The 56,475-nt window shown below is 71.6% G+C and carries 54 protein-coding genes and 2 tRNA genes (2 of these 56 running past the window's edge); 19 read left to right on the top strand and 37 right to left on the bottom strand.

Annotation, left to right across the window (positions count from 1 at the left end; translation table 11 throughout):
- Together EAD89_RS13435 and EAD89_RS13430 are read right to left on the bottom strand one after the other, a co-directional pair.
- Positions 1-442, bottom strand: partial view of an acyl-CoA dehydrogenase family protein gene (locus tag EAD89_RS13435; protein ID WP_121675928.1) — the beginning only. Its footprint begins 707 nt before the window's first position; only the first 442 of its 1,149 coding nucleotides appear in the window; the start codon lies at positions 440-442; the stop codon falls past the left edge of the window.
- Between the two features lie 77 nt (positions 443-519).
- Complete coding sequence (locus tag EAD89_RS13430) at positions 520-2,052, bottom strand: acyl-CoA carboxylase subunit beta (protein WP_121675927.1); 1,533 nt, start codon at positions 2,050-2,052, stop codon at positions 520-522.
- A gap of 188 nt (positions 2,053-2,240) precedes the next feature.
- Here EAD89_RS13430 and EAD89_RS13425 point away from each other — a divergent pair, with 188 nt between their 5' ends.
- Positions 2,241-2,813, top strand: coding sequence for a snapalysin family zinc-dependent metalloprotease (locus tag EAD89_RS13425; protein WP_121675926.1), 573 nt, complete (start codon positions 2,241-2,243; stop codon positions 2,811-2,813).
- A gap of 60 nt (positions 2,814-2,873) precedes the next feature.
- Here the strand turns inward: EAD89_RS13425 and EAD89_RS13420 are convergent, their stop codons facing one another.
- The 5 genes from EAD89_RS13420 to EAD89_RS13400 form a co-directional block, all read right to left on the bottom strand.
- Positions 2,874-3,794, bottom strand: coding sequence for a hydroxymethylglutaryl-CoA lyase (locus tag EAD89_RS13420; protein WP_121655784.1), 921 nt, complete (start codon positions 3,792-3,794; stop codon positions 2,874-2,876).
- Positions 3,795-3,955: 161 nt separating this feature from the next.
- On the bottom strand, positions 3,956-5,293 hold the full coding sequence (locus EAD89_RS13415; RefSeq protein WP_121675925.1) for an acetyl/propionyl/methylcrotonyl-CoA carboxylase subunit alpha: 1,338 nt from the start codon (positions 5,291-5,293) through the stop codon (positions 3,956-3,958).
- A 75-nt stretch (positions 5,294-5,368) separates the two neighbouring features.
- Positions 5,369-5,968, bottom strand: coding sequence for a TetR/AcrR family transcriptional regulator (locus EAD89_RS13410; RefSeq protein WP_121675924.1), 600 nt, complete (start codon positions 5,966-5,968; stop codon positions 5,369-5,371).
- Between the two features lie 121 nt (positions 5,969-6,089).
- A complete protein-coding gene (locus EAD89_RS13405; protein WP_121675923.1) occupies positions 6,090-8,981 on the bottom strand; it encodes a hypothetical protein in 2,892 nt (963 codons plus the stop codon).
- A gap of 2 nt (positions 8,982-8,983) precedes the next feature.
- On the bottom strand, positions 8,984-10,771 hold the full coding sequence (locus EAD89_RS13400) for an HSP90 family protein (RefSeq protein ID WP_121675922.1): 1,788 nt from the start codon (positions 10,769-10,771) through the stop codon (positions 8,984-8,986).
- A gap of 119 nt (positions 10,772-10,890) precedes the next feature.
- On the opposite strand from EAD89_RS13400, the gene EAD89_RS13395 reads away from it, so the two are divergent.
- Complete coding sequence (locus tag EAD89_RS13395; RefSeq protein ID WP_121675921.1) at positions 10,891-12,084, top strand: MFS transporter; 1,194 nt, start codon at positions 10,891-10,893, stop codon at positions 12,082-12,084.
- Here the strand turns inward: EAD89_RS13395 and EAD89_RS13390 are convergent.
- Positions 12,081-13,235 (bottom strand): FAD-dependent oxidoreductase, encoded by a 1,155-nt coding sequence (locus EAD89_RS13390; protein ID WP_121675935.1) that lies wholly within the window; start codon positions 13,233-13,235, stop codon positions 12,081-12,083. The genes EAD89_RS13395 and EAD89_RS13390 overlap by 4 nt on opposite strands.
- A gap of 108 nt (positions 13,236-13,343) precedes the next feature.
- Here EAD89_RS13390 and EAD89_RS13385 point away from each other — a divergent pair, with 108 nt between their 5' ends.
- The 3 genes from EAD89_RS13385 (at position 13,344) to EAD89_RS13375 (ending at position 15,744) form a co-directional block, all read left to right on the top strand.
- Positions 13,344-13,925 (top strand): TetR family transcriptional regulator, encoded by a 582-nt coding sequence (locus EAD89_RS13385; RefSeq protein WP_121654209.1) that lies wholly within the window; start codon positions 13,344-13,346, stop codon positions 13,923-13,925.
- 68 nt (positions 13,926-13,993) lie between these two features.
- Positions 13,994-14,542, top strand: a complete 549-nt coding sequence (locus tag EAD89_RS13380) for a SigE family RNA polymerase sigma factor (protein WP_121675920.1) — start codon at positions 13,994-13,996, stop codon at positions 14,540-14,542.
- On the top strand, positions 14,539-15,744 hold the full coding sequence (locus EAD89_RS13375; RefSeq protein ID WP_121675919.1) for a hypothetical protein: 1,206 nt from the start codon (positions 14,539-14,541) through the stop codon (positions 15,742-15,744). Before EAD89_RS13380 ends, EAD89_RS13375 begins: the two co-directional genes overlap by 4 nt.
- 46 nt (positions 15,745-15,790) lie before the next feature.
- Here EAD89_RS13375 and EAD89_RS13370 read toward each other — a convergent pair whose 3' ends face one another.
- From EAD89_RS13370 to EAD89_RS13345, 6 genes are all read right to left on the bottom strand, one after another.
- Positions 15,791-16,693, bottom strand: coding sequence for a sulfurtransferase (locus EAD89_RS13370; RefSeq protein ID WP_121654206.1), 903 nt, complete (start codon positions 16,691-16,693; stop codon positions 15,791-15,793).
- Positions 16,694-16,765: 72 nt separating this feature from the next.
- Entirely contained in the window at positions 16,766-17,212 is a 447-nt protein-coding gene (locus tag EAD89_RS13365; RefSeq protein WP_121675918.1) for a hypothetical protein, read from the bottom strand.
- A gap of 2 nt (positions 17,213-17,214) precedes the next feature.
- Positions 17,215-17,982: an SGNH/GDSL hydrolase family protein gene (locus EAD89_RS13360; RefSeq protein ID WP_121654204.1), complete on the bottom strand. Its 768-nt coding sequence runs from the start codon at positions 17,980-17,982 to the stop codon at positions 17,215-17,217.
- A 147-nt stretch (positions 17,983-18,129) separates the two neighbouring features.
- The gene (locus EAD89_RS13355) at positions 18,130-19,272 is read right to left on the bottom strand and encodes a WD40 repeat domain-containing protein (protein ID WP_121675917.1); all 1,143 of its coding nucleotides are present in this window, start codon (positions 19,270-19,272) and stop codon (positions 18,130-18,132) included.
- A complete protein-coding gene (locus EAD89_RS13350; protein WP_121654202.1) occupies positions 19,269-19,799 on the bottom strand; it encodes a SigE family RNA polymerase sigma factor in 531 nt (176 codons plus the stop codon). Before EAD89_RS13350 ends, EAD89_RS13355 begins: the two co-directional genes overlap by 4 nt.
- A 97-nt stretch (positions 19,800-19,896) precedes the next feature.
- Positions 19,897-20,244, bottom strand: a complete 348-nt coding sequence (locus EAD89_RS13345) for a hypothetical protein (protein WP_121675916.1) — start codon at positions 20,242-20,244, stop codon at positions 19,897-19,899.
- 146 nt (positions 20,245-20,390) lie between these two features.
- Between EAD89_RS13345 and EAD89_RS13340 the strand changes: the two genes are divergently transcribed.
- From EAD89_RS13340 to EAD89_RS13315, 6 genes are all read left to right on the top strand, one after another.
- Positions 20,391-21,194 carry a helix-turn-helix transcriptional regulator gene (locus EAD89_RS13340; protein WP_121675915.1) on the top strand — a complete coding sequence of 268 codons (804 nt, stop codon included), beginning with the start codon at positions 20,391-20,393 and terminating at the stop codon, positions 21,192-21,194.
- Positions 21,185-21,367, top strand: a complete 183-nt coding sequence (locus EAD89_RS13335) for a DUF397 domain-containing protein (protein ID WP_121675914.1) — start codon at positions 21,185-21,187, stop codon at positions 21,365-21,367. Before EAD89_RS13340 ends, EAD89_RS13335 begins: the two co-directional genes overlap by 10 nt.
- A gap of 196 nt (positions 21,368-21,563) precedes the next feature.
- Entirely contained in the window at positions 21,564-23,333 is a 1,770-nt protein-coding gene (locus tag EAD89_RS13330) for a proline--tRNA ligase (protein ID WP_121675913.1), read from the top strand.
- 55 nt (positions 23,334-23,388) lie between these two features.
- Positions 23,389-23,814, top strand: coding sequence for a CBS domain-containing protein (locus tag EAD89_RS13325; protein ID WP_121654197.1), 426 nt, complete (start codon positions 23,389-23,391; stop codon positions 23,812-23,814).
- A 42-nt stretch (positions 23,815-23,856) separates the two neighbouring features.
- Positions 23,857-24,282 (top strand): SufE family protein, encoded by a 426-nt coding sequence (locus EAD89_RS13320; RefSeq protein WP_121654196.1) that lies wholly within the window; start codon positions 23,857-23,859, stop codon positions 24,280-24,282.
- A gap of 20 nt (positions 24,283-24,302) precedes the next feature.
- Entirely contained in the window at positions 24,303-24,944 is a 642-nt protein-coding gene (locus tag EAD89_RS13315) for a DsbA family protein (RefSeq protein ID WP_121654195.1), read from the top strand.
- A gap of 80 nt (positions 24,945-25,024) precedes the next feature.
- Here the strand turns inward: EAD89_RS13315 and EAD89_RS13310 are convergent, their stop codons facing one another.
- The 6 genes from EAD89_RS13310 to EAD89_RS13285 form a co-directional block, all read right to left on the bottom strand.
- Positions 25,025-25,573, bottom strand: coding sequence for a YbaK/EbsC family protein (locus EAD89_RS13310; RefSeq protein WP_121654194.1), 549 nt, complete (start codon positions 25,571-25,573; stop codon positions 25,025-25,027).
- 115 nt (positions 25,574-25,688) lie between these two features.
- Positions 25,689-25,883 (bottom strand): hypothetical protein, encoded by a 195-nt coding sequence (locus EAD89_RS13305; protein WP_121654193.1) that lies wholly within the window; start codon positions 25,881-25,883, stop codon positions 25,689-25,691.
- 37 nt (positions 25,884-25,920) lie between these two features.
- A complete protein-coding gene (locus EAD89_RS13300) occupies positions 25,921-26,703 on the bottom strand; it encodes an SDR family oxidoreductase (protein WP_121675912.1) in 783 nt (260 codons plus the stop codon).
- 133 nt (positions 26,704-26,836) lie between these two features.
- On the bottom strand, positions 26,837-27,490 hold the full coding sequence (locus tag EAD89_RS13295) for a GAP family protein (protein WP_121675911.1): 654 nt from the start codon (positions 27,488-27,490) through the stop codon (positions 26,837-26,839).
- Between the two features lie 51 nt (positions 27,491-27,541).
- Positions 27,542-28,939, bottom strand: a complete 1,398-nt coding sequence (locus tag EAD89_RS13290; RefSeq protein ID WP_121654190.1) for an MFS transporter — start codon at positions 28,937-28,939, stop codon at positions 27,542-27,544.
- Positions 28,940-28,998: 59 nt separating this feature from the next.
- Positions 28,999-29,259: a hypothetical protein gene (locus EAD89_RS13285; protein WP_121675910.1), complete on the bottom strand. Its 261-nt coding sequence runs from the start codon at positions 29,257-29,259 to the stop codon at positions 28,999-29,001.
- A 217-nt stretch (positions 29,260-29,476) separates the two neighbouring features.
- Here EAD89_RS13285 and EAD89_RS13280 point away from each other — a divergent pair, with 217 nt between their 5' ends.
- A complete protein-coding gene (locus tag EAD89_RS13280; RefSeq protein WP_121675909.1) occupies positions 29,477-33,928 on the top strand; it encodes a cation-translocating P-type ATPase in 4,452 nt (1,483 codons plus the stop codon).
- A 63-nt stretch (positions 33,929-33,991) separates the two neighbouring features.
- Positions 33,992-34,792, top strand: coding sequence for an MBL fold metallo-hydrolase (locus EAD89_RS13275; protein ID WP_233578613.1), 801 nt, complete (start codon positions 33,992-33,994; stop codon positions 34,790-34,792).
- Between the two features lie 76 nt (positions 34,793-34,868).
- Here the strand turns inward: EAD89_RS13275 and EAD89_RS13270 are convergent, their stop codons facing one another.
- The 4 genes from EAD89_RS13270 to EAD89_RS13255 form a co-directional block, all read right to left on the bottom strand.
- Positions 34,869-35,288: a CBS domain-containing protein gene (locus tag EAD89_RS13270; protein WP_074315599.1), complete on the bottom strand. Its 420-nt coding sequence runs from the start codon at positions 35,286-35,288 to the stop codon at positions 34,869-34,871.
- Between the two features lie 73 nt (positions 35,289-35,361).
- Positions 35,362-35,970, bottom strand: a complete 609-nt coding sequence (locus EAD89_RS13265; RefSeq protein ID WP_147458798.1) for a hypothetical protein — start codon at positions 35,968-35,970, stop codon at positions 35,362-35,364.
- A 199-nt stretch (positions 35,971-36,169) separates the two neighbouring features.
- On the bottom strand, positions 36,170-36,826 hold the full coding sequence (locus EAD89_RS13260; RefSeq protein ID WP_121675907.1) for a hypothetical protein: 657 nt from the start codon (positions 36,824-36,826) through the stop codon (positions 36,170-36,172).
- A gap of 26 nt (positions 36,827-36,852) precedes the next feature.
- Positions 36,853-37,590, bottom strand: a complete 738-nt coding sequence (locus EAD89_RS13255; RefSeq protein WP_121675933.1) for a VOC family protein — start codon at positions 37,588-37,590, stop codon at positions 36,853-36,855.
- A gap of 207 nt (positions 37,591-37,797) precedes the next feature.
- Between EAD89_RS13255 and EAD89_RS13250 the strand changes: the two genes are divergently transcribed.
- On the top strand, positions 37,798-38,178 hold the full coding sequence (locus tag EAD89_RS13250; RefSeq protein WP_121654183.1) for a VOC family protein: 381 nt from the start codon (positions 37,798-37,800) through the stop codon (positions 38,176-38,178).
- Between the two features lie 395 nt (positions 38,179-38,573).
- On the opposite strand, the gene EAD89_RS13245 is transcribed toward EAD89_RS13250, so the two are convergent.
- Positions 38,574-39,335: a DUF3800 domain-containing protein gene (locus EAD89_RS13245; protein WP_121654182.1), complete on the bottom strand. Its 762-nt coding sequence runs from the start codon at positions 39,333-39,335 to the stop codon at positions 38,574-38,576.
- A gap of 518 nt (positions 39,336-39,853) precedes the next feature.
- On the opposite strand from EAD89_RS13245, the gene EAD89_RS13240 reads away from it, so the two are divergent.
- Positions 39,854-40,966 carry a tyrosine-type recombinase/integrase gene (locus EAD89_RS13240; protein WP_121654181.1) on the top strand — a complete coding sequence of 371 codons (1,113 nt, stop codon included), beginning with the start codon at positions 39,854-39,856 and terminating at the stop codon, positions 40,964-40,966.
- Positions 40,967-41,021: 55 nt separating this feature from the next.
- Here EAD89_RS13240 and EAD89_RS13235 read toward each other — a convergent pair.
- From EAD89_RS13235 to gyrB, 6 genes are all read right to left on the bottom strand, one after another.
- Positions 41,022-41,097: transfer RNA gene (locus EAD89_RS13235), tRNA-Ala, on the bottom strand.
- A 44-nt stretch (positions 41,098-41,141) separates the two neighbouring features.
- On the bottom strand, positions 41,142-41,270 hold the full coding sequence (locus EAD89_RS31035) for a DLW-39 family protein (RefSeq protein ID WP_233578611.1): 129 nt from the start codon (positions 41,268-41,270) through the stop codon (positions 41,142-41,144).
- A 42-nt stretch (positions 41,271-41,312) separates the two neighbouring features.
- A tRNA-Ile gene (locus tag EAD89_RS13230) sits at positions 41,313-41,386 on the bottom strand.
- A 150-nt stretch (positions 41,387-41,536) separates the two neighbouring features.
- Positions 41,537-42,454 carry a DUF3566 domain-containing protein gene (locus EAD89_RS13225; RefSeq protein ID WP_121654180.1) on the bottom strand — a complete coding sequence of 306 codons (918 nt, stop codon included), beginning with the start codon at positions 42,452-42,454 and terminating at the stop codon, positions 41,537-41,539.
- A gap of 4 nt (positions 42,455-42,458) precedes the next feature.
- Positions 42,459-44,981 (bottom strand): DNA gyrase subunit A, encoded by a 2,523-nt coding sequence (gene gyrA, locus EAD89_RS13220; protein WP_121654179.1) that lies wholly within the window; start codon positions 44,979-44,981, stop codon positions 42,459-42,461.
- Positions 44,982-45,111: 130 nt separating this feature from the next.
- Positions 45,112-47,058 carry a DNA topoisomerase (ATP-hydrolyzing) subunit B gene (gyrB, locus tag EAD89_RS13215; RefSeq protein WP_121654178.1) on the bottom strand — a complete coding sequence of 649 codons (1,947 nt, stop codon included), beginning with the start codon at positions 47,056-47,058 and terminating at the stop codon, positions 45,112-45,114.
- Between the two features lie 523 nt (positions 47,059-47,581).
- Between gyrB and EAD89_RS13210 the strand changes: the two genes are divergently transcribed.
- Positions 47,582-48,136 carry a hypothetical protein gene (locus tag EAD89_RS13210; protein ID WP_121654177.1) on the top strand — a complete coding sequence of 185 codons (555 nt, stop codon included), beginning with the start codon at positions 47,582-47,584 and terminating at the stop codon, positions 48,134-48,136.
- Here EAD89_RS13210 and EAD89_RS13205 read toward each other — a convergent pair.
- Positions 48,121-48,624: a MarR family winged helix-turn-helix transcriptional regulator gene (locus tag EAD89_RS13205; protein WP_121675906.1), complete on the bottom strand. Its 504-nt coding sequence runs from the start codon at positions 48,622-48,624 to the stop codon at positions 48,121-48,123. The genes EAD89_RS13210 and EAD89_RS13205 overlap by 16 nt on opposite strands.
- A gap of 120 nt (positions 48,625-48,744) precedes the next feature.
- Between EAD89_RS13205 and EAD89_RS13200 the strand changes: the two genes are divergently transcribed.
- Complete coding sequence (locus tag EAD89_RS13200) at positions 48,745-48,972, top strand: hypothetical protein (protein ID WP_121675905.1); 228 nt, start codon at positions 48,745-48,747, stop codon at positions 48,970-48,972.
- 10 nt (positions 48,973-48,982) lie between these two features.
- On the opposite strand, the gene EAD89_RS13195 is transcribed toward EAD89_RS13200, so the two are convergent.
- From EAD89_RS13195 to dnaA, 5 genes are all read right to left on the bottom strand, one after another.
- Positions 48,983-49,624, bottom strand: coding sequence for a DUF721 domain-containing protein (locus EAD89_RS13195; RefSeq protein ID WP_121675904.1), 642 nt, complete (start codon positions 49,622-49,624; stop codon positions 48,983-48,985).
- Complete coding sequence (gene recF, locus EAD89_RS13190; RefSeq protein ID WP_121675903.1) at positions 49,614-50,747, bottom strand: DNA replication/repair protein RecF; 1,134 nt, start codon at positions 50,745-50,747, stop codon at positions 49,614-49,616. The genes EAD89_RS13195 and recF overlap by 11 nt, the downstream gene beginning before the upstream one ends.
- A 16-nt stretch (positions 50,748-50,763) precedes the next feature.
- Positions 50,764-51,636, bottom strand: a complete 873-nt coding sequence (gene gnd, locus EAD89_RS13185) for a phosphogluconate dehydrogenase (NAD(+)-dependent, decarboxylating) (protein WP_121654172.1) — start codon at positions 51,634-51,636, stop codon at positions 50,764-50,766.
- Between the two features lie 40 nt (positions 51,637-51,676).
- Positions 51,677-52,810 carry a DNA polymerase III subunit beta gene (gene dnaN / locus EAD89_RS13180; protein ID WP_121654171.1) on the bottom strand — a complete coding sequence of 378 codons (1,134 nt, stop codon included), beginning with the start codon at positions 52,808-52,810 and terminating at the stop codon, positions 51,677-51,679.
- 788 nt (positions 52,811-53,598) lie between these two features.
- Positions 53,599-55,434 carry a chromosomal replication initiator protein DnaA gene (gene dnaA, locus EAD89_RS13175; protein WP_121654170.1) on the bottom strand — a complete coding sequence of 612 codons (1,836 nt, stop codon included), beginning with the start codon at positions 55,432-55,434 and terminating at the stop codon, positions 53,599-53,601.
- 633 nt (positions 55,435-56,067) lie between these two features.
- Here dnaA and rpmH point away from each other — a divergent pair.
- Together rpmH and rnpA are read left to right on the top strand one after the other, a co-directional pair.
- Positions 56,068-56,205: a 50S ribosomal protein L34 gene (rpmH, locus tag EAD89_RS13170; RefSeq protein ID WP_007453904.1), complete on the top strand. Its 138-nt coding sequence runs from the start codon at positions 56,068-56,070 to the stop codon at positions 56,203-56,205.
- Positions 56,206-56,239: 34 nt separating this feature from the next.
- Positions 56,240-56,475 carry the 5' portion of a ribonuclease P protein component gene (gene rnpA, locus EAD89_RS13165; protein ID WP_121675902.1) on the top strand. It continues 181 nt past the right edge of the window, so the window shows 236 of its 417 coding nt (coding positions 1-236); the start codon lies at positions 56,240-56,242; its stop codon lies off the right edge, out of view.

Below are 56,475 nucleotides of genomic sequence, written 5' to 3'. Positions count from 1 at the left end.
ACTCGTCACCGTCCAGCACCGCCCGCGTCTGGGTGCCGGCGGCGTCCGAGCCGGTGCCCGGCTCGGTGAGCCCGAAACCGGCCAGTGCCTCGCCGCTGAGCAGCTTCGGCAGCCAGGTCGCCTTCTGCTCCTCGGTGCCGAAGCGGTAGATCGGCATCGCGCCCAGCGAGACCGCCGCCTCGAGCGTGATGGCCACGCTGGAGTCGACCCGGGCCAACTCCTCCAGCGCCAGGCAGAGCGCGAAGTAGTCGCCGCCCATGCCGCCGTGCTCTTCGCCGAAGGGGAGCCCGAACAGGCCCATCTTGCCCATCTGCCGGATCACCTCGTACGGGAAGGTGTGCTTCTCGTAATGCTCGGCGATGACCGGGGCAACCACCTCGCGTGCGAAGTCCCGCACGCTCTCCCGCAGCGCCGTTTGTTCGTCGGTGAGCCGGAAATCCATCTCATCCTCCTGTGTGGACGGGGCCGCCGGGCGCTCGTGACGCCGGGACGGTTCGCTGTGCTGGTCCGGTCGAGGGGTCAGACCGGGGTGACGCCGTGCCGACGCCGGGAGAAGTGCCGATCCTTGGTACGCGCTGCGGCGAACCGGCGGACCAGCTCGGTCCGCAAATCGTGCGGCTCGACGATGGCGTCCACCACCAGCTCGCTGGCGAGCCGGACGACGTCGATGTCCTGCTCGTACTCGGCGCGCTTCGCGGCGACGAAGGCGGCACGCTCGTCCGCGTCCGCGATGGCGGCGATCTTGTTGGCGTAGACCGCGTTCACCGCTGCCTCGGCCCCCATCACCGCGATCTTCGCGCTGGGCAGCGCGATGGTGGCGTCCGGCTCGAACCCGGGGCCGGCCATCGCGTAGAGGCCGGCGCCGTACGCCTTGCGGACAACCACGCAGATCTTCGGCACGGTCGCCTCCGAGATGGCGGTGATCATCTTCGCGCCGTGCCGGATGATGCCCTGCTTCTCGACCGCGCTGCCGACCATGAAGCCGGGTACGTCGCTGAGGAAGAGCAGCGGCACGTTGAACGCGTCGCAGAGCTGCACGAAGCGGGTCGCCTTGTCGGCCGAGTCGACGAAGAGCACGCCGCCCTTGAACATCGAGTTGTTGCCGACCACGCCGACGACCTCGCCGTTGAGGCGGCCGAAGCCTATGGTCAGCTCCTTGGCCCAGAGCGCCTGGATCTCGAAGAAGGAGCCCTCGTCGAGCAGACCCTTGACGTACCGCCGCATGTCGAAGGCCTGCCGCTCGCTGGCCGGCACCAGCGCGGCCAGGTCAGCCTTCGCCGGCGCGGCGACGGCCGGCGCGGTCGGCGGCTGCTGGGTCCAGTTCGCCGGCAGGTACGACAGGTAGGTCTTCACCACGTGGAGCGCGTCGGCCTCGGTCTTGCAGAGGAAGTGCCCGACACCGGATTCGGCGGTGTGCACCTTGGCCCCGCCCATCGCCTCCAGGGTCGTCTTCTCGCCGGTGACCATCTCGACCATCCGGTCGGAGCCGAGGTACATGCTGGCGTTGCCGTCGACCATGGCCACCACGTCGCAGAACGCCGGGATGTACGCCCCACCTGCGGCGCTCGGGCCGAACAGCGCGCACACCTGCGGGATCGATCCCGAGGCGCGTACCTGGTTCCAGAAGATCTTGCCGGCGCCACGCCGGCCGGGGAACAGGTCGACCTGGTCGGTGATCCGCGCGCCGGCCGAGTCGACCAGGTAGACCATCGGCACGCCGGCGCCGTACGCCCGCTCGATGATCCGGATGATCTTCTCGACGGTGCGGGCGCCCCAGCTGCCGGCCTTGACGGTGGAGTCGTTGGCCATCAGGCAGACCTGCCGGCCGTCGATGGTGGCGGTGCCGGTGACCACGCCGTCGGCGGGCAGCCCCTCGGCGAGCGCGTTGGCGTACAGGCCGTCCTCGACGAACGAGCCCTCGTCGACCAGGAGCGCGACCCGCTCCCGGGCGAAGAGCTTGCCCTTGGCCGCGTTGGCCGCGTGGTACTTGTCCGCGCCGCCGGACCGGGCCCGCTTGCGCAGCTGCTCCAGCGCCTCACCGTCGAGCGTCACGCTGACTCCCTCGCCGTACTGACCTGAACGATCGTTAGGCTATCGCATTCGCGTGACGACCGGCGACCCATGGGCGGACCGGATGGCCGGGCGGCGCCGGGATGCTGCGGATTCAAACCAAACATTGAAATCTATTAATCTCTATGACTAGGCTCCTGACACCCCCTCCTCCCGGATTGGAGTCAGCGATGACCTCACGACTCAATCGGCTCGCGGTCGCGTTCGTCGCGATGACGCTCGCCACCCTCGGCGTCACGGTCGCCAACCCCTCGCCCGCGTCCGCCGCCATGACCATCTGCTACAACACCAGCCAGGCGGGAAGCTACGCCAGCGTCGCCAACCAGGCCGCCTCGATCTGGAACAACGCCACCGTGAACCTGACGCTCTCGGCGAACTGTGGCTCCAACCTCCGGATCTACCGGATCACCGGCGGCGGCTCGTACGCCGTCCGGACCAGCCTCGGCAACGGCCGGGTCTACATCGACACCCAGCAGGCCGCGCAGTACAGCGTGCTGCGGATCATGACCCACGAGATCGGGCACATCCTCGGCCTGCCGGACAACTACAACGGGAACTGCTCGCTCCTGATGTCCGGTGGCAGCGCCGGCACCAGCTGCACCAACCCGTACCCGAGCAGCGCCGAGGCGAACCGGGTGAGCAACCTCTTCGCCGGCACCTTCGCCGCCGAGCGCAGCGCGGACCGCGCCGGGGCGGACATCTTCCGCGACAGCTGGCCGAGCATGCTCACCACGGTGGGCTGATCGACCGGACACGACGGAGGGGCCGGCATCGTGCCGGCCCCTCCCCGCGTTTGCGAGCGGTCAGCTCGGCATCGGCGTCAGCCGGGTCCGCGGACCCGCGCGCAGCACGCCGGACGGCAGCTTCTTGCCGAGCAGGTGCTCGGCCAGTTCGGCCGCCTCGATGAGGGCGGCCAGGTCGATGCCGGTGTCGATGCCCATGTCGTGCAGCATGTGCACGGCCTCCTCGGTTGCCAGGTTGCCGCTGGCCCCCGGCGCGTACGGGCAGCCGCCCAGGCCGCCCACGCTGGCGTCGAACTCGGTCACCCCCAGCTCCAGCGCGGTCAGCAGGTTGGCCAGCGCCGTACCCCGGGTGTTGTGGAAGTGCAGCAGCACCGGCACGTGCGCGTTGCGGTCGCGTACCGCGGTCAGCAGCTCGCGGACCCGGCGCGGAGTGCCCATGCCGGTGGTGTCGCCGAACGCGACGCGGTCCGCGCCGTCGCGGACGACCCGGTCCACGATCCCGGCCACCCGTGCCGGGTCGACGTCCCCCTCGTACGGGCAGCCGAAGCTGGTCGCCACGATCACCTCGACCTGCGCGGAGGCGCCGTGCAGCAGGTCGATCAGCTCCGCGATGTCGTCCAGCGACTCGTCGGTGGAGCGGTTGACGTTGCGCCGGTTGTGCGTGTCGCTGGCCGAGACCACCACCTCGATCTCGGTGAACCCGGCGGCCAGGGCCCGCTGAGCGCCCCGCGTGTTCGGCACCAGGGCCGAGTAGCGCACCCCGTCCGCCCGCGCCGCCCGCCGCCACACCTCGTCGGCGTCGGCCATCTGCGGGATCGCCTTCGGGTGCACGAACGACACCGCCTCGATCCGTCGTACGCCGGTGCCGGAGAGCGCGTCGAGCAGCCGCACCTTCGCGTCGGTCGGAATCGGGTCCTCGTTCTGGAGCCCGTCCCGAGGCCCAACCTCGCGAATGGAGACGAAGTCCGGCAGGTCCGCCATAAGGGGTCACCTCACTGTGACGTCAAGCTGTGCTGGGGTTCCCCCAGCATGCCACTCGCACCACCAGCCGCGTCGATCAAGAGGTTTCCGTCAGGATTCCGGCTGCGGCTGACGCAAACCTCTTGATCAACAGAGGCCGGGGGTCGGGGGTCGGGGGTCGGTCAGCGCATGCGGGAGACGATGCCGGTGTCGTAGGCGCCGGAGAGGAACTCCTCGTTCTCCAGGAGCTCGGCGAAGAAGGGGAGATTGTTCTTCGGGCCCTCGATCTGGAAGGCGGCGACGGCCGTCCGGGCGCGCTCGATCACCTCGTCGCGGGTGGCGCCGCTGATGATCAGCTTGGCCATCAGGCTGTCGTAGAACGGCGTGACGGTGTTGCCCTGGGTGTAGCCAGAGTCCACCCGGACCCCCTCGCCGGTCGGCTCCACCCAGGTCCGGACCACGCCGGGGCCGGGCAGAAAACGCTTCGGGTCCTCGGCGTTGATCCGCATCTCGATGGCGTGCCCGCTCGGCGCCAGCGCGTCCGGATCGAAGGTCGGCGCCAGCCCGGACGCCACCCGCAACTGCTCCTCGACCAGGTCGACGCCGTAGACGTACTCGGTCACCGGGTGCTCCACCTGAAGGCGGGTGTTCATCTCCAGGAAGAAGAACTCGTTCGTCGCGGGATCGAGCAGGCACTCCACGGTGCCCGCGTTGCGGTAGCCGACCGCCTCGCCGGCGCGTACCGCCGCGGCCAGGAAACGCTCGCGCAGCTCCGGCGAGACCGCCGGGGACGGGGACTCCTCGACCAGCTTCTGGTTACGCCGCTGCACCGAGCACTCCCGCTCGCCGAGCGCCACCACCCGACCGTCGGCCAGGCCGAGGATCTGCACCTCGACGTGACGCACCCGGGGGAAGTACCGCTCGATCAGCACCGAGCCGTCGCCGAACATCCGCTCGGCGAACGCGCGCACCTTGTCGTACTCGGTGCGCAGCGCAGCCTCGTCGACGGCCACGCCCATGCCCATACCGCCGCCACCGGCGGCGGCCTTGACCATCACCGGGTAACCGATCTCGGCGGCGGCGGCCACGGCGGTGTCCAGGTCCGCCGCCGGGTCGGTGGTGCCGGGCGCGACCGGAACCCCGGCCGCCGCCATCAGGTTCCGGGCGTTGATCTTGTCGCCCATCGCGGTGATCGCGTCCGCGTCGGGTCCGACCCAGATCAGGCCGCTCGACTCGACGGTACGGGCGAACTCGGCGTTCTCCGACAGGAAGCCGTACCCGGGGTGGATGGCCTGCGCGCCGGTCGACTTCGCGGCGGCGAGGATCGCCTCGGTGTTGCGGTAGCTCTGCGCCGGGTTCGGTGGGCCGATGAGGACCGCCTCGTCCGCCTCGGCGACGAACGGCAGGTCGGCGTCGGCCTCCGAGTACACCGCGATCGCGCGGATGCCGAGCCGCTTGGCGGTGCGGATGATCCGGCGGGCGATCTCGCCCCGATTGGCGACCAGCAGTGACTCGATCATGTTTCCTCCCGGCGTCCGGATGGTGGGACGCTTGTCAGGGAACCATGACCGGCACGCTCCTGACGAGTCGGGGGCTCAGGCGAGCAGCGCGGCCAGGGCGGCGTCGCGCAGCAGCTCGGCGCGGCGTCGCCGGTCCACCTCACCACCGAGGAACGGGGTCGAGTTCATCAGGCCGAACGCGGCGTGCGCCAGCACCCGTGCCTCGCCGTCGGGCATGCCGGGGTGCAGCGCGGTGAGCACCGTGACCCACTCCTCGACGTAGAGCCGTTGCAGGCGGCGGATCCGTCGCCGCGGCTCCTCCGGCAGCCGGTCCAGCTCGTGCAGGTGCAGCGCGATCACCGCCGGGTTGGCCAGCGCGAACTCGACGTGGAAGTCGATCAGCGACTCCAGTACGCCGCGCGGGTCGTCCGGGTGCCCGGCGGAGCGTTCCCGCCCGCCGGCCAGCAGCCCTTCGCTCACCGGGATCAGCGCGGCGGCCAGCATCGCCTCCTTGCCGGCGAAGTGGTGGTAGAGCGCCGGACCGGTCACCCCGGCGGCCGCGCCGATGTCGTCCATCGACACCCCGTGGTATCCCCGGGCGGCGAACAGGCCGACCGCGATCTCCAGGATCTCGTCCTTGCGGGACCGGCGCCGGCCCGCACCCGCCGCGCCGCGCGCCTGCTGCTCCACCGTCACGGGGCAAGCGTAGACCGCGAGCTGCGCGCGGTGGAGCGGTGGTTACCGGTCGGTTGCGCACGTCGCACCGCCGGTCGACCCCTCCCGACCTGCCCGTGGAGGGGTCGACCGGCCGGCAAGGTCAGTCGTCCGGGTCGAGGTCGTGCTCCGCCCGTACCGCCTCGGCCTCCGGGGACCGGTCCAGCAGGTCCAGCGCACGGGCCAGCAGCCAGGCGGTCTGGCGTACGGGCCGGGAGTCGGCCGGGAGCCCGCCGAGCACACGGCGCAGCAGCGGCTCCGCCTCGGCCGGCCGGTCCAGGCGCAGCAGCAGCTCACCGGTCAGAATCTCCACCTGCGCGGCCTCACCGAACGCCTCGATCGACCGCAAACGGTCGGGCACCCCGGACAGCCGGTCCAGCGCCTCGTCCGGCCGGTCCTCCCCGGTCAGCACCCTCGCGCCGGCCTCGGCCGCCATCGCCAGCTCGTACGTCACCGGCGGCGACTGCTCGGGCTGCGCGGCCAGCGTCGCCGCCAACCCGTCCACCAGCTCGATGGCGCGTACCGCCGCCGGCCGGTCATCGGACCAGAACCAGGCGTACGCCTCCCGTCGACGGGCCCGCAGCTCGTCGAGCGGCAGGTCGGCGAGCCGGTACGCCGTAGCGGCAGCCGCGAACCGCTCGGCGGCCACCGCGTCCCGGTCGGCGTCGTAGAGGATCCCGCCGGCCTCCTCCAGCACCTGCGCGCGGTGCGGGAGGTTGTCCGGGCCGTCCAGGTTCTCGGCCAAGCGCTCCAGCAGTGCCAGCGCCGGGTCGATCTCGCCGAGCCCGGCGTAGACACCGGCCAGCAGGTGCCGGCAGCGGTCCGCCTCCGCCTGGGCGCCGAGCCGGTCCAGACCGAGGACGGCCTCCTCGGCGACCTCGGCCGCCTCACCGAGCCGGCCCACGACCCGGTACGCGTTCGCCAGCTCCCACCGCAGGAAGGCGTCCCCCTCGGCGCCCCGCTCCACGCACAGCGTCACCGCCTCGACGAAGTCGTCCACGGCGTCGGCGGCCCGCCCGGCGGAGAGCAGCGCCCGGGCCCGGGCGACCCGGATCGGCAGCTCCGCGTTCGCCGGCGCCACCGCCAGCGCCTCGTCGCAGGCGGCCACCGCGTCGGCCGGATCGTCCGCCGTCCGGACGTACGTCAGGCAGGCTGCCGTGGTCAGCTCGCCGACGCCCAGCTCACGGCCGATCTGGCGAGCCTCGTCGGCGGCCGCGCGGGCCTCCTCGACGCGGTCCGACTGCTCCAGCAGATGTGCCCGGTGCAGCGCGATCCGGGCCGCCAGGTGCCGGTCTCCGCCCGCATCGGCCGGTGCCCGGTCGAGCGCGGCGAGCGCCTCCGCCCAGCGTTCCCGGTGCAGCAGCGCCAGCGCCACCCGGTCGTGCCCGGCGGCCCGCTGTCGGGCGTCGCCGAGCCGTTCCAACGCCTCGGCGGCGGCCCGGACCAGCGCCAGCCCCTCCTCGGCGTCGTCGTCGGAGCGGGTCAGCAGCACGCCGAGCCGCCCGGCGACCACCTGGGCGGGCACCTCCTCGGCCGCCTCCCGGTACCGGCTCAGCGCCGCCCGGTTCATCTCGATGGCGCCGGCGATGTCGTCCTCGTCACCGCGCTCGGCCGCTCGCAGCGCCAGCCGGTGCGCGGCCGTGCCCGGTGGCAGGTCGTCGACGCCGAACCGTGAGTCGCAGGCGGCCAGCGCCGCCCGGAAGGTGGCCCGGTCGTGCCGGCCCCAGCTCTCCTCGGCGAGGGCCAGCAGCTCAACCGGGCCGGCGTCGGCGGGCAGGGCCACGGCTGGCTCGTCGTCGGCCCGCGCCCGGTCGGCGACGGCCGGTGCCGCATTCCGGTCGGGGTGGACGCTCGACTCGTCCCCGGCCGGGCGGACCGAGCGGCGGCGGACGCTGGCGGAGAGCGGCAGGTGCTCACCATCCGCCCGCACGGCGAGCCGTCGGGCGATCCACTCCGACTGGGCCGCGCTGCCGTTGCGGGCGTCGAAGCGGGCGGCCAGCGCGGTGGCGGTCTCCGCCAGCTCGTCGGCGAGCGTCAGCGCCGGCACCTCGCCGGCCGGCCGGCCCTCGGCGGCACGGCGGTACACGGTCGGCGCGCCGATCCGGCCGGCCTGGCGCAGCGCGGCGGCGGCGGTCGCCGCGAAGTGCATCGCGGCGGCCGGCGACGGCGGCCGGTCCAGCCAGTCCAGGTGTCGTTCGACCAGCTCCACCGCCCGCGCCTCGTTGCCGGTCAGCGTGCAGAACTCGATGTGGTCGCCGATGTCCCACAGGTCGGCGAGGTTGCCGCGCAGCCGGCGGTACGCCTCCCGGTGCGCGTCCCGCGCCGCCGCACCGCGCCCGGTGCGCAGGTACGGCAGGAGTAGCGCGGTGAGGATCGCCTGCGGCTGCTCGGTGCAGGTGAGCCGGCCGGCGAGGACCGGCTCGGCCAGCGTCACCGCCTCGGCGTCCCGACCGGTGTCGGCGAGGTAGCCCACCTGGCTCGTCGGGTCGCAGCCGGCGCAGTCGGAGAGCTCGTCGCGCGGGGTGGTCTGCCAGAGCCGGTACCAGTGCGCGGCCGCGTCGGCGTCACCCACGTGATCGGCGACCCGGAACCGGTGCTTGTGGACGGTCTGGAGGCTGTGCCCGCCGGCCTTGTAACGCCGTTCCATGTCGTCCAGCACCGCGTACGTGCGGTCCAGCGGCACCTCCGGGAACTTCAGCAGGCCGGACACCATGTACTTGAAGTGCCACAGCAGGTGGTGCAGGTGACGCTGGTGGTAGGGCTGCGGATCCCGGTCGAACTCGGACAGGCACCAGGAGAAGGTCACGAACGACTTCGCCGGTTCACCGCCGTAGACGTACCCGGTGGTGGCCTGCATCCGGGTGACGAAGGCGAGGTGCCGGTCGTCCGCGGCGTCCACCCGGCGCAGCAACTGCTCCAGCGCCGCGATCTGGCCCGCCCCGTACGGCATGTCGGAGATGCCGCGCAGCACCCGCCACAGATCCTCGTCGGCCATGCTCACTCCCGTCCCGGAACGGCCCGGCCGAGCAGGCCGAGGAAGGAATCGTTCAGCAGCGCGGCGTCGGCCGCGCGGATCGGATGGTGGCCGAGCAGCAGCGCCTGCCCGTACAGCGCCTCGACGGCGAGCCCGACCAGCTCCGGGTCGGCCAGCATGGTGACCCGGCGGACCAGCGGGTTGCGGTGGTTGAGCACCAGCTGCGGGCGGTCCGGTGGGGCGGTGGCCGCGAGCGCGTCGAGCACGCCGCCCCACAGCTCGTCGGCCCGGTCCCGGCTGGCCGCGAGCTGGTCGTTGAACGCCGCCGACCGGCTGACCAGGTAGAGCGCGGGCAGCGAGACCGGGTCGTACGCCCGGATGACCACCTCGCAGCCGGAGCGCTCGACGGCCCGCTGCGCCGCGCTGAGGAACGGCCGCAGCGCCAGCTCCACCTGCGGGTCGAGGCCGTCGAAGCGGGTGGTGAGGTCGCTCGGCTCCAGCCGCTCGATCAGCACCGAGCGGTCCACCACCGGCAGCCGCTCGATCAGCTCGGTGTCGTACGTGTAGCCGGCGTTGACCACCGCCAGGTCCTGCGCAGCGGCCACCGCGGCGAGCTGGCGGAACTCGTCGAGGCTCGCCGCGTAGCGGAGCACCCCGTAGCGTTCCCGGAACTCGGCGAGGGTGAGCGTGCCGACGTTGGTGTCCATCGGCCACCACCGGTCGACCAGCCGGAGCATCTCGTCGTCGTGCAGCGCCAACGCCTTCACGCCGAGGTGGTGCACCTGGAGGAACTCGGCCAGCCGGTGCGGGTCGTGCCGCGCCAGCCGGACCAGCCAGCCGCGTACCTGGTCGCCGAGCGCCTCCCGGGTGGCGGTCAGCAGGGTGTCCTCGTAGAGGGCCTCCCGGCTGGCGGTCGGGCGCAGCTCGGTCGCGTCCACCACGCAGTGCGCGAAGAACGCCCAGTCCGGCAGCAGCCCGTCGGCGTGCTCGGTGAGCAGCATCCGCTTGAGGTAGACCCGGTGCCCGGCCCGGGCCGCCGGGTTCACCGGGGTGGGCAGGATGAAGGCGACACCGGTCAGCCCGGCCTCCGGCACGGTCAGGGGCACCACGTCGAACGGGTCGACGCCGAGCATCTCCCGGGCGTACCGGATCAGCGCCGCCCGGTCGACCGGCGCTCCCGCCGTGGTCGGCCAGGGTGGCTCGCCGGTGGTGGTGACCACGTCGCCGACCCGGACGGTGACCGGCAGCAGGGAACCGAAGAGCCGGGCCAGGTCGGTGACGGTCGGGGTGCTGAACCACTGGTCGGCGTCGCGGCGGGGCACCAGCGTGACCGTCGTGCCCGGCTCGGCGCGGGCGGCCTCCGGTGGCGCCACCGTCACGGCGTAGCGGCCGTCGGCGTACCCGGTCCAGCGGACGGTGGGGTGATCGCCGTGCCGGGTGAGCACCTGGATCTCGTCGGCCACCAGGAAGCAGGAGAGCAGACCGATGCCGAACTGGCCGAGGAACTCGTGCCGGGAGAAGCCCAGCTCGTCGCGTTTGGAGCTGCGGCCGATGGTGGCCAGGAGTTCGTGCACCTGCGCCTCGGTGAGGCCGATGCCGGTGTCGTGCACCCGCAGTGTGCCGTCGCCGGTGATGTCGGGCGGCTCGATGCGGACCAGCGCGGTGGCGTCCGGTTCACCCGCACGCCGCGCGGTGATCGCGTCCACCGAGTTCTGGAGCAGCTCGCGGACGTAGACCCGTGGGCTGCCGTAGAGGTGATGACTGAGCAGGTCGACCACGCCACGGAGGTCGACCTGAAAGGTGTGGTCCACGCCTGAGTTCTCCCCGGTCCGATGCCGGCGCCCACCGTACCGATGATCACCGACGTGTGCGTCCCCCTTTCGCCCGGCGGCTTGACCCTCGACCCGGTCGAACCCGCACGGTCACCGCCATGACCTCCACCGCTCTCGGCCGGGACTTCCGGCTGCTCTGGTCCGCCGCCGTCTCCTCCCGGTTGGGAGATGCGCTGCGTACGCCGGCCCTGGCGTTGCTGGCCGCGACGCTGACCCGCGACCCCCGGGTCATCGCGGCGGTCACCGTGGTCGCCCAGCTACCGCCGCTGCTCTTCGGCCTGCTCGGCGGCGTGTACGCGGACCGCTGGGACCGACGGCGGACGATGGCCCTGGTGGACGGGGTACGCGCGGTCGTGGTGGCGGCGCTGGCCGTGGCGATCGCCTTCGACCGGGCGGGCATCCTGACGCTGCTGGTGGCCGCGTTCCTCCTCGCCACGCTGGGCACCCTCTTCGACGCCGCCTCGTTCGCGCTGCTGCCCGCGCTGGTGCCGCCGGCCGCGCTGCCCCGGGCGAACGGACGGCTCCAGGCGGGTACGGCGGTGGCCGGCGGTTTCCTCGGCGCGCCCGCCGCGGGCGTTCTCTTCGCCGCCGCCCCAGCCCTCCCGTTCACCCTCGACGCCGTCACCTTCGCCGTGGCGGCCCTGCTCGTCCTGGCCCTCACGCCGACATCCGCTGCGCGCCCGGTGAGCGTCGCTCGACGGGGGTCGGTGTGGGGCGAGATCGCCGAGGGGGTGCGGTGGCTGCGTGGGCACCGGACACTGTGGCGCTTCACCCTGCTCACCGCCGCGAGCAACCTGGCGATCAGCGGTGTGCTGGCGGTGCTGGTGCTCTACGCGCTGGACGTGTTGCGGGTGCCGCCGGCCGGGTACGGGCTGTTCGCCGCGGGCGCGATCGTCGGCGGCGTGGCCGGGGCGCTCGGGGCGAGTCGGCTCGCCGCCCGGCTCGGCACGGCGCCCGCGCTGGGTGTGGTGCTCGCCGTGCAGACCATCGCGCTGACCGGGTTCGCGCTGGCCCGGCATCCGGTGCCGGGCGGGATCACGCTGGCGGTCTTCGCGGCCGGCACCGCGGTGTGGAACAGCCTGTGGGCGTCGTACGGGCAGCGGCACGTGCCGAGCGGACTGCTCGGTCGGGTTGGTGCCGCCCAGCGGATGGTCGGGCTGCTCACCGCGCCGGTGGGCGCGGCGCTCGCGGGGCTGGTCGCCTCGGCGTACGGGACCGTGCCGGTGGCGGGTGCGGCCGCCGGGACGTTCGCTCTGGTCACCCTGGCGGCGTGGCGGGCACTGCGGACCTAGGGTGTTCGTTCCCGGTGGGACAGCCCGGACAGGCGCAGCGCGATCTGGCGCCGGGCCGGCGGGACGGCGCCGAGCAGCCGGAGCAGCACGTCCCGGATCGGCCGGCGGGCCGGGGAGAGGGTGGCCAGCCGGGTCAGCCCGGCGGCGAAGCTCAGCACGTCCTCGGCCATCGGGCGCTGCCGGGCCGTGTACTCGTCGAGCAGCGTCTCCGGGCCGCCGTCGAGCACATCGGCCAGCGCGGCGCCGAGCGCCACCGCGTCGCAGATGCCGAGGTTCATGCCCTGTCCGCCGGCGGGGCTGTGCACGTGCCCGGCGTCCCCGGCCAGCAGCACCGGTCCGGCCCGGAAGGTGTCGGCGATCCGGTGGTGCACCCGGAACCGGGAGCCCCAGAGCACCTCGGTCACCCGGTCGGGTCGCCGGGCCGGTCCGCGCTCGTCGAGCAGCGCCTGAAGGTAGGCCGTGTCCGGCTCCGCCGGGGCGGTCGGCACGGCGGCGACCAGCCGGACCACCCCGTCCGGTAGCGGCGCCCAGATCAGCGGCCCGGAGCGGGCGAGGAAGAGCGCCGCCTCGTCCCGGGGCAGGACGCTGTGTACCCGGACGTCGGCCAGCACGAAGGACTCCTCGTCGCTGGGGCCGGTGAAGCCGATGCCGGCCAACTGTCGGACCGTGCTGTGCAGGCCGTCCGCGCCGACCACGAACCGGGCGCGCACCTCGGCCCCATCGACCTGCGCGACCACTCCGTCCGCGGTCCGGCTCAGTCCGGTCAACCGGCACGGCCGCCGCACCTGGACGCCGTGGTCGGCCAGTTGCGCGGTGAGCACCGCCTCGGTGACCGACTGGGAGACCATCAGCGCGTAGGGGAAGCGGGACGGCAACTGGTGGAACGGGACCGACAGCAGCACCCGGTCCCGGTCGCGGACGGTGAATCGCGGCGCCCGCACCCCCTGGGCGACCAGCGGCGTCGCGGCGCCGATCCGGTCCAGCACCTCCAGGGTGTACGCGTGCACGACGGCCGCCCGGGAGGTCGACGGCGGGCTGCCGAGCTGGTCCAGGACGGTGACGTCGACGCCGCGGTGGGCCAGTGTCAGCGCGGTGGCGAGGCCGGTGGGGCCGCCGCCCACCACCAGAACGTCGGTATTCGTGGGCAGCATGACCACCTCCGGAACGACCGTTGCCAACATCTGTTGGCAAACATCTGTTGGCAACGCTAGGTCCGCTCATTGTTGTATGTCAACAGGCGTTGGCCTACGGTCGTTGACATGACAGTGCGCGTCGACTCGACCCAGCCCCGCCGCTCGGACGTCACCCGGGCCGCGATCCTGCGGGCCGCCCGTGAACGGTTCGCGTCGGACGGGTACGAGCGCGCCACCATCCGGGCCATCGCCGCCGACGCCCGGATCGACCCGTCGATGGTGATGCGCTACTACGGCAGCAAGGAGGGTCTCTTCGCGGCGGCGGCCGAGTTCGACCTCCGGCTGCCCGACCTGACCCACGTGCCGCCCGGACGGTTCGGCGACGTGCTGGTGCGGCACTTCCTGGCCCGGTGGGACGGCGACGAGACGCTCGTCGCGCTGCTGCGGGCCGCGAGCACCAACCCGGGCGCGGCGGAGCGGATGCGCGGCATCTTCGCCGACCAGCTCATCACTGCCGTGGCCACGTTCGGCGGCGACCCGGCAACCACCGCCCGACGCGCGGGCCTGGTGGCCAGTCAGATCCTCGGCCTCGCCTTCACCCGCTACATCGTCCGCCTGCCACCGATGGTGGAGCTGGATCAGGAGGAGCTGGTCTCCTGGATCGCACCGACCCTCCAGCGCTATCTGACCGGGCAGCCGGAGAGCTGACCCAACCTTTTCCCCCTCGCCGTGCGTCTGGCAGGTGAGGCCGAACGCGACGGCCGGGAGGTGGGCGGATGGCAAGCGACGGACGCGACGGCTACCTCGCCTTCGTGGAGAGCCACCAGCACCGCCTGCTGCGCGCGGCCTACCTGATCTGCGGCAACCGGCACCAGGCCGAGGACCTCCTCCAGGACGCGCTGCTCAAGCTGGCGCTGCGCTGGAGCACGGTCCGCGACGGCGATCCCGCCGCGTACGTGCGGGCCATCCTCTACCGGGACACCGTGTCGTGGTGGCGTCGGCGGCGACGGGAACGGCTCAGCGCCGAGCCGCCGGAGCAGGTGGCCCCCGACCGTGACGGCGCGCTACGCCTGACGCTGCACGACGCGCTCGGCCTGCTCCCGCCCCGGCAGCGGGCCGTGCTGGTGCTGCGCTACTACGAGGACCTGACCGAGGTGGCCACCGCCGAGGCGCTCGGGGTGACCGTCGGCACCGTGAAGAGCCAGTGCCACGCAGCGCTGCGTCGGCTCCGCGAGGTGGCCCCGGACCTCGCCCGGCACACCCGGCCGGCCCAGGACCCGGCCGGTCGCGGTGACCTGGCCAGCGGCCTGGAGGTGAACCCGTGAACGAGCAGGAACTGCGCCGGCTGTTGACCGTCAGCGTCGAGGACGTCCGGCCCAGCCACCCGGCGGCGGCCGGCTGGGAGCGGGCACGGCGCACCCGGCGTACCCGACGGGCGGTCGGCGCGGTCGCCCTGGCCGTGGCCCTCATCGGCGGCGGCACGGTGGCCGCCCTGCGACCCACCGCCGAACGGCCGCCGGACCTCTCGGTTGCTCCGACGGTCAACCCAACCGTCGCCCCGACCGTCGAGGCCCCGCACCCCGGTCCGGTGCAGAGCCCTCCGGCCGAGCTGACCTTCCCGCCCGACCCGCTGGCCCGGCTCGGCGACCCGGCGACCGTGCCGCTCTCCGCGCGACCGGTTCAGCGGGCGCTGGCGCTGTTCCAACCGTTGAACGAGGAGTACCGCGCGGACGGGCCGGTCCGGATCCTCGGCGACGACGGCGTGGTGCGCAGTCTCGACGTGGTCATCCCGGCGCCGACCCGGGACGAGGGCGGCAACGAGGCGCCCGCCGTGAAGCCGGGAGTGCTGTCGCCCGACGGTCGCTCGGCCGCGTTCGCGCAGACCAACGAGCTGATCCTCGTCGACCTCACCACGGCCGCCGTACGCCGGATCCCGCTCGCCGGCTACCTGGAGCTGGTGGTCTGGGCGAACGACCGGGTGCTCGTCGGCGGCGACAACCGGACGTACGCGGTGGACCGCGTCACCGGCGCGGCGCGCACGATCGACGTGTCGGCCTGGGACGTGGCGGCACCCGACCCGGCGGCCGGGCGCGAGGCGGCACTTGTCGAGACGGGCGGCCAACGGGGCGGCCTGATGCTGCGCAGCCGGACCGCCGGCACGGGCGCCGTCCGCTCCGAACAACCCGTCACGGGTGGGTTGCTGCCGGCGCCGTACCAGGTCAACGAGTTCTACGGCCAGGGCTGGTTGCACGGCAGCCGGCTGGCCCGCGCCGCCTGGATCACCAACGGCGAGATCGACGGCGCTGAGGGGGTGACCGTGCTGGACGCCCGCACGGGTGCGGTGGCCCACGTGCTCGACCTGGGCCGGGACCGCGCCAAGGGCTGCTGCCCGGTGCTGGGCTGGGACAACAAGGGCGCGGTGCTGCTGCGCCTGGAGCCGGCCGGGCTGGCGCGGTGGAACCCGGAGACCGGCGAGATCACCGGCATCGTGCGCGACCTGCCCGGCATGGTGGCACTCGCCGGTTGAGCACTGTCCCCGCGCGTCCGCGACGGACGCGCGGGGACCGTTCCGCTCAGGCGGCGAGGCCGCCCGGCTGATCGCCCTTCACGACGGGAGCCCGGACGAGGTTGCCCCACTCGGTCCAGGAGCCGTCGTAGTTGCGCACCTGCGGGTAGCCGAGCAGGTGCCGCAGCACGAACCAGGTGTGGCTGGACCGCTCGCCGATCCGGCAGTACGCGATCACGTCGTCGTCCGGGCTGAGCCCGAGCTGATCGGCGTAGATCGCCTTCAGCTCGTCGGCGGACTTGAACGTGCCGTCCTCGTTCGCGGCGGACTTCCACGGCTTGCTGACCGCGCCCGGAATGTGGCCGCCACGCAGCGCCCCCTCCTGCGGGTAGTCCGGCATGTGCAGCATCTCGCCGGTGTACTCGCCCGGGGACCGGACGTCGACCAGCGGACGGCCCGAGGCGACGTGTGCCATCACCTGCTCGCGGAACGCCCGCAGCGGCGTGTCGTCGCGCAGCGGGACCGGGTAGTCGGCGCGCGGCCGGTTCGGCTTGTCGCGGGTGACCTCGCGCCCCTCGGCGATCCACTTCTGCCGGCCACCGTCGAGCAGCCGCACGTCGGCGTGCCCGAAGAGCGAGAAGACCCAGAGGGCGTACGCCGCCCACCAGTTGAAGTTGTCGCCGTAGAAGACCACCGTGTCGCCGCGGCCGATACCCTTGGCGGCGCACATCTCGGCGAAGCTCTTCGCGTCGAGATAGTCCCTGGTGACCTGGTCGTTCAGCTCCAGGTGCCAGTCGACCTTGACGGCGCCGGGAATGTGGCCGGACTCGTAGAGCAGGACGTCCTCGTCGGACTCGACCACGACGAGGCCCTCGTCACCCAGGTGCTCGGCCAGCCAGTCGGTGGTGACCAGCCGCTGCGGGTCCGCGTAGGACTGGAGACGGGGATCAGGATCGCTCGGCACAGACATGATCCCCAAGGTACGCCGCAACCCTGCCCGACGACCGGTCATCGGGTGCGACGCCGCCCACGTGACGGGCGCTCAGGCGCGGCGGTGGGCGATGCGACCGGCGACCACGGTCACCAGGCAGGCGCCGTCGACGCCGTGGACCGCCAGGTCGGCGCGCCCACCCCGCAGCAGCGCCGACGTCACGGCGGCGGGCAGGACCAGCAGGTCACTCTTGTCGACGGCGGCGCGCACCGCCGGATCGGCCAGATGCTCCGCGAGCACCGCCGTCACCCCGGTCCGCAGCAACGCGTGCACCCGCTCGCGCGGGGTGGGCGCCGCCGGAAGAGGGCCGTCGTGCAGCAGGCCCGGCCCGAGCGTTCCGGGCCAGCGACGGACCCGAACGTCGGGGTACGCCCCGCTCAGCTCGGCGAGCGGGCCGACGGCCTCGACCCGGTCGGCGCTCACCAGCACGGCGTGATCCGGCATCGGCTCACCGCCGGCGGTGAGCCGCAGCAGCGGCGCGGTGTGCAGGGTGCGCACGCTCAGTCGGCGATCGGGCCGAGCAGCGGACGCTTCGCGGTGACCGTGTCGCCGGACGACCGGCCGGTCAGCCGTCGCTTGATCCACGGAGCCAGGTGCTGCCCGGCCCAGCGCAGGTCGGCCGCGCGGGCGGCGAGCCACGGGGAGGGCGCGGGATGCGGAGGCACCATCAGCCACTCCTCGTCGCAGCCGACGCCGAGCGCGGTGAGCACCTGCCCGGCGACCCGTCGGTGCCCGGCCTCACTCAGGTGCAGCCGGTCGGTGCTCCAGAGCATCGGGTTGAGGAAGGTGTCGTCGGCGTACAGGTCGACCATGATGGCGCCGTGCCGCTCGGCCGTGTCGCCGACCGCCTGGTTGAGTAGTTCCACCCGGGGGGCGACGAGACGCTGGCCGGGCAGCCGGGCCATCACGTCGGCGAACCGGAAGAGCAGCACGTCCGCGCCACCCGAGCGCAACTGCCGCACCACCTCGTCGAAGCGGGCGACCAGGGTGTCCGGATCGAAGGTGCGGCGCAGCACGTCGTTCCCGCCGGCCGCGAAGCTGATCAGGTCGGGCTTCATGGCCACCGCGGCGGGCACCTGCTCGGCGACCACGCTGGGGAACAGCCGACCCCGGATGGCCAGGTTGGCGTACCGGAAGTCCGGGCCCGCCTCGACGGCGAGCCGGGTCGCCACCATGTCGGCCCAGCCCCGGTAGGTGCCGTCCGGGTACGCGTCGTCCATACCCTCGGTGAAGCTGTCCCCGACCGCGACAAAACTGCGCCAGCCCACCCGCGCCCCCTCAAGACACTCGTTGCCTGCGGCGACCAGTCTGTCACCGGAGACCCGGCCGTCGGTGCCCCCGCAGGGACGACGTGGCGGAGGTCATCAGTCACGCTCGGGGTGGCCCGGCCCGTGTCCGAGCCACCCTCGTTCCGCTCAGCCGAGCGCGTTGATGATCTGCATGTCCCGGAGGCTCGGCGGCTCCGCCTGCTCGGCGACCTTCTTACCGTCCTCGCCGACGAGAAGCAGGGTGTACCGGTCGCCGCTGCGAACCCGGACCACCATGGACCCGTCGGCCTGGAAGAAGACCTGTCGCAGCTCGCGGTCGCCCAGCGGCAGCACGACCTCCTTGCCGGTTCGGGTGTCCAGCACCACGTTCGCCAGCAGCGATCTGGCGGCGTCGCCTCCGTCGTTCCCGCGCGCGATCCGGAACAGGGCGATGTGCCGTCCGTCCGGCGAGATGCTGGCCAGGTCGTAGCAGACGTACGCGCTTCCCTCGCCGCCGAGACCCGGTATGACCCGCCGCGCCGATCCGCGCCGGTCGGTCAGGAACACCGTGCCGTCCCCGCCGTCCGCGAGCGCGAGGGTGCCGTTCGCGGCCCACACCGGGTGGCAGCCAAGGAGGCCATCCACCTTCTGGTACGCGCCGGAAACGACGTCCACCAGCCCGGCTCCCTCCCCGGCGACCGCGGCCGTCAGATGCCGCGAGTCTGGTGACCAGGTCGTCTGGCACATCGAGTCGGTCTGTTCGCGGACCTTTCGCTTGCCCGACCCGTCGAGCGCGGAGACCCAGAGCGTCCCGTCACGGTCCACCCACGCCACCTGGCGCCCGTCCGGCGAGACCGTCGCGCTCAGCACCGCGGGCTCCCAGGGCAGGGCGAGCAGCCGGTCCGGCGAGTCACCTGGCTTCCACGACCACAGGCGGACGGTGCCAAGGTTAGTGGTCGGCATCGGCCCGTAGACGACCTTTCCCAACCGGGCCGTGGGCGTGGCCGGCGACGACGTGTCCGGGGGCACGGCTGGCCGGGAGGGCGTCACGCTCGGCGCCGGGGCGGACGGGACCGGAGAGGGACTGGCCGTGGGCGACTCGGCCGGCACCGGACCGGGGCCGGCATCGGGCCGTACCGCCAGGGCCGTGCCGGCGGCCGCCCCGAGCAGAACCACCGCGGCGGCCGAGGTGGCGATAGCGCGCTGAAGGCCGAGCCGGCGGGACGTCCGCAGGCTTCGGTCCCGAAGGTCGACCACGGTGACCTCCTCGGCCAGATCGGTCAGGTCGAACCGGAGGCGGTCGTGGTTCATCGGGTGCTCCCTTCCAGGAGGTACAGCTCGGCGAGCTCGGGCGCGACGGCACGCAGTCTGGCCAGGGCCTTGGCCGTCTGGCTCTTCACGGTGCCGACGGTGACGCCGAGCAGGTCGGCGGCCTCGGCCTCGGTGCGGTCCTCGAAGAACCGCAGGACCAGCACGGCCCGCTGCTTCGGGGAGAGCTTCGCCAGCGCCGCCCGCAGGGTGAGCCGCACGCTGGTCTGGTGCGCGTGGTCGGGTGCCGAGCCGCCTCCGCGTGGCTCGGGCAGCTCGCCCGGCATCGACTCGGGAACCCGGTGGCGGCGCCACCAGGAGACCTGGAGGTGGTACATGATCCTGCGGGTGTACGCCTCGGCGTTGCCGCTGTCATGCAGGCGGTTCCAGGAGCGGTGGGTGCGGGCCAGCGCCGACTGGACCAGGTCCTCGGCCAGGTGCTGGTCGCCGGTGAGCAGGTAGGCCGAGCGCAGCAGCGCCGGCGTTCGGGTACGGACGAACGAGTCGAACTCCGTCAGCAGAGCGTCCACACGAGCCGATCCTTCGGGTCATGGTGCGGCGAGGTTGATGCCTTCCCAGACGCGAGTCGGGACGGCGATGGTTGCCACCGCCGACGCCTGTTCGCCGTCATCCGTCCGGCTCGACGATCGGTCGGCGGTACGGCCACCAGGAGACGAACCGCTCGAACAGCTCGCGCGGCGTCGGGCCGTCGTGCGGATTCAACCGGAACAGGTCGTGCGTCGCCTCGCGGTAGAGCCCGGACAGGTAGATGGCCAGGTCGACGTGGCGATCGTCGTACTCGACCTTGAGCAGCAGCCGCGCGTCCGCGCAGGGCCAGGGCAGGCCGCAGGCCCGGCACAGCCACAGCGGACGGATCGGCAGGTGCGGCCGGTGGCCCGGTGGGTACGGCCGGGGGCGGCCGGCGTACGGACCGAGCCGGGGTACGGGCAGCTCACCGGTCAGGCGTTTGCGCATCTCGACCTCCCTCAGGCGCTACGTGACACTCTGCTGAAGGAGGAACTACTGTCGGAAGGCATCGACCGTGGTCGGGGCGAGTCCGGGTCGGTTCCCGGCGATCGTCCGGACCGGCCGGGGCAACACCGGAGAAGCGTGGAGGAAGTGTGGAAGGTGAACCGACCGCGGAGCTGATCCGGGCACAACTCCGGCGGCTGCGGCTCAGCGCCGAGCTGAGTCAGGAGGAGTTCGGGAAGCTCGTCCACTTCTCGGGCTCGCAGGTGTCCGCCGTGGAGCTGGGTCAGCGCCCGCTCGACCGGTTCTTCCTCAAACGGGCGGACGAGGTGCTGGGCACGGGCGGGCTGCTCATGTCGCTGCTCAAGCTGGCCGAGCGCGACGGGCAGCCGAGCTGGCTCCGACCGTGGCTGGAAGCCGAACGCCAGGCCCAGCAACTGCGGTGCTACCAGCCCACACTCATTCCCGGCCTGCTACAGACCGAGAACTACGCCCGCGCGGTGATTCGGGCCAACGACGAACTGAGCGATGACGAGGTGGAGAGGCGTCTTGCGGTCCGGATGGACCGTCAGTCAATCCTCGTGCAAGCCGAGGCCCCGAAGTTCGTGGCGGTGATTGAGGAGAGCGTCCTGCGGCGCGCCGATGAGGGGTTTCGTGGGCTGATGAGCCAGCAGATCGCTCACCTTGTCGAACGCGCCGAGAGCCCGCACATCAGCGTGCATGTCATTCCCGTCGAGGTCAGCAACCACATCGGGCTGAATGGTCCCTTCACCCTGGCTCGGGGCAGCGACGGTGGATGGGTCGGTCACCTGGAGAACCAGCTCGGCGGCGTAGTGGTCGACAGGGACGAGGATGTGGCTATCCTGCTGGCGAGGTGGGAGAGCGTCCGCAGCGAGGCTCTGCCTCACCGACAGTCGACCCTGCTCATGAAGGAAGTGATGACGTCATGGAGCTGATCGGCGCGGCCTGGCGCAAGTCCACTCGAAGCGGGCAGGGGGAATGCGTCGAGGTGGCCGACAACCTCGTCGGCGTCGTCGGTGTGCGGGACAGCAAGGACCCGACCGGACCGGTGCTCACCTTCGACCCGCAGTCCTGGCGAGCCTTCGTCACCGCTGCCAAACGGCGCTGACTTCGCCGCACGGGAGCTGATCCACTCGGGTTCCCGGAAACCGGGGCATCCGCACGAGTAGGACACCCCGGTTCCCGGAAACCGGGGCATCCGCACGAGTAGGACACCCCGACCTCATGAAAATCGAGCCGATCAGGCGGGACATCGGCGTCGAAATGGATCGCTGATCCCGCCGCAGCGGTCGTAGGCTGCGCTGATGCTGCTACGCATGTCGACCCTGTTGCTGCGGACCCTGCGCGAGGACCCGGCCGACGCGGAGGTGCCGAGCCACCGGCTCCTGCTGCGCGCCGGCTACATCCGCCGCGCCGCACCGGGCGGCTACACCTGGCTGCCGCTGGGCAAGCTGGTGCTGGACCGGATCACCGAGGTGGTGCGCGGCGAGCTGATCGCGATCGGCGACCAGGAGGTGCACTTCCCGGGGCTGCTGCCCGCGGAGCCGTACCGGACCAGCGGCCGGTGGACGGAGTACGGCGACGACATCTTCACCCTCGCCGACCGGCGCGGCGCCGAGCACCTGTTGGCGCCCACCCACGAGGAGTTGGCGGCGCTGCTGGTCAAGGACCTGTTCACGTCGTACCGGGATTTTCCGGTGACGCTGTTCCAGGTGCAGACCAAGTTCCGGGACGAGGCGCGGCCGCGGGCCGGTCTGCTGCGGGGCCGGGAGTTCCTGATGAAGGACGCGTACTCCTTCGACCTGGACGACGCGGGGCTGCGGGACGCGTACGGACGGCACCGGGCGGCGTACCGGCGGATCTTCGACCGGCTGGGCCTGGACTACACGGTGGTGCACGCGATGTCCGGTGCGATGGGGGGCTCGGCGTCGGAGGAGTTCCTGGCCGCGACGCCGGTCGGCGAGGACACCTTCGTCGGCTGCACCGCCTGCGACTACGCGGCGAACACCGAGGCGGTCGTCACCCGGGCGCCCGCCGCCGGGGACCCGACCGCGCAGCGGGCCCCGGAGGTGCACGACACGCCCGAAACCCCGACGATCGCCAGCCTCGTGGAGCTGGCCAACAACCGCCGCCTGGGTGACCGGGACGGCTGGACGGCCGCCGACACCCTGAAGAACGTCGTGCTGTCCGTCCGTCAGCCCGGCGCGGAGCGGGCCGAGCCGCTGGTGATCGGCCTGCCCGGTGACCGGGAGGTCGACCTGAAGCGGGTGGGCGCAGCGCTGCATCCGGCCCAGGTGGCCGTCTTCGAGGAGTGGGCCGACCACCCGGAGCTGATTCGCGGGTACATCGGGCCGCAACTGCTCGACAAGCTGGGCATCCGCTACCTCGTCGATCCTCGGGTGGTGCCCGGTTCAGCGTGGCTGACCGGTGCGAACGAGCCGGGCCGGCACGCGACGGACGTGGTCTGCGGGCGGGACTTCACGCCCGACGGCACGATCGAGGCGGCCGAGGTACGCGCCGGCGACCCCTGCCCGGACTGTGACGACGGCGAGTTGACCATCCGGCGGGGCATCGAGATCGGGCACATCTTCCAACTCGGCCGCCGGTTCACCGACGCGTTCGCGGTCGACGTGCTCGGCCCGGCGGGCAAGCCGGTCCGGCCGACCATGGGCTGCTACGGCATCGGGGTGTCGCGGGCGGTGGCGGCGATCGCCGAGCAGCACCACGACGACCGGGGGCTGATCTGGCCGGCGGCGGTCGCGCCGTGCGACGTACACCTGGTCGTGGCGGGCAAGGGGCCGCAGCTCGACGCGGCGCTGGACCTCGGCGGTCGTCTCGCGAACGCCGGCCTGCGGGTGCTGGTCGACGACCGGACGCACGTGTCGGCGGGGGTGAAGTTCACCGACGCCGAGCTGATCGGCATTCCGCGCGCCGTCGTGGTCGGCCGACGGCTGGCCGACGGGTACGTCGAGCTGCGTGAGCGGGCCGGCGACGGGCGCACCGAGCTGCCGCTCGACGGTCTGGTGGAACGGTTGGTCGACGAGGTACGCCGCGAGCGTGGGAACCTGGTGTAGCCACCGCGTCACGGGGTACCGCAGTTCGATCGGGTGGAAACGTTCGGAGGCTCTCATGACCGGTTACCGGGTCAGCGACGTGATGACCAAGCAGGTGGTCTACCTGCCGGCGGAGACCACCCTGGACGAGGCGGCCAGGGTGATGAAGGAGGCGGACATCGGCGACGTGGTGGTCACCGACGGCGCCAGCCTCGCCGGCATGCTCACCGACCGGGACATCGTGGTCCGGGCGGTGGCCGAGAACAGCTCGCCGGCCGCCACGACCATCGGCTCGATCGTCACCCGCGAGGTGATCATGATCGAGCAGCACTGCACCGCGGGCGAGGCCGCCGCGTTGATGCGTGACCGGGGCATCCGGCGGGTGCTGGTCTGTGACACCGACCGCAAGCTGGTCGGCATCGTCTCGCTCGGCGACCTTGCCATGCAGCTCGACCCGACCAGCGCCCTCAGCGAGATCAGCGAGCAGTCCCCAACCGTCTGAGTGCGACGGAAAGGCCCACGTCGACGGCGGTAGCCTCGACGCATGGCTGACATGCCGGCCCGACTGGCCGAGATCGTCGACGAGTTCGCTGCCGCTCCCCGGGACCTGGTGCTGGAGATGCTCCTGGAGTACGCCGACGTCATCCCGCCGCTGCCGGACGACACCGGACGCGAGGGCATGGAGCAGGTGCCGGAGTGCCAGACGGCGTTCTTCCTGCGCGCCCGGGTGACGCCGGACGGGGTCGTCGAGACGCTCTTCGACTGCCCGCCGGAGGCGCCGACCACCCGGGCGTTCGCCGGGATCCTCGCCGAGGGGCTGGCCGGCGCGAGCGCCGAGGAGGTGCTGGCCGTGCCGGACGACCTCTACCAGCGGATGGGCCTGGCGCAGGCGATCAGCCCGCTGCGGGTGCGCGGTGGCACCGCGATCCTGGGCCGGCTCAAGCGCCAGGTCCGGGAACAGATCGGCTGACCGGCGGGTTGGCACCGATCATGGAGATCGAGATCTACGCGGACGTCGTGTGCCCGTGGTGCTACATCGGCAAGCGCCGGCTGGAGGAGGCGCTCGCCAGCTACGGCGGCGAGGTGACCGTCCGCTACCGGCCGTTCCAGCTCGATCCGTCGCCGGTGGCCGAGGCCCGGCCCCTGATCGAGGCGATGGCCGACAGGTTCGGCGGCCCGGAGCGGGCCCGGGAGATGTTCGCCCACGTGACCGGGGTCGCGGCGGGTGACGGGCTGCGGCTGGACTTCGAGCGGGCGGTGACCGCGAACACCTTCGACGCGCACCGGCTGGTCTCGTACGCCGCCGACCACGGCCGGGCGGCCGAGATGGTGGAGGCGCTCTACCAGGCGTACTTCACCCAGGGCGTCGACGTCGGCTCCCGAGAGGCCCTGGCCGCGCTGGCCGGCGGAATCGGCCTGGACGCCGTCGACGTGCGCAGGTTCCTCGACTCCGACGAGCGGACCGCCGACCTCGCCGCCGAGTTGGCCGCCGCCCGGGATCTGGGCGTCACCAGCGTGCCGACCTTCGTGCTGGCCGGAAAGTACGCGGTCACCGGCGCCCAGGAGGCACAGACGCTGCTCGCCGCGCTGGCCGAGGTCGAGCAGCGCGAGTCCGGAGCGCACTCGCACTGAGCCGGGCCGCAGCCGGCCACGGCACCCGGCATCGACCGACGTGATGTTTCACGTGCAACGGTATCGATGCCGGTGCCTGGTCAGGCCGGTCGGGCCAGGCCCTCCACCACCTGCGCGCCGGGCAGCGCGCCCAGCGCCGGCCCGGGCAGCGCGATCTTGCTGTGCCGTACGCCCGATCCGATGATCACGTGTGGCGTGGCGATCACCCGCGAGTCCACCAGGATCGGCCACTGGGCCGGCAGCCCGATCGGGGTGATGCCGCCGTACTCCATGCCGGTCAGCTCGACCGCGTCGTCCATCGGAGCGAAGCTGGCCTTCCGCACGTCCAGTGCCCGGCGGGCCACTCCGTTGACGTCGGCACGGGTGGTGGCCAGGATGATGCAGGCCGCGTAGCGGACCACACCCTCGCGCTTGCCGGCCACCACCACGCAGTTGGCCGACACGTCCAGCCCCACCTCGTACGCCGCGCAGAACGCGGCCGTGTCGGCGAGGTCGGCGTCGATCGGCGCGACCAGCACCTCGTCGACGTCCACCGGCGCGGTGGCGGGCCACTGCGCGATCGCCTCCGCCACCGGCGGGGCGAGCAGGTCCAGGCGGGCGCGGGCAGGTTCGGTCTTCAGCGTTCCCATCACGGGTGCGATCCTCGCACCCGCCACGCCGAACCGCCCGGCGACTCCCGAACCGTCTGGCCGCTCCCGAGTCGCCACGCGACGCCACCCGTCCCGGGCCGCGCCGACGGGCGGCTCAACTGCCGGCGAGGAAGGCGTTCTCGCGCATGAAGGTGCGGTCCCGCGAGGCGGCCAACTCCTCGGCGCGCTGGGCCTTGGCCCGGTACAGCTCCACGTCCTCCAGCGCGTGCCGGACACCCAGCCGAATCACGCCGTAGAGGAAGACGAAGCCGAAGACGTAAAGGATGACGGTGGTGACGACAGCGAACATGGCGTCACCGTAAGACGAACGTGAACCGTTGTACGTCTCATCTCCGCCCGGTTCCCCCGTACGTGTCAGCGAGGTGATCCGCCCAGGTGCGGACGCCTCGGGGCAGCGCCTCGGTGACCAGGCCACCGGCGCGCAGTTCACGGCCGAGCCGGCCGGGGATCCGCACCGGCAGCAGGGGTCGGCGCGATCCCCGGGCCGCTCGCCACGCGCGGACCGCCTCGTCGAAGCGGAGCACCTGCGGGCCGCCGAACTCCTCGATGGCACCCAGTGGCCCGGCGACCAGGCGAGCCGCCAGCCGCGCCGCCACCTCGCCCGGGTCGACCGGCTGGGCGAGCACCGCCCGGTCCCCGATCACCGGCCCCAGCCGCGCGCTGCTGGCCAGCAGGTCGTCCAGGAACTGCGGGAACTGGGTCGCCCGCAGCACCGACCACGGCACCGGGCCGGCCGCGATCACCTGCTCGGCGGCGAGCTTGTGCCGGTAGTACGCGATCGGCACCCGGTCCACGCCGACGATCGAGACGTACACCAGGTGTTGGACACCGGCGGCGCCGGCGGCGACCACCAGCCGGCGGGTGCCCAGCACGTCCACCTGGTGGGTACGCCGGCCCTCGGGCGCGGTCGCCAGGTGCAGCACCGCGTCCGTCCCGGCCACCGCCTCGGTCAGCCCCTCCCCGGTGGCCAGGTCGGTCACCACCCACTCGACCTCACCGCCGGTACGCGGCCGTCGGCTGGTGGCCCGGACGCTGACCCCGTCGGCGCGCAACCGGCTCAGGACCGCCTTGCCCAGGCGACCGCTTGCTCCGGTGACCAGAACCCTCATCCCGTCCTCCCGTTCCGCCGCGAACTCCCGGCGTCCACCAGCCCATCGATCCGGCCAACGTGGGCCGTGCCGCCCGTGGCCCACCGCTCCTGACGGCACCCCGGGGCGATCCGTGACCCGGATGTGCGGCGGATCACCCCGAGCGGATCAGATCCAGCACGGTCAGCAGTGCGAAGAACGCGATCAACACCTCGCTGACCACCCAGGCGTGCCCCTGGGCCCACTCCCGCATCCGGGCCAGCACCCGTGCCGCGCGGTGCCCGAGCAGCAGCAGCGCCAGCAGCGGCAGAGCGAGCAGGAGCACCGTGAGCAGCACGAACGGCAGCAGGTGCCACCACGGCAGGTTGTGCCGGGCCACACTCGCCCCGACCGCGGCCATGGTCAGGTCATCGGTGGGCGTCACCACGAAGAGCAGCGCGCCCGTTCGCGACGCCCAGGCGGGGTCGGCGTGCCCGATGCTCCCCAACCACTTCGGCTGCCCGGCCCGGCCCCGGCGCAGCCAGACCACCACGGCCAGGACGACCAGCAGGACGAGCACCACCAGGTCGATGGCGGGCCCACGATCGAGCCGTCCGACGACGGCGGAGGCATCGGCGGCCACACCGCCCACCAGCCGGACGAGCAGCCACGCCACCGTCACCCCGGCGGCGACCACCAGCCCGGCACCGGCGAGGAAGCCCAGCGACGCGGCCCGGGGACGGTCCGACGAGGCGAGGAAGACCGCCACGACCAACTGGGTCCCGGCGACCATCACCACGGCCAGTGGCAGGACGGACAGGAAGCTCATCGCCCGCCATCCTCCCGGCCCGCCGACCTCGGACGCCGCCGAATCCACGGATCACCCGCCCGGCCGCGTGCTCCCGCCAACCACCACCCGGCCGGCCAGCAGCGCACCGAGCGCCGCCAACCCGGCGGCCACCACCAGGGTCAACGTGTAGCTGGCCGGACCCGGCGCGCTCCCGGCGGCCAGCACCGCGCCGGTGAGCGCCAGCACGGTCGCGGCGAACAGCGAGTCGCCCAGTTGCAGCGACGAGCTGTTGCGGCCCTGCTCCCCGGGGGCGGACAGCTCCAGGGTGAGCACCGACAACGACGGGTAGAGCAGACCCATGCCGAGGCCCGCCACCGCCCAGCCCAGCACGGCGACGGCCACCGGCAGCTCGGGTTGCACGGCCAGCGCCACCGTTGCCGTGCCGATCGTGATGCAGCCCAACCCGGCCCGCGGGAGGCTGGCGCGCGAGGCCGGCAGCGGGATCCGGCCCTGCACCCAGGACCCCACCGACCAGGCCAGCGCCCCGACCGTGAGAACCAGCCCGGCGGCGGTCGGCGACAGACCCCGCTCCCGGGACAGCATCAACGGGATCACCACCTCGGCGCCGACGAACGCCGCCGAGGCCAGACCCCGCAGCCCGACCACGGTCGGCAGGCCCCGGGCCGCCCGCAGGAACCCGGGCGGCAGCAGCCGTGGGGCGCAGACCAGCAGGCCGGCCACCGCGAGCGCGATCAGCACCACGGCGGCAGCGCCGCGCTGCTGTCCCCCGATGTGCAGCAGTGCGGCGCTCACCCCCGCCCCGCACGCCCACCCGATCCGGGCCGCCGCGCCCGCCGGTGGTCGGGTCGGCACAGTCCGGTCCAGCGATCGCAGACCGGGGTGGATCAGCAGCACGGCCGGCACGGCCACCGCCGGCACCGCCAAAAAGACCCACCGCCAGCCCAGGTACTCGACGATCAGACCGGCCAGCGCCGGCCCGACCAGCGACGGTACGACCCACGCCGCCGCGAACGCGGCGAAGATCCGCCGGTGCAGCTCCTCCGGGTACGCGTGCCCGACGATCACGTAGAGCGCCACCGAGAGCAGCCCGGAGCCGAACCCCTGCACCACCCGGCCGACGACCAGCGCACCCATCACGGGGGCGGTCCCGGCGATCAGCAACCCGACCACGAACCAGGCCACGCCGTGCCACATCGGCCCCCGGGGCCCCCGCGCGTCGCACCAGATCCCGGAGACCACCATGGCCAGCACGCCCGCGGCGAACGAGCCGCCGAAGGCGATGCCGTACAGCGCCAGCCCGTCCAGACTGCGGGCGACCGTCGGCATCGCCGTACCGACCGCCAGCGCCTCGAAGGCGAGCAGCGAGATCAGCGCGACGCTGCCCACCGTCATGGCCCGCAGCCGGGGCGCGAACAGCCCCGGTGGGGTCGGCGAGGCCGGTACGGCGGTGGCGGTAGGGCTCGACATGCGCCCCAGCCTGCGACCTCAACCCGGATTCATGTCAATCGGTGGTGACCCGGCTCTCGTCAGGCGTTCTCCAGCGCCTCCCCGACGCCCCGTACGAGTCCCGAAAAGTGCTGGTCCGACAGGAGATGGCCGGCGGTGATCACCAGAGCCAGCGGCCACTCGATGACCTGGAGCGCGGCGAGCACACCCAGCCCCGCGTAGTACGCGAGCCGGTCCGGCGGCGGCACCGCCACCTCACCCAGCATCGGCACCTCCACCCGCCGGCTGTACGTCCGGACGGTCTCCTGCCCACCGTTCATGTGTCGCGTCAGCGTGCTCATGCGGCCTCCCCGTATCCGTTGACGTTCGCCGGATTCCACCGCCCAGCCCGTCCATGCGCCGCCGACTGCGGAAAGTTCCGCTGTTCAGAGGGCATAACGGATGGCAGGCCGGGAAGCCAGGCCGCCGGACGCGAGGCGGCGGGAGGGCGACGATGAGCGTGGGCGGGACCAGCAGCTACGGGGAGTCGGGCCGGCGTCCCTCCAGCCGTACGCCTCGATGACGGCGGCGGGCCGCGCCGTCGGCCGCCTCCTGCCTTCCATCGGCGTGCCGAACCTGGTCGGCGAGGCGTCCCGGACCGTGGGCTCGGCCGCGACCCGGCTGGCCCGGACCGCCGGTCTGACGCGGCGTCGGGTCTGGTCCCGGCCGGGCCGGCACCACATCGAGGTGCACGGTGTCTGCCAGGACGGCGGCGACCGGCTGGCCCGACAGGTGGAGGGCGCGCTGGAGGGGCTGCCCGGGGTGGCGTGGGCCCGGGTGAACGCGCCGTCCGGTCGGGTGGTGGTGGCCGTGCAGGCCCCCGAGCCGAGGCTGCGCGACCTGATCGCCACGATCGCCCGGGTCGAAGAGACGTGTGACCACGAGCCGGACCCGGAGATCCCGCCGCCGCACCCGCCGGAGGAGGGGCCCCGGACTCCGCGCACCCTCGGCGCGCTCGCCTCGGACGCGTTGGGCCTGACCATCTCGGCGGCCACCCGGATCCTGCCGTTCGCGCCGGTGCCCGCCGAGGTGGCCGGGTTGCTCGCCGCGGTGGACCTGCAACCCAAGCTGCATGCGCTCGCCGCCCGAGGGCTGCGCGCCGACCCGCGCGCCGACATCCTCTTTCCGCTCGCCGAAGCGGTGGTGCAGGGCCTGACCGGAGGCTGGGCCGGAATAGTCCTGGACGGCGCTCAACGGATCGTGCAGTGGGGCGAGGCGCGGGCGCAGCTCACCGCCTGGGAGAAGGCCGAACCACGGCTGACCGGCGACCCGGAGCACGCCACGGCCCGCTGGCCGGTGGTCGAACGCCCCCGACCCAAGCCACACGGCCCGGTCGAGCGGTACGTGAACCGGATGCTGGCCGCGGGCGCGGCGGCTGCCACGGCCGCGGCGCCCTTCGCGGGCCCCAAGCGGGCCGCCGCGCTGGGTCTGTCCGCGCTGCCCAAGGCCCCGGGCAGCGGACGTGAGGGGTACGCCGCTCAGCTCGGCCGGATCCTGGCCCGCCGGGGCGTGATCGCGATGGACCGCAGCGTGCTGCGCGAGCTGGACCGGATCGACACGCTGGTGTTGGACGCGGCGGTGCTCGGCTCGAACCGGGGCGTGCTGGCCGACCTGGCCCCGGCGCGGGGAGTGGACGTCGAGCAGGTGGCGGAGCAGGCGTTCGCGCTGTTCGACCCGGCTGATCCGGCCGGCGCACGGGCCGCGGACGGCTGGCGGCTCGGGCCACCGGACCAACTGCCCGCCGGCGACCCTGCGGACATCCCGGACGGCGACCGGCTGCGGGCAGCCGGCGGTCAGCTGCTCGGCCTGGCCCACAACGACCGGCTCGCCGCGCTGCTCCGCGTCGAACCGGAGCCCGCGCCGGGTGTCGACGGTCTGCCGGCCGCGGCCCGACAGGCCGGCCTGCGGCTGGTCGTGGCCGGCGGTGACGAGCAGCGGTACGGCTTCGCCGATGCGATGCTGCCCGGCGGGGACCGCCTCACCGACTCGGTACGCGCGTTGCAGCGCGACGGGGCGGTGGTGATGCTGGTTTCCGGGGACCGGTCGGCGCTCGGCGCGTCCGACTGCGGCCTCGGCGTGTCCGCTCCGGAGGACCTGCCACCGTGGGGCGCGCACCTGCTGGTCGGCGCGGACCTCCGGGTGGTGGCGCTGCTGGTGGAGGCGACCGGGGTGGCCCGGCGAATGACCCAGCAGAACATTCGACTCGCCATGGCCGGCACCGGTCTCGGGGCGCTGGGTGCGTTCACCGCCGCCCCGACCCAGTTGCCCCGCCGGTCACTGGCCGCCGTGAACGGCTCGGCTTGGCTGGCCTTCGGGCACGGCGTCTGGCGGGCCCGGCGGCTGCCGGACCAGGCGGACACTCCGGCTCCGGTGGCGACCGCCTGGCACCTGATGCCGATCGGCACCGTGTTCGACCGGCTCGGCACCGGACCGGAAGGGCTGGACAGTGCCGAGGCGCAACGTCGACAGGACGGGCGGGGTCCCGGTGGCGGCAACCCACCCGGAAGCGGTGGCCTGCTGCGTGCTTTCGTGGACGAACTCGCCAACCCGCTCACCCCGGTGCTGGCCGCTGGCGCGGTGCTCTCCGCGTCGTTCGGCTCGCTGGTCGATGCCGCGCTGGTGGGCGGCGTGGTCGGCGGGTCCGCGCTGATCGGGGCGGTGCACGAACGCAACACCGAACGGTCGCTGGCCGAGTTGCTGTCCCGTTCGGCGGTGACCGCGCGGGTCCGTCGGGACGGCGCCGAGCGGGTGGTCGCCGCCGAGGACCTGGTGCTCGGGGACGTCATCGCCGTCGAGCCGGGTGACTCGGTGCCCGCCGACTGTCGGGTGCTCGAATCGGTGGGGCTGGAGGCGGACGAGTCGTCGCTGACCGGCGAGTCGCTGCCGGTCGCCAAGAGCGACCGTCCGGTGGTCGCCGCCGCCGTCGCCGACCGGCACTCGATGCTGTACGACGGCACCACCGTCGCCGCCGGGCACGGCACCGCCGTGGTGGTGGCCACCGGCGCCGACACCGAGGCCGGGCGCAGCCTGGCGATGGTCCGGCAGGCGCCACCGACCAGCGGAGTGGAGGCTCGCCTGGGCTCGTTGACCAGCGCCGCCATCCCGTTGGCCGCCGGCTCCGCGGTGGCGGTGGCCGGCGCTGGCCTGCTCCGGGGCGTACCGCTGGCCGAGACGGCGGCGACCGCCGCGAACCTCGCCGTGGCGTCGGTGCCGGAGGGGCTGCCGTTCCTGGTGAGCGCGGCGCAGCTGGCCGCCGCCCGGCGTCTGGCCGAGCACGGCGCGTTGGTCCGCAACCCACGCACCATCGAGGCGCTGGGCCGGGTGGATGTGCTCTGCTTCGACAAGACCGGCACCCTCACCGAGGGCCAGCTGCTGCTCGCCGGTGTCGGCGACGGTGTCGGCGACCGGTACGCCCCGGTGGACCGGCTGGACGACCGACTCCGGTTGACCCTGGCGGCCGCGCTGCGGGCCACCCCCGCCGCCGCCGATCCGGAGGAGTTGGCGTTGCAGACCGACCGGGCGGTCCGGCGGGGTGCCGGGGTGGCGGGGGTGGTGGAGCAGACCGGTGCCGCCGACTGGAAGGCTGCCGGCGGGCTGCCGTTCGAGCCGTCCCGGGGCTACCACGCGAGCGTCGGAGGGACCGGTGGTCACCTGTTGTTGAGCGTCAAGGGCGCCCCGGAGACGGTGCTGCCGCGTTGCTCGACCCGGCGTACCGACGGCCGTCAGGAGCCGCTGGACGACGCCGGCCGCGCGGAGCTGGAGCGGGTGCTCGCCGACCGGGCCGGTGCGGGCAACCGGATCCTGGCTGTCGCCGAGTGCCAGGTCGACGACCCGAAGGTGACCGACGGGGACGTCCGGGACCTGACCTTCGTGGGTTTCCTCGCACTCGCGGACGGGGTCCGGGAGAGTGCCGCCCCGGCGGTGCGCCGGATCCGGCAGGCCGGCGTGCACACCATCATGATCACGGGGGACCATCCCGCCACCGCCGAGGCCATCGCGGCCACCATCAGCGAGCACGACGAGCAGCGGGTGGTCACCGCGGGCGAACTCGACCAGCTGGACGACCAGGCGCTCGCCGAGCGGTTGGCCAACACCGACGTGGTGGCCCGCTGCACCCCGGCGCACAAGGTACGGATCATCCAGGCGTTGCAGAAGTGCGGGCGGACCGTGGCGATGACCGGCGACGGCGCCAACGACGCCCCGGCGATCCGGCTGGCCGACGTCGGGATCGCCCTCGGCCAGCGGGGCACCCCGGCGGCCCGGGCCGCCGCCGACCTGGTGGTCACCGACGACCGCCTGGAGACCATCATCGCCACCCTGGTCGAGGGGCGGGCGATGTGGTCGTCAGTGCGGCACGCGCTCAGCATCCTGGTCGGCGGCAATCTCGGCGAGATCGCGTTCAGCGTGCTCACCGCCGCGGCGACCGGCCGTTCCGCGCTCACCGGACGGCAGCTGCTGCTGGTCAATCTCCTCACCGATCTCGCGCCGGCGCTCGCCATCGCGATCCGTCCGCCCGCGTCGGACCGCACCGACACCCTCCTGCGGGAGGGCCCGGACGCGTCACTCGGGGAGACCCTCACCAGGGAGATCGGGCTGCGCGCCGCGGCCACCACGCTGGGCGCCACCGCCGGCTGGACGTTGGCCCGGTACACCGGGCGCCGTCAGCGGGCCGGCACCGTCGCGCTGGTCTCGCTGGTCGGCACGCAGCTCGGCCAGACGATCCTGGCCGGCGGCACCAGCCCGGCGGTGCTGGCGTCCACGGCGGCGTCGCTGGGGGTGCTGGTCGTCGTGGTGCAGACCCCGGGTGTGAGCCAGTTCTTCGGCTGTACCCCGCTCGGGCCGGTCGGCTGGACCATCGGGGCCGGGTCCGCGCTCGGCGCCACCTTCGCCAACGGCGCGCTCACCAAGCTGGTGCAGCACCTGCCGCAGACCCGACCCCACGACGGTGGAGCGAACGGCTCCGAGGGCTGACCGGGCCGCCCGCGCATGCCCGCTCTTCGCCGGGGTACCGCTGCACGGGAGGAGGTGGGCATCGTGACGGAGCAGCCGCAGGTGACGTTCATCGGTACCGCGACGACGGTGCTGCGGATCGGCGGTTTCACGCTGCTGACCGATCCGAACTTCCTGCATCGGGGCCAGCGGGCGTACCTGGGCAAGGGTCTGTGGTCGCGCCGGCGCACAGACCCGGCGCTGTCGATCGCCCAGCTCCCGGAGCTGGACGCGGTGGTCCTCTCCCACCTGCACGGGGACCACTTCGACCGGGTGGCACGCCGCGACCTGGCCCGCGAGCTGCCCATCGTCACCACGCCAGCGGCGGGACGGAAGCTGCGGCAATGGGGATTCCAGGCCGCCGAGGGCCTGCCGACCTGGTCGTCGCGGGAGCTGCACCGCGACGGTACGACCCTGCGGTTGACCTCGATGCCCGGCAAGCACGGCCCGGGTGCTTTGGACCTGCTCATGCCCGACGTGATGGGCACGATGATCGACGTGGAGCGCGCCGGGCGGCGCGAGTTCCGGCTCTACATCACCGGCGACACGCTGAACCGGCCGCTGCTCACGGACATCCCCGAGCGGTACCCGGACATCGACGCGATGCTGATCCACCTCGGCGGCACGAAGGTCGCCGGAATCCTGCTCACCATGGACGCCCGACAGGGCGCCGATCTGGTGGAGCTGGTTCGACCGAAACTGACCGTGCCGATCCACTACGACGACTACGGGCTCTTCCGCTCACCGCTGGCGCACTTCGTGGACGAGGCCCGCCGCCGGGGCTGGGTGTCGCAGGTACGCACCATCGCCCGCGGCGAGACCGCCACCCTCACGCCGCCCGCCTGACCGCCCGGCCGCAGGCCCCGGCACACCGATCGCCCCCGCCGCTTGACCGGTGGGGGCGATCCGTGACGGGTGACGGTCAGCTGCGCTCGGAGATGGCCTCGATCAGGTCACCCACGGGACGCTCCGGCAGGGACCGGGCCACATCGGCCACGGCCACGATGCCGACGAGCTGATGCCCGTCGATCACCGGCAGCCGGCGTACCTTGTGCTGGCCCATGGTCCGCAGGATCTCGGCGGCGTCGTCGTCCGCGCCGATGGTCACCGCCTCACCCTGGGCCAGTTCGCCGGCGGTCACGTTGGCCGGGTCGCGACCCTCCGCCAGCACCTTCACCACGATGTCGCGGTCGGTCAGCATGCCCTTGAGCCGGTTGTCGTCACCGCAGATCGGCAGCGAGCCGACCCCCAGTTCGGCCATCCGCTTCGCGGCCGACTTCAGGTCGTCCTGCTCGCGGACGCAGCTCACGTCGTTCGTCATGATCTCGCGTGCGGTCGGCATTGGTCTGACACCTCACTTCCGAGGGGGTTGTTGCCGTCCCTCCTACCCCGACCGTCCCCGACCATGCGAAGGCCTACCGCTCCGTGCCGTGCGCGCAGTTCGGGGCAGGGTCCTCGCCGGCCACGACGAAGTCCGCACACGTGATGAAGCGGTCGTTGAACTGGCCGACGAAAAACCCGATCACCGCCACGATGGCGACGATCGCCACCACGGTGAGTTTGAGACGGCGACCCGGGAGGCTGAAGTAGCTGGGCGCGAGCAACTGGACGACGATGACCGCCAGGAACGGAACCACGGCGAGGGAAACGACATTCAACACCTGGTCAATGGTCTGACCCGGGCCTCCCAGCGGGCGCGGCACGACGAGTCGCAACACCAGGAGCAAAATCGGGGGCAGGAAGAAGACCAGCACCCAGCGGTGGGTGTGCACCCGGCGGCGTAGCAGGACGACGCTCAGGAGCACCACAAGTGACAGCACGAGCAGTTCCTGTCGCCGGTAGTAGAAGATGGTCCGGTGGGCGCCGAGGGTGAATGCGACGTCCCAGACGTACAGAGAGGCACCGAACGCGATCGCGTAGAAGCCGCCCAGCTTCTGTTCCGCGGTGCCTCGTAGGAGGTCGTCACCCTCGCTGAGCTCTCGCGACTTCCTGGCGGCTCGCCCGGCTGGCCTCTCCCCGCTCATGACCCTGCCCATCGTGCTCGTCGCCCAGCCGTGGCTGGTTCCCGCGGCCCCTATGCCGGTAACGACCGTGAGTCGCGTTCCGCTTCGATTTAGGCAGACGCCGGCATCCAGGCTTGGCTGTCCTGCGACCGGTGGCTGCGGCCGCCTGCCGCTGCCCAGCCCTTGGCGCGGGTGAAAGCGCTATACCTCAGAGTCATATTCATGCCTCTGAGGTATAGCGCTCATCGACCGAACGCCTGGCCGCGCCGGAACAGGCATCGTCAGATGCGGTCGCATACGTGATGTGGTGCAACAGCCACAACGACCGGTGGGCCTTCCGCCAGTTCGGCCAGTCGACGTCCGGCCACCCGGACACTCGGCGAAGGTGCTCGAAGTGCCGACGGAGCCGGCTCAACTGATCGTGCTCGGCCGAGGAGAAGTCCCCTCCAGCCTCCAGGCAGACCGAGGCGAGTCGAACGACATCGGCATCGACCTCCCTGTCCCGGTTTTCCAGCAGGAAGCGGACCGTGAAGATGGCCGCCCCCTTCGAATCGCCGTACCAACAGACTGGTGAGCTCACGTTGAGTTCAGTCTTTCGTGGACTCCGCCGGCCCAGGAGTTTGGCCTCCCGCCGCCGCTCCGCATACGCGCTCAGCTCGACCAACCACAGGTTCCGGCTTGCACGGAGCGCGTCCAAGGCCCGGAGAAGCGCAGTCTCATCGCGACGCAAAGGCCCTGCGACCTGTTCCAGGTAACCGAACGTGGCCAGAAAGCCGATCGGCTGATAACGCTCGATGCATCCCGCCAAGGCGTTGATTCGGCGTCCGTAGGGCAGCGAGTGGTCACGTACCTTGCGCGCGTAGGTGCCGAAGCTCACGGAGCCAGGCTATCGATCCCCGCAAATCAGCTGGGGGTGAGGAGGCAGAACTCGTTGCCTTCCGGGTCGGCCAGGACGGTCCACCGGACATCGCTCTGGCCCAGGTCGATCACGGTGGCGCCGAGAGTCCGCAATCTGGCCGTCTCGGCCTCCATGTCGTCCCCTGGATATGGGCGGAGGTCGAGATGGACGCGGTTCCACCCGGTCTTGACGTCGGGTGTACGGAGGAACTGCAGATATGGGCCGACGCCCTTGGCGGAGCGCAGTACCGCATTGTGGTCGGTCACCTTGTGCAGGGTCCAGTCCATCGCCTGGCCCCAGAAGCGGGCCATGGCTCGCGGATCCGCGCAGTCGACCACCACGTTGGCGATCGGTCCGGTGTCTTCGACCGGGTCGTGCCAGTCCAGTACGCAGAACTCGTTGCCCTCGGGGTCGGCCATGACCGTCCACGGGACGTCGCCCTGGCCTATGTCGGCGGGTGTTGCGCCGAGATCCTTCAGGCGCGCCATCACCTCCGCGTGATGAGCCGCCGAGGTGGTGGCGAGGTCGACGTGGACGCGGTTCTTCACCGTCTTCGGTTCCGGGGAGACGACGAGGTCGATGCAGACGGCGACGGGGTCGGGGTAGACGAAGCCCTCAGGTTCGAGGTTGGTCACGCCGGGTCCCTCGCTGGAAATGTCCCAGCCGAGCGCCTGCGCCCAGAAACCGCCCAGCGCGGAGTCGTCCCGAGCCTTCATGTTGATTTGAACAAGCCGCGTCGCCATGGCGAGGATGCTAGCGGCAACCTGGCACATCAACCCCTGACCCCTGCCTCGCAAAGATCAAGACTGCCGTCGGCCGCCGTCAGTGACCCACTTCGCCCCCGCTCGCATCGCCCGGTACGGTCCGCGAGAGTGTTCGCACTGCAGGGAGCCCATGAGATGCGCGTGCGGCCACCCCGGCAGCTCCCACCCTGAGAGTAGGTTTCGTCAATGGCATGCCGTATCGGTGAGCTCGTGCTCAAGTGCCGCGACCCCGAGGTGCTGGCGCGGTTCTGGTGCGAGGTCCTGGACTTCATAGAGCTCGATCGCGAAGAGGAGGTCTACATCGAGATAGGCCCGCGCGAAGGGTTCGGCGGCCCGCAGCCGACGATCTTCCTCATCCGCGATGACGAGCCGAAGAACGGGCATGCCCGGCTGCACATTGACGTCAACCCCACCGACCGCGATCAGGACGCCGAGCTCGAACGCCTCCTGGCCGCCGGGGCCAAACTCGTCGACATCGGTCAGCCTGCGGATGCGTCCTGGCACGTCCTCGCCGACCCCGAAGGCAACGAGTTCTGCCTGCTCAAGCGCCGCCTCGCCCCACTCTGACGGCCCTCGTCGACCGCTTGGCTGTGCTCGGAACCGAGATCAACCGGGGAAAGTGCTGGTGGAGCCCAGGGGACTCGAACCCCTAACCCCTGCCTTGCAAAGATCAAGACTTGTGTCGGTCAGCGTCGGTGGCTGCCGCTGACCTGCACGCTGCGTCGCCTCTTGTCGCTCTCTGACGCCGTCCGCCGGTCGGCTTGGCTGTACCGATGGCTGTACAGCTCGCATGTGGCAAAGACGGCTAGTTGGCAAGCTTGGTAGGTCTGAGAGACTTGACACGCCCGACAGGCTTCACGGCAGGCAAGTGTCAAGTTAGTGTTGACCCAAGCGCTGAACCGGTGCGTGTGCCCGGTGTAGGCACTTCCCGCCCCCTGGCACTCGTGTCAGGGGGCCTTAATCTAGGCCTCGCGTACGACGATGCCGGGCGTCCCGCCCTTGACACGATTCGTCTCTGTACGAATCGCCTCTCCGATCTGCTCCCACATGTTCTGAGGACAGACAGCAGCAATGCTGCCACCAGGCGCGATCGTGCTTCGGAAGGCCGCATATGCCACCAAATCGGCCATCTGCACTAGGTACGAGTGATCGGACCGGCGGGCGACCGGATCGTCAATCAGGCGCTTGGCAGCGTTAACCAACGACCCACCGCCGTACATGCTTCCGGCCGTCAAGTACCGGCGCGCCTTTCGGACAAGCTTCCGAATCTGCGCGTCCTCACCCTCGTCATGAAAGATCATGAAGGGGGTGTTGCCGTAGTAGCTCGCCCGCTCGAGCCGCTGAAGCAGGGTGGTCCAAGCGAGTTCAAAGACATCGTCCGGAGGGGCAGTCCCCTTCCGCTTGTCGATCACGATCCCAAACGCCTTGGCCTTCAACTGGTGAAGTTCCCGCATGTGGGCGCGATAGATGAGGCTGCGCTGTGCCGGCGCCAATCCGAGGTCGCGCAACGGCCCTGCGTTCCGCAGTAGGTAGCTCGCCTTCAACTCGACGCGCATCGGCACACCGAACGTGTCGCGGATCCTTCGGCGGAAGGCCAACATCTCGTTGAAGGAGTCAGGCCAGTCCTCGGAGTCGATGAGGACGCAACCAAGGGTGTAGGTCAGTGACCCACCTTTGTCGATGTCACCGGTATTGCCCGACTCATCGATGTACGCCAGAAGCACAGCTGGTCCTTCGGGGTTTCGTTACTACGTGACCATATCTCTACCGTCCGTCACTCGTTGACGACCGTCCTCCACTGCACGGGTACGGCAGGACTCGCGTCTGTCGAGCGGCCGATGCCGGCGAGAGGTGCTGCACTCACCGACCACCTGCTGATTCGCAGCGTACGGCCCATCCAGCAGATGCTTCATCTACCTATGTGGACAGGCCTCGGGACAACCTGTGGACGGGTATGGCTGAACTTGGGGACTACCTGTGGACAACCTGTGGACGCTTGGTGGGGAATCTCCCGCGACCACTTGCTGACCAGGCCTTTTAGTAACCCCAGCCGGTGGATGGAAGGTTTTCGGTTAGCACTCAGGTTCGAACGGCCACCGACCACTGTCGGCCCGAAGCAAGCTGACCCGCCCGCCTCACGCCTCAACCGCTACTGCCATCCCGCCTGCCGCCGACCCACACACTTTGGAGCAGGCCAGGGCCAGGGTGACAAGGTGGAGCGCCCTACCGGACGAACGGCTCGGTGTACGAGCAGCGGCCGGGCGTGTGGGCTGCGGTGGTCGACCTCGGTTGGATCGACGGGAAGCGGAAGCGGAAGTACGTCTACGCCAAGAGCGAGGTTGAAGCGGTCCGGAAGCGGGACGAGTTGCGGCGCCAACTTCAGCTCGGGGTCGACCTCACCGCGCAGCCTCGGACGTTGGAAGCCTGGTTGACCGAGTGGTTGCGGGACGTGAAGGCGCACGACGGCACCCGGCCGTCAACGCTGGTGCGCTACCGCCTGGCCGTGAGCAAGCACCTGGTACCGGGCCTCGGTCGGGTCAAGCTCGACCGGTTGACGCCTCGGGACGTGCAGCGGTTCCTCACCGGGCTGCGCGGGCAGCTAGCGCCGGCCAGCATCATCAAGGTGCACACCGTGCTGCGGGTCGCCCTGGCCGACGCTGAGCGGATGGACCTGGTCCCGCGCAATGTCGCCAAGGCTGCCAAGCCGCCGGCTCTCGGTCGGACCGAGCGGCGAGCGCTGACGCCCGAGGAAGCCAAGACGCTGTTGTCGGTGCTGACCGGGGACCGGCTGGAATCCCTGTTCGTCCTGGCGCTGGCGACCGGGCTGCGGCGGGCTGAGCTGCTGGGCCTGCGGTGGTCGGATGTCGACCTGCCGGGGAAGGCGCTGTTCGTTCGGCAGACGCTCCAGCGGACGGATCACGGGTTGGTGTTCGTGCCACCGAAGACGCACCGGTCGGCCCGTCCGCTGCCGCTGTCGGCTCTGGCCGTTCGGGCGTTGGAGGCACAGCGGGTGCGCCAGGCCAAGGAAAGGCTCGCAGCCGGGGAGGTGTGGTCGGATCTCGGCCTGGTCTTCGCCAGCACCATTGGCACTGCGATGGAGCCGCGGAACGTCAACCGGCGCTTCGAGCAGCTCCGCGCGGCGGCCGGGCTGGACTGGCTACACCTGCACGACCTGCGGCACGCGTTCGCCACGTTCATGCTCGACCAGGGCGAGGAACTGCGGACGGTGATGGAGCTGCTTGGGCACTCCACGATCCGGATGACGGCCGACACCTACGGCCACGTTCTGCCGGCGCGGGCTCGTCAGGCTGCCTCGGCCATTGACCGGATTCTCGGCCAGGAGGGGACGGCGTGACCGGCTTGGCTGTACGAATGGCTGTACTCGGACCGAGGTCAACCGGGGAAAGTGCTGGTGGAGCCCAGGGGACTCGAACCCCTAACCCCTGCCTTGCAAAGGCAGTGCTCTGCCAGTTGAGCTAGGGCCCCGTGGGCGGCCGCGGCGTCGCCGATCGCTCGCCGCGGGCCGGACTTCAGCGCAGGTCGGGCGCGGTGGTCGCCTCGTGCCACAGGGCGCGCTCGTCGTTCGAGGCCCTGACCTTGTTGAACACGACGGCGGCCACGCCGACGACGCCGGCCAGAATCAGCAGCTTCTTGAACATGGGGACATCCCTCGCGCTCGACTAGCGTCGGACGACCTGCGGTGGGGCTAGATGGAATCGAACCATCGACCTCAGAGTTATCAGCTCTGCGCTCTAACCGACTGAGCTATAGCCCCGTGTTGCGACGAGCAAGGTTAACCCATCCGCTCAGCCGGCCCCAAATCGGGGTCCGGGCCCGCGAGCCGGGCCGTTGACGCCTGCAAAACCTACCTGAGTACGAGACGCCGGAGCGACCGCATTTCGCGGCGCCCCGGCGTCCCGATCGCTCAGTCCCGCTCGGCGAGGGTCAGCTCGATCCCGCCGACCAGGTCGGCGCAGACGTTGTAGACGAACGCTCCCAGCGTGGCCAGCGCGGTGAACAGCACCACGTTGACCAGGCCGATCAGCGCCGAGCTGAGGATCACGCCCTTGGCGGTGATCTGGAAGCCGCTGGTGCTCTGCCCGCCGCCGGCGTTCACCAGGTCGCTCAGGCTGTCGTTGACGCTCTGGAACACTCCCATCGCGTCCAGCGCCAGGTAGAGCACCGACGTGGCGACCACCACGACGATGAAGAGCACCACCGAGACGGCGAACGCGAACTTCATCACGGACCAGGGGTCGATCCGCTTCAGGTTCAGCCGGGCCCGGCGCGGTCCGCGGGACGCGGCCGAGCCGACCGAGGTACGCGCTGCGCGTACCGCGTCACCGACCCGGGCCGCTCCGACCGCGTTGCCGATCCCCGGCGGCAGGCCGCCGCCGCTGGCCGGGCGACCGGCACCGGTGGCACGCCCCGAGTCGGGTTGCGGCTGGGTCATGCCGGGCGTGATCCGGGGCTGGGTGCCGGTGGCGCCGGTGGACGCCGCCTCACCCGGCCGGACACTGATCGGCTGGGTGGTCGTGGGACGGGCCGGGGCCGGGGCTTGGGCTTTGGCCGGGGCCGCTGCCGGGGGCGCATCGCTGGACGCCGGCGCCTCGACGCCGGACGTCTCAGTCTTGTCGCCCGACCCGCCGTCCTCGCCGGGCTGGTCCGGCGGGGGTGTCATGCCGGGAGCCCGGGTGAATTTCGGGGCAGGCGCGTCGGCGGGGACCGTTGCCCGGCCCACGGCCGCGCGGCCGGTCGCTGGTGTGCCGCTCTTGGCGGCCTCCTCGTCGACCGGGTTGGCCGAGGTCCCCGTGTTCCCCGACTTCGCCTGTGTCTCCGTCATTCAACTAGTCCTGTTCGTCGGGTTCGTCGGCATTGCGAGCAATGGCCACGATAGTCACGCCGTCCGGGAGGTCCATCAGCTTGACCCCCATTGTGTTCCGGTCACGCGTACGGCGTACAGGCTTCACCGGAGTCCGGATGACACCACCGTTACTGGTGATCGCGAACAGCTCGTCGTCCGGGTCGATCACCACAGCGCCGACCAGACCACCGCGCCGCTCGGTGATCTTCGCAGTCAACACGCCCTTACCTCCCCGGCCCTGCACCGGGTATTCCTCGATCGGGGTACGTTTCGCGTATCCCCCGTTCGTGGCCACCAGAACGTCCAGACCCTCCCGAACGACCTCCATGGCGAGCAGGACGTCGTCGTCCGTGAAGCGCATGCCGATCACGCCGGAGGTGGCCCGACCCATCGGCCGCAGCGCGTCGTCGGAGGCGTTGAACCGGATCGCCTGCGCCTTCTTGGAGACCAGCAGCAGGTCGTTCTCCGGCGCAACCAGCGCAGCACCGACCAGCTCGTCCTCATCGCGCAGGTTGATCGCGATGATTCCGCCGGAACGGTTGGAGTCGAACTCCTCGAGCCGCGTCTTCTTCACCAGGCCGTTCTTCGTGGCCAGTACCAGATAGGGCGCTACCTGGTAGTTCGGAATTTCGATGATCTGCGCGATCTGCTCGTCGGGCAGGAAGGCGAGCAGGTTGGCCACGTGCTGGCCCTTGGCTACCCTACTGGCCTCCGGCAACTCGTACGCCTTGGCCCGGTAGACACGGCCCTTGTTCGTGAAGAACAGGATCCAGTCGTGGGTGGAGCATACGAAGAAGTGGCTGACAATGTCGTCCTGCCGCAGCGTGGCGCCGCTGACGCCCTTGCCGCCCCGCCGCTGCGAGCGGTAGAGATCGACCTTGGTCCGCTTGGCGTACCCGGTCCGGGTGATCGTGACGACCACGTCCTCCCGGGCGATGAGGTCCTCCATCGAGACCTCGCCGTCGAACGGGATGATCTGGGTGCGCCGATCGTCGCCCCACTTGGCGACGATCTCGCCGAGCTCCTCCGAGACGATCCGACGCTGCCGCTCCGGCTTGGCGAGGATGTCCTTGAGGTCGGCGATCTCGATCTCGAGCTTGGCCAGGTCGTCCAGGATCCGCTGCCGCTCCAGGGCGGCGAGACGGCGCAGCTGCATGTCCAGGATCGCGGTCGCCTGGATCTCGTCGATCTCCAGCAGCCGGATCAGGCCCTGCCGGGCGTCGTCCACCGTCGGCGAGCGCCGGATCAGGGCGATCACCTCGTCCAGCGCGTCCAACGCCTTGGACAGACCGCGCAGGATGTGCGCCCGCTCCTCGGCCTTGCGCAGTCGGAAGGCCGTCCGCCGGCGGATCACGTCGATCTGGTGCTCGACGTAGTAGCGGATGAACTGCGCCAGGTTGAGCGTGCGCGGCACCCCGTCGACCAGGGCCAGCATGTTGGCGCCGAAGGTCTCCTGGAGCTGGGTGTGCTTGTAGAGGTTGTTCAGCACGACCTTGGCGACCGCGTCGCGCTTGAGCACCAGCACGATCCGCATGCCGGTACGACCGGAGGACTCATCGCGGATGTCGGCGATCCCGGCGAGCTTGCCCTCCTTGATCAGCTCGGCGATCCGCTCGGCGAGGTTGTCCGGGTTGACCTGGTAGGGCAGCTCGCTGACGACGAGGCAGGGCCGGCCCCGCTTGTCCTCCTCGACCTCCACCACGGCCCGCATCCGGATCGAGCCGCGACCGGTGCGGTACGCGTCCTGGATCGCGGTGGTGCCGACGATCAGGCCGTGGGTCGGGAAGTCCGGACCCTTGACGATGCCGAGCAGGGCTTCGAGGGTGGTCTCCTCGTCCTCCTCCGGGTGCTCCAGGCACCACTGCACCGCCGCGCCGATCTCCCGCAGGTTGTGCGGCGGGATCTTGGTGGCCATGCCGACCGCGATGCCCTCGGAGCCGTTCACCAGCAGGTTCGGGATCCGCGACGGCAGGATGGTGGGCTCCTTGGCCCGGCCGTCGTAGTTGTCCTGCAGGTCGACGGTGTCCTCGTCGATGTCCCGCAGCATCTCCATGGCGAGGGGGTCGAGCTTGCACTCCGTGTATCGCATGGCCGCGGCCGGGTCGTTGCCCGGCGAGCCGAAGTTGCCGTTGCCGTCCACCAGCGGATACCGCAGCGACCAGGGCTGCGCCATCCGGACCAGCGCGTCGTAGATCGCCGAGTCGCCGTGCGGGTGGAACTGACCCATCACGTCGCCGACGACCCGGGAGCACTTCACGTAGCCGCGGTCCGGCCGGTAGCCCGAGTCGAACATGGCGTAGAGGATCTTGCGGTGAACCGGCTTGAGCCCGTCCCGGACGTCCGGGAGCGCACGACCGACGATGACGCTCATCGCGTAGTCGAGGTAGGAGCGCTGCATCTCCACCTCGAGCCCGACCGGTTCGATCCGGTCGTGCGCGACCACGGCGGCGATGGCGTCGGCGGGGACCTCTGGCTCGTTCGGTGTGGACTCGGGGGAATCGGTCACTGTATACCCTTATCAGACTCAGAGTCGTTTTCGTGCTGTGGATAACGGCTGTGGATACTGGCCAAGCTGTGGATAACTCTGTGGATCGGCGGGTCGGTCGGGCTCGCCCCGGCCGACCCGCCGAGCTCCGTCAGATGTCCAGGAACCGCACGTCCTTGGCGTTGCGCTGGATGAACGACCGGCGCGCCTCGACGTCCTCACCCATCAGCACGCTGAACAACTCGTCGGCGGTCGCCGCGTCGTCGAGCGTGACCTGACGCAGAGTACGCGTCGCCGGGTTCATCGTGGTTTCCCACAGCTCGGGATAGTTCATCTCGCCGAGGCCCTTGAACCGCTGAATGTCGTCCGGCTTGGCGTTCGGCTTCTTCTGCTGGCGCAGCGCGATCAGCCCGTCCCGCTCACGGTCGGAGTAGGCGTACTGCGCGTCGTCGCCCTTCTTGTTCCACTTGATCTTGTATAGCGGCGGAGCGGCCAGGTAGACGTGGCCCATCTCGACGAGCGGGCGCATGAAGCGGAACAGCAGGGTGAGCAGCAGCGTCTGGATGTGCTGGCCGTCGACGTCCGCGTCGGCCATCAGCACCACCTTGTGGTAGCGCAGCTTCTCCATGTCGAAGTCGTCGTGGATGCCGGTGCCCAGCGCGGTGATCAGCGCCTGGACCTCGTTGTTCTTCAGCACCCGGTCGATCCGGGCCTTCTCCACGTTGAGGATCTTGCCGCGGATCGGCAGGATCGCCTGGGTCCGCGGGTCCCGACCCTGCTTGGCCGAGCCACCGGCCGAGTCGCCCTCGACGATGAACACCTCGGACTCGCGCGGGTCGGTCGACTGGCAGTCGGCCAGCTTGCCCGGCATCGAGCCGGACTCCAGCAGCGACTTGCGGCGGGCCAGCTTGCGCGCCTGCTGCGCGGCGATCCGGGCACGAGCCGCCTGGGAGGCCTTCTGGATGATCATCTTGGCCTCGGCCGGGTTGCGATCGAACCAGTCGACCAGCCGGTCGTTGCAGACCCGCTGCACGAAGCTCTTCACCGGGGTGTTGCCGAGCTTGGTCTTGGTCTGGCCCTCGAACTGCGGGTTGGCCAACTTCACCGAGATGATCGCGGCGAGCCCTTCCCGGATGTCCTCGCCGGAGAGCTTCTCGTCGCCCTTGAGCAGCTTCTTGTCGGTGCCGTACCGGTTGACCACGCTGGTCAGCGCGGACCGGAAGCCCTCCTCGTGAGTGCCGCCCTCGTGCGTGTTGATCGTGTTGGCGAAGGTGTAGACCGACTCGCCGTACGACTCGTTCCACTGCATGGCGATCTCGAGCGACATGCCCTCCTCCTCGGCGCCGAACTCGACCACGGTCTTGTGGATCGGGTTCTTCGAGGCGTTGAGGTGCCGGACGAAGTCGGCGATGCCGCCCTCGTAGAAGAAGGTCACCTCACGCTGGCGGCCGTCCTCCTCCTCGGCCACCCGCTCGTCGAGCAGGTGGATGCGGAGGGCACGGTTGAGGAAGGCCATCTCCTGGAGGCGCCGGTAGATGGTCTGGAAGTCGAAGTCGACGGTCTCGAAGACGTCGGCGTCGGGCCAGAAGGAGACCGCCGAGCCGCTGCGGTCGGTGGTCTCACCCTTGTCCAGTGGGCCGGGCTTGGAGTTGTTGTACTGCTGCCGCCACACGAAACCGGACTTGTGGATCTCCACGGCCATCCGGGTGGAGAGCGCGTTCACGACGGAGACGCCGACGCCGTGCAGACCACCGGAGACCGCGTACGCCTTGCCGTCGAACTTGCCGCCCGCGTGCAGCACGGTCAGTGCGACCTCGACGCCCGGCTTCTTGAGCTTCGGGTGCAGGTCGACCGGGAAGCCACGGCCGTTGTCGGTGACCCGGACCCCGCCGTCGGCGAGCAGCACGACGTCGATGGTGTCGCAGTATCCGGCCAGCGCCTCGTCGACCGCGTTGTCGACGACCTCCCACACGAGGTGGTGCAGACCGCGCTCGCCGGTGGACCCGATGTACATACCGGGCCGCTTGCGAACCGCCTCCAGCCCCTCGAGAACGGTGATCGACTCTGCGCCGTACTCCTGCTTGTCCTGCGCTGCCACCCTCGGCCACTTTCTCGCGTCGTCCGCGCCGGAAGGGGCGCGTCGGGCGCGGGTTCGGCGGACAGGACGCGACGTCGGCGCGCGGACCGGTGCCGGAGATCTCCGGACAGCGGGTCGAACGCGCCGGTCGCCGCGGTTGCCCGCGGATCGCGATCGGCTCGACCCGACGTGGAGAATGATCCTGGGGCCACCGGCCCCGTCCCTCGCTCCGCACCGGGTCTTCGTCTCACCGTCAATCCTACTGTGCGCGGAGGACAGAACCACCACTCGGCACCCTCAGCGAGGCGGCTGAGAAGTCCGTAGCCGGCAGAACCCCATCGCCCGCGACTCCCCCCACACGCCAGGGTCCGATCGGACGCGCCGCCCCGGAGCGGGTTGACCCGCGGTCGGGCGGGTCGGGGGTCGCGGCCGGACCGCCCGTGCCGTACGTTTGCGGCGCCCCGGAAGCGGCCTTGATCTTTACGGGCCGGAACCGGGACGATCGACCCGATCGACCCGACACGTGCTCTTTAAGAGGTGACAGATGGGGCTGGACAACGTCGCGGTGCACTGGCCGCGGACCGGCCGCTTCTACGATCCGGTCGCGCCGGCCGAGTTCGTCGACTTCGGCGAGATCGTCGACCTGCCGCGAATCTCCGCGCCCACGGCGGCGCTGGCCGAGCTGATCGCGAAGACCGGCACCGTCCGGGCGACCGCGTACACCGAGCTGGTGGACCTGCTGCTCGGCCTGGAAGGTGTGTTGTACGCCACAGACGCCGCGGCCGAGGACGAGGACCCGGTGATCGACCCGGACGGGTGCGCCTGGATCGCCGGCGGCATCGAACGGTTCGTCACGGGCCACCGTCCGCACGGCGAAGCGGTGACGTTCGAGTCGGTGAGCACGGTGCTGCGCTCGCTGCTCGGCGACGGCCGGCTGGCCGAGCAGCAGCTGCGCTGGCTGGAGAGCCGGCTGGACGCGCTGCGCGACGAGAGCGGCGATCCGCCGCAGTGGAACTTCACCTGCGCCGAGCTGGGCGTGCTGGCGGCGTTCTACCGGCGCTGCGCCGAACGCGGCTTCGCCGTCTACGCCGACGCCTGACCGGCCGACCCGGGGTCGGCGGCGATCCGGTCGTCGGCACCGGGCCGGTTGGCCGCGGTGATCACCTGGGTCAGCACCGCGTGCAGGTGTTGCAGGTCCTCCACCGGCAGCCCGAGCCGCTGCACGATCGCGGCCGGGATCCGCTCGGCCCGGCTGCGCAGCGCGGCCCCGCTGGCGGTGAGGGTGACAGCGAGGCTGCGTTCGTCGGTGACGTCGCGCTCGCGGCGCAGGTAACCGGCCGCTTCGAGTCGCTTGAGCAGGGGTGACAGGGTGCCGGGGTCAAGCTGCAACAGCCGGCTGAGGTCACGGCCGGACAGCGGCGCGTGCTGCCAGAGCGCCAGCATGACGAGATATTGCGGATGGGTGAGGCCCATCGGCTCCAGCAGCGGCCGGTAGACCGCCACGACACTGCGCGCCGCCACCGAGAGGGCGAAGCAGACCTGTTGCTCCAGCGCCAGCGGGTCGACGTCGACCGGTCGTTCGCTCATCGCTTGCCCTCCCCTGACACGGTGGCTATCGTACCGATCATTGGTACACCAACTATTGGTACACCAATGCTCTGCTCGGGCGGCCGGGCAGACCGACGGCGCGCAGAAAGAGGGCGGTAGATGAGCGAGGACGGCGCGACCCCCAGATCCCCGGGCGAGGGCGGCCGGCTCATGCGCTGGGCCTTCCGAAACCTCGCCGGCCCCGCCGAGGGCGTGCAGGGCGCGGTGCAGGGCGGCTCCGCCGAGGCCCGCGAAATGTGGAAGCGAGACCTGGAGGAGCGCAAGCGCTACACCCGGGAGCAGCGCGAACGGAAGCGTGCCGCCCGACAGGCCGGCCGGCGGGGCTGAGACGTCCCACTCAGCCGTAGGTGTCCCGCGGCCCCCGGCCGCGTACCCGACGCGGCCCCTTCGACCAGGACGGCGCGGCCGGGCCGTGGATGTGCAGCTTGCGCACCACGTTGTGGCCGACCTCCCGGGCGATCTGCTTGAGCAGCGAACCGGCCAGCAGCCGCAGCTGCGTCGCCCAGGCGGTCGAGCGGGCCTCCACGGTCAGCTCGCCGTTCTCCAGCTTGACCGGCCGGCTGTGCTGGGCGACCTCCGCGCCCACCACCCGCTCCCACGCGCCGAACACCGTGGCCTCGGCCGTCGGCTGCTGCCAGCCGCGCGCCTTCACCAACCGGTTCAGCACCACACTGAGCGGCTGCGGGTCGCGCGGGTCGGGGCCCGGGCCGGAGTAGCCTCGCAGCCGCCGCCCGGAGCCGCCGTCGCCACTCCCGCCACCCCCGGGGGTACGCCGGGCGCGGGCCGCCGCCTGCCGCCGGGACAACGCGGCGTCGAGCACCGCCCGGGCCAGCTCCGGCCCGGTGGCGGCCTCCGGCTGCCCACCACCGTCGCCACCCCCGGTCGCCTTCGAGCCCGGGGTACGCGCCGACGCGGCATCGCCGGCCCGCCGGTCACCGCCGCCGGCGTCGGGACGGTCGGGTCGTGACTCATCCGACACGGCGTACCGTCCCCTCGCCCACCTGGTAGCGGATGCCGCGCAGAGCGGCCGGCACGTCATCGTCCACCGCGCAGGTGACCAGCAGCTGGCTCGCACCGCCGACCAGCTCCGCCAGCCGCTCCCGGCGACCGGTGTCCAGTTCGGCGAAGACGTCGTCGAGCACCAGCACCGGCTCGATGCCGTCGGCGCGCAGCAGGTCGTACCCGGCCAGTCGCAGCGCCAGCGCGAACGACCAGGACTCGCCGTGGCTGGCGTACCCCTTCGCGGGCAACGGACCGAGGGTCAGCGCCAGCTCGTCCCGGTGCGGACCGACCAGCGTGGTGCCCCGTTCGATCTCGGCGGAGCGGGACGCGGTGAGCGCTGCGGTCAGCGCGGCGGCCAACGCGGCACGGTCGGTGGTCGGCTCGGCCAGCTCGATCGAGGGCCGGTAGGCGATGCCCGCGGCGCCGCGCCCGGCGGCCACCGCGTCGTACGCCTTGGAGACGTGCGGCGTGAGCGCGGCGACCAGCTCCAGCCGGCCGGCCAACAGCTCCGCGCCGTGCTGCGCCAGGTGGGTGTCCCAGACGGCGAGGGTGCCGAGGTCGCCGCCCCGGGACCCGCCGGTCTTGCGGGCCAGGTACGCGGTACGCAGCAGGGCGTTGCGCTGCTTGACCACCCGCTCGTAGTCGGCCCGCACGCCGGCGTACCGGGGCTGCCGGTTGACCAGCAGGTCGTCCAGGTAGCGGCGGCGCTCGGCCGGGTCGCCCCGAACCAGCTCCAGGTCCTCTGGCGCGAAGAGCACCAGTCGCAGGGCGCCCAGCACGTCGCGGGCCCGCCGCGCCGGGGAGCGGCCCAGCCGGGCCCGGTTGGCCCTGCCGGGCACGATCTCCAGCTCGACCAGGAGCTCACGGCCGTCGTGCACCACCGCGCAGCGGATCACCGCCGAGGAGGCGCCCATCCGGACCAGCGGCGCGTCCGTGGCGACCCGGTGCGAGTCCAGGGTCGCCACGTAGCCCAGCGCCTCGACGAGGTTGGTCTTGCCGACGCCGTTGGCGCCGATCAGGACGTTCGCCCCCGGCTGGAGGTCGACGGCGACCCGCTCGTACGAGCGGAAGTCGACCAGTTCCAGCCGGTGGACGTACACAGGGTGTGGATACCGCTCAGCGCTTGTGGACGGCGTGGCCGCCGAACTGCTGGCGCAGCGCGGCGACGGCCTTCATGGCGGGCGAGTCGTCCTGCCGGGAGGCGAACCGGGCGAACAGCGAGGCGGTGATGACGTTCAGCGGCACGGCCAGCCGGACCGCCTCGTCGACCGTCCACCGGCCCTCGCCGGTGTCCTCGGTGTAACCGCTCAGCTCGGCCAGCTCCGGGTCCTCGTCGAGCGCCCGGTCCAGCAGGTCGAGCAGCCAGGAGCGGACCACCGTGCCCTCGCGCCAGGACTTGAACACGCCCGGCACGTTGGTCACCAGCTCGGAGGCGGCCAGCAGCTCGTAGCCCTCGGCGTAGGCGTGCATCAGGCCGTACTCGATGCCGTTGTGCACCATCTTCGAGTAGTGCCCGGCACCGACCGGCCCGGCGTGCACGAAGCCGAACTCGCCCTCGGGCTTGAGCGCCTCGAAGATCGGCATCAGCCGGTCGACGTGCTCCTGGGCGCCGCCGACCATCAGCGCGTAGCCGTTCTGCCGGCCCCACACGCCGCCGGAGACGCCGACGTCCAGGTAGCCGATGCCGCGCTCGTTGAGCCGCTCGGCGCGGGGAGCGTCGTCGCTGAAGCGGGAGTTGCCGCCGTCGATGATGATGTCGCCCTCGCCCAGGACGGCGGCGAGCTCGTCGATGGTCGCGTCCGTGACACCGGCGGGCACCATGACCCAGACCGCGCGCGGAGACTCAAGCTTCTCAGCCAGCCCGGCGAGGGTCGGCACGTCGCTGATCTGCGGGTTGTGGTCGAAGCCGACCACCTCGTGGCCGGCGGCCCGCAACCGCTCGCGCATGTTGCCGCCCATCCGGCCGAGACCTACCAGGCCGAGCTGCATGTGTTCCTACCTCCGTGGATCTGGGTATCGGTGCGCGCGATCAGCGGGACACGCGGATCGGCATGATGAGGTACCGGTACCCCGGAATGACCTCGCCATCCTCGCCGGCGGGTGAGATCACCGCGGGCTTGAAGGCGTCGACGAACGAGAGCATGGCGGTCTGGGAACCCAGGTTGGCCAGGCCGTCGATGAGGTACTGCGGGTTGAACCCGATGGTCAGCGCGTCGCCGGTGAAGGTGGCCTCCATCGCCTCGCTGGCCCGTGCCTCCTCCGAGCCGCCGGCCTCGACCACCAGCCCGTCGGCGCTGAAGCTGAGCAGCACCGGCGTGGTCCGCTCGGCGACCAGCGCGACCCGCTTGACCACCTCGATCAGGGTGCTGACCGGCACCCGGGCCTCGGCGTTGTGGCTGGCCGGGAAGAGCGAGCGCACCGGCGGGTAGTTGGCCCCGTCGAGCAGCCGGCTGGTCGTGCGCCGGGTGCCACCGGCGAGGCCGACCATGCCCTCGCCCGCCGCGCCCTGGGCGAGAGCGAGGGTGACCTCGCCACCCAGCGGGCCGAGCGCCTTGGCGGTGTCGTTCAGGGTGCGGGCCGGCACCAGGGCGTTGATGCTCACCTCGGGGTCGTCCGGCCGCCACTGGATCTCGCGCAAGGCCAGCCGGTAGCGGTCGGTGGCGAGCATCGACAGGGTGCTGCCGGAGAGCTCGACGCGGACGCCGGTCATCATCGGCAGCGTCTCGTCGCGGCCGGCGGCGATGGCCACCTGCGAGACCGCGGTGGCGAACGCGGCGGCGTCGACCGTGCCGGCGCTCTGCGGCATCTCGGGCAGGGCGGGGTAGTCCTCCACCGGCATGGTGGGCAGGGTGAACCGCGCGCTGCCGCAGACCAGCTCGAGGTGGGCGCCGACGGCGGCGATGTCCACCGGCTTGGCCGGCAGTGCCTTGGTGATCTCGGCGAGCAGGCGACCGGAGACCAGCGCGGCGCCGTCGGCGTCGCCCTGCACCTCGACGGTGACCTGGCTGGAGACCTCGTAGTCGAACCCGGAGACCCGCAGGTTGCCGTCGGTGACGCGGAGCATCACCCCGGCCAGCACCGGTACGGACGGCCGGCTCGGCAGACTCTTCGCGGTCCAGGCCACGGCCTCGGCGAGCGCGTCGCGCTCCACTCGGAACTTCATCAATGCCTCCGCGTCGACGTCAGCGACAACTCTCTCATGCCGACCGCTGCCTACCGTCCCGCCCGACCGTGCGGGTACCCATCGCACTTTAGGGCGCGGGGGCATCGGCTGTGCGCCCGGCCCCATGGATCGTGTCGATGCTGACGGGTTGATCCGGCAGCGTTCGGCCCGATCCACAGAAAGTCCAACGGTGATGATTGGTTTTTGTTCTCTTAGAAGAGATAACTCATCGTCTTCATCGCACCTGTGCAAACTGTGGAGAACCCGGGTCCGCGCAGCTCAGACAGGTTATCCACCGGTGATTTGGCTGTGGAGAACCGGGGGTGAAACCGCCTTGTGTGTCCACAGCCCGACCGCGGCGGCCGGTTGTCCACCGTTGTCCACCGGTTGTCCACCGGTAATCCACCGACTTTCTCCCCAAGCCTGTGGATCGTCAAGAAGATCACCATTGGCGTCATCCCCAGAACCTTCAACAGGTCGTACACAGGGCACCGGTCGTCGGTGGACAACCGCACCGTTGTCCCCAGCCATCCACAGCGTCGTACACAGGGTTTCTCCACAGCCTGTGGGTAACCGGCGGAGGACGGACCGTAGTTATCCACTGACGGTGGACAACGAGCTGTGGACAACGAGTGAGCATCGAAGCGGTCACGGCGTAGATGCTGTGGTCTGCACCATGTCGAGGGTCAAGTCGGAGACCCGTCAGGAACCAGAAAGAAACGCCCGGCCGGGTCTCCGGCCGGGCGTGTCCCGGTGGCTGCGTGCCGTGGCGACGGCGGGCGTACGCCTCAGGTGTTCTGTTTGATCCGGTTGGTCAGCTCGGCGATCTGGTTGTAGAGCGAGCGCCGCTCGGCCATCTGCTGGCGGATCTTGCGGTCGGCGTGCATGACCGTGGTGTGGTCCCGGCCCCCGAAGGCCTGCCCGATCCGGGGCAGCGACAACTCGGTCAACTCCCGGCACAGGTACATGGCCACCTGGCGGGCGTTGACCAGCACCCGGGAACGGGACTGCCCCCGCAGGTCCTCCAGGCTCACCCCGAAGTAGTCCGCCGTGGAGACCATGATCTGGTCCGCGGTGATCTCCGGGCCGGCGCCGTCCGGGATGAAGTCGCGCAGGACCTCCTCGGCCAGCGACAGCTCGACGGTCGACCGGGTCAGGCTGGCGAACGCGGTCACCCGGATCAGCGCGCCCTCCAGTTCCCGGATCGAGTTCGACACCCGGGAGGCGATGAACTCCAGCACGTCCGGAGGAGCGTAGAGCCGCTCCTGCGCCGCCTTCTTCTGCAGAATCGCGATCCGCGTCTCCAGGTCCGGCGGCTGGATGTCGGCGAGCAGACCCCACTCGAACCGGGTCCGCAGCCGGTCCTCCAGCGTGGCGAGCTGCTTCGGCGACCGGTCCGACGTGATGACGATCTGCTTGTTGGCGTTGTGCAGGGTGTTGAAGGTGTGGAAGAACTCCTCCTGCGTGCGCTCGCGGTTTTCCAGGAACTGGATGTCGTCGATCAAAAGGATGTCGACGTCGCGGTAGCGCCGCTGGAACGCGCTGGTCTTGTCGTCCCGGAGCGAGTTGATGAAGTCGTTGGTGAACTCCTCGGTCGAGACGTACCGCACCGAGCGGGCGTTGCCGAGCGTCGTGGCGTAGTGCCCGATGGCGTGCAGCAGGTGCGTCTTGCCCAGCCCGGAGCTGCCGTAGATGAACAGCGGGTTGTACGCCTTCGCCGGTGACTCGGCCACCGCCACGCTCGCCGCATGGGCGAACCGGTTGGACGAGCCGATGACGAACGTCTCGAACATGTACTTCGGGTTGAGCCGGTTGCCGCCCGTGTCGGCGCCGGGCAGCCGCCGGTCGTCGCGGCCCCCGTTCCGATGATCCACACCGCTGCGACCCGGACCGCTGTCCGTCCCGCTGTCCCGGGGCAGCGCGCGGATCACGTGCTGGTCCCGCGGGGACGCCGACGCCGCGTCCTCCCGGTAGCGGGGCTCGTAGGGCCGGGTGTCCGGACCCGGCGGGTCCAGGCGGGCGGCCTGATCGTCGTAGGCGCGTCGCTCCGGCGCCGGCCGGGGCGTCCGCAGCGGCTCCACGAACGCAGCGCTGAACAACGCCTCCTGCCCGTCGCGGCTCGCCGGTATCAGCCCGGACCGGTGCCCGTCGGCGGTCGGCGCGAGCGGCGGACCGGTCGGGGCCGGCGGCGCGGCCTGCTCGGGCGCTCGCGCCGGGTGCTGCTGTTCGGGGATGACCGCGTCGGCCGCCGTCCGGCCGGAGTGCTCGTCGTCGGACGGTCCGGCGTGCGAACCCTCGGCGTCGGTCGGCCCCGGCTCCGGGGCGCTGCGGTAGACGGTGCCGGCCGGGCGGCCTGCGGTGTCCTCGGCCACCCGCACGGTGACCGCGACCTGGATCGGCCGGCCGAGCCGTCGGGTGAGGGCCTCGGTGATCGCCGGGCGCAGCCGTGACTCGATCACGTCGCGGGTGAACGCGTCCGGGACGGAGAGCAGCGCGGTGTCCTCGACGATCGCCCGCAGCCGGGTCAGTCGGAGGTAGGCGCGCTGCTGGGCGGAGATGATCTCGTCGGCGAGCTCGTCGGTCGCCGCTAACCACACCGCGGCAAGGTCGGTCGTACCGGCCACCGTCGTGCCACCCCCTCGCCTCTGCTCCCGGCCGCCGCTGTCTGCCAGCCGGCCATCCCGGGCCCGCCGCGTTCGCGGGTGGAACATCACCCACCCGGACGGTTGACCGGTGGTCGTCCACAGGTTATCCACAGCCTGTGTACCGACCGAATGTGGCCGCCCGTCGGACGCGGGTGGGACCTGCCCCTGCCTGAACGGGCGTTGAAGCGGGTTCACCGTGCCGAACGATTCACTACCGTGTCCGGTCTTGCCTGCGCGCGAGGACCGGAGCCTGAAGACGCCTCACCGCAATCGGGCACGGTAACAGCGTTGTCCCTGCGCCATCAACCGGCGACGCGGCCGGGTCCTTGTCGGCATCAGCGAAAACCGCCCCTTCGGCCCCGGGCGCGTCCCGATCTCCGCCGTCACGAGGTGTTTGACGGTCATTGCACCCCTGCGTAGGCTGGAGCGGCTGCTCTCTCGCCCTCTGCTAGGGTGATGGGTGCTTGCTGTCCGCGGTCGCATCCCCCGCATCGCCGAGGTCCCGCTCCGCCGGGCAGCACCGATCGGTGGCCACCGTAGCGGTGGCCTGGACCACCCCACGACCCCGGCGATCCCGTCGCCCGGGGCGCGTACGAAAACGGAGAGCCTGACGTGAGCAAGCGCACCTACCAGCCGAACAACCGCCGGCGCGCGAAGACCCACGGCTTCCGGCTGCGCATGCGCACCCGTGCCGGCCGTGCCATCCTCTCGAGCCGCCGCGCCAAGGGTCGCACCACCCTGTCGGCCTGAGCCGACCGGGCCGGTCCGGGGGACGTGGGCAGTCGTGCTGGCCGCCGCACAGCGACTGCGGCGCAGCACTGACTTCGCCGCAGCGGTTCGCGGTGGCCGACGCGCCGGACGAGGCGCCGTCGTGGTTCACCTGACCGTGCCGACGACCGCCAACCCCAGCACACCGACCTCGCCGGAGCCGGCGCGGGACACCGGCGTGGAGCAGTCCTCCACGCCGGCCCGCGCCGGCTTCGTCGTGTCCAAGGCCGTGGGCAACGCCGTGGTCCGCAA

It is taken from the genome of Micromonospora sp. BL4 (assembly GCF_003667505.1).
Lineage (GTDB): Bacteria > Actinomycetota > Actinomycetes > Mycobacteriales > Micromonosporaceae > Micromonospora.
The sequence above is the reverse complement of the archived record's forward strand: the minus strand, read 5'-3'. Positions and strand labels throughout refer to the sequence as shown.

Bases quoted from the DNA above. Each gene is read 5' to 3' on its own strand.
- EAD89_RS13425 (WP_121675926.1), top strand. From the start codon at position 2,241: ATGACCTCACGACTCAATCGGCTCGCGGTCGCGTTCGTCGCGATGACG.
- EAD89_RS13420 (WP_121655784.1), bottom strand. From the start codon at position 3,794: ATGGCGGACCTGCCGGACTTCGTCTCCATTCGCGAGGTTGGGCCTCGG.
- EAD89_RS13415 (WP_121675925.1), bottom strand. From the start codon at position 5,293: ATGATCGAGTCACTGCTGGTCGCCAATCGGGGCGAGATCGCCCGCCGG.
- EAD89_RS13405 (WP_121675923.1), bottom strand. From the start codon at position 8,981: ATGGCCGACGAGGATCTGTGGCGGGTGCTGCGCGGCATCTCCGACATG.
- EAD89_RS13395 (WP_121675921.1), top strand. From the start codon at position 10,891: ATGACCTCCACCGCTCTCGGCCGGGACTTCCGGCTGCTCTGGTCCGCC.
- EAD89_RS13390 (WP_121675935.1), bottom strand. From the start codon at position 13,235: ATGCTGCCCACGAATACCGACGTTCTGGTGGTGGGCGGCGGCCCCACC.
- EAD89_RS13385 (WP_121654209.1), top strand. From the start codon at position 13,344: ATGACAGTGCGCGTCGACTCGACCCAGCCCCGCCGCTCGGACGTCACC.
- EAD89_RS13380 (WP_121675920.1), top strand. From the start codon at position 13,994: ATGGCAAGCGACGGACGCGACGGCTACCTCGCCTTCGTGGAGAGCCAC.
- EAD89_RS13370 (WP_121654206.1), bottom strand. From the start codon at position 16,693: ATGTCTGTGCCGAGCGATCCTGATCCCCGTCTCCAGTCCTACGCGGAC.
- EAD89_RS13355 (WP_121675917.1), bottom strand. From the start codon at position 19,272: ATGAACCACGACCGCCTCCGGTTCGACCTGACCGATCTGGCCGAGGAG.
- EAD89_RS13345 (WP_121675916.1), bottom strand. From the start codon at position 20,244: ATGCGCAAACGCCTGACCGGTGAGCTGCCCGTACCCCGGCTCGGTCCG.
- EAD89_RS13335 (WP_121675914.1), top strand. From the start codon at position 21,185: ATGGAGCTGATCGGCGCGGCCTGGCGCAAGTCCACTCGAAGCGGGCAG.
- EAD89_RS13330 (WP_121675913.1), top strand. From the start codon at position 21,564: ATGCTGCTACGCATGTCGACCCTGTTGCTGCGGACCCTGCGCGAGGAC.
- EAD89_RS13325 (WP_121654197.1), top strand. From the start codon at position 23,389: ATGACCGGTTACCGGGTCAGCGACGTGATGACCAAGCAGGTGGTCTAC.
- EAD89_RS13320 (WP_121654196.1), top strand. From the start codon at position 23,857: ATGGCTGACATGCCGGCCCGACTGGCCGAGATCGTCGACGAGTTCGCT.
- EAD89_RS13315 (WP_121654195.1), top strand. From the start codon at position 24,303: ATGGAGATCGAGATCTACGCGGACGTCGTGTGCCCGTGGTGCTACATC.
- EAD89_RS13310 (WP_121654194.1), bottom strand. From the start codon at position 25,573: ATGGGAACGCTGAAGACCGAACCTGCCCGCGCCCGCCTGGACCTGCTC.
- EAD89_RS13305 (WP_121654193.1), bottom strand. From the start codon at position 25,883: ATGTTCGCTGTCGTCACCACCGTCATCCTTTACGTCTTCGGCTTCGTC.
- EAD89_RS13300 (WP_121675912.1), bottom strand. From the start codon at position 26,703: ATGAGGGTTCTGGTCACCGGAGCAAGCGGTCGCCTGGGCAAGGCGGTC.
- EAD89_RS13295 (WP_121675911.1), bottom strand. From the start codon at position 27,490: ATGAGCTTCCTGTCCGTCCTGCCACTGGCCGTGGTGATGGTCGCCGGG.
- EAD89_RS13290 (WP_121654190.1), bottom strand. From the start codon at position 28,939: ATGTCGAGCCCTACCGCCACCGCCGTACCGGCCTCGCCGACCCCACCG.
- EAD89_RS13285 (WP_121675910.1), bottom strand. From the start codon at position 29,259: ATGAGCACGCTGACGCGACACATGAACGGTGGGCAGGAGACCGTCCGG.
- EAD89_RS13280 (WP_121675909.1), top strand. From the start codon at position 29,477: ATGACGGCGGCGGGCCGCGCCGTCGGCCGCCTCCTGCCTTCCATCGGC.
- EAD89_RS13270 (WP_074315599.1), bottom strand. From the start codon at position 35,288: ATGCCGACCGCACGCGAGATCATGACGAACGACGTGAGCTGCGTCCGC.
- EAD89_RS13265 (WP_147458798.1), bottom strand. From the start codon at position 35,970: ATGAGCGGGGAGAGGCCAGCCGGGCGAGCCGCCAGGAAGTCGCGAGAG.
- EAD89_RS13255 (WP_121675933.1), bottom strand. From the start codon at position 37,590: ATGGCGACGCGGCTTGTTCAAATCAACATGAAGGCTCGGGACGACTCC.
- EAD89_RS13250 (WP_121654183.1), top strand. From the start codon at position 37,798: ATGGCATGCCGTATCGGTGAGCTCGTGCTCAAGTGCCGCGACCCCGAG.
- EAD89_RS31035 (WP_233578611.1), bottom strand. From the start codon at position 41,270: ATGTTCAAGAAGCTGCTGATTCTGGCCGGCGTCGTCGGCGTGGCCGCC.
- EAD89_RS13225 (WP_121654180.1), bottom strand. From the start codon at position 42,454: ATGACGGAGACACAGGCGAAGTCGGGGAACACGGGGACCTCGGCCAAC.
- EAD89_RS13210 (WP_121654177.1), top strand. From the start codon at position 47,582: ATGGGGCTGGACAACGTCGCGGTGCACTGGCCGCGGACCGGCCGCTTC.
- EAD89_RS13205 (WP_121675906.1), bottom strand. From the start codon at position 48,624: ATGAGCGAACGACCGGTCGACGTCGACCCGCTGGCGCTGGAGCAACAG.
- EAD89_RS13200 (WP_121675905.1), top strand. From the start codon at position 48,745: ATGAGCGAGGACGGCGCGACCCCCAGATCCCCGGGCGAGGGCGGCCGG.
- gnd (WP_121654172.1), bottom strand. From the start codon at position 51,636: ATGCAGCTCGGCCTGGTAGGTCTCGGCCGGATGGGCGGCAACATGCGC.
- dnaN (WP_121654171.1), bottom strand. From the start codon at position 52,810: ATGAAGTTCCGAGTGGAGCGCGACGCGCTCGCCGAGGCCGTGGCCTGG.